The following is a 56,327-nucleotide window of genomic DNA, read 5'->3' as shown; positions in this document are numbered from 1 at the left end:
TTCGCCCGTCTGGCCGAGCAGCGCGACCGGCTCGAGGCCGGCGTGAAGGCGCTCGGCCCGGTCACGATCTTTGGCGCGGAAGCGCCGCGGTTGCCAAACACCTCGTGCTTCGCCGACCCACGGGTGTCGTCGTCGAGCGCGATGATCGGGCTCGATCTTGCGGGCGTCTCGGTGTCGTCCGGGTCGGCTTGCTCGTCAGGGAAAGCGAAAGCGTCTCCGGTGCTTGACGCAATGGGAGTCACGCACGATCTGTCGAGCGGAATGCTGCGCGCGAGCTTTGGCTGGTCATCGGGACCGAACGACGCCGAAACGTTCCTCGCGGCTTGGTCCGACATCGTCAAGCGCATCGTATCTCAAGCGAACGCGGCTTGACGTTGCGCCGATCGGCCTTCAGCAAGCGTCGCATTCCTGTTACTTAGACTCGTTCAAGCGCCGCCTGGCCTTCCGCCGGACGGATGGGAGTGAAGAAATATGCCGGCTGTTCAGGAGACCGTCGCCCGCGTCCGCGAGATCGACGTCGACCAGTACAAATACGGCTTCGTCACCGACATCGAATCCGATCGCGCCGAGAAGGGCCTTTCGGAGGACACCGTCCGCTTCATCTCGGCCAAGAAGGGCGAGCCGGAGTGGATGCTGGAGTGGCGGCTCGACGCCTACCGGCGCTGGCGGACGATGGTCGAGCCGAACTGGGCGCGCGTGGACTACCCGCCGATCGCCTATGACGAGCTGTATTATTACTCCGCGCCGAAATCGACGCCGGGGCCGAAGACGCTCGACGAAGTCGATCCCGAGCTGCTGCGCACCTACGAGAAGCTCGGCATTCCGCTGCGCGAGCAGGAGATTCTCGCCGGCGTGGAGCAGCGCCGCGTCGCCGTCGACGCCGTGTTCGACTCCGTCTCGGTTGCGACCACCTTCAAGAAGGAGCTGGCCCAGGCCGGCGTCATCTTCTGCCCGATCTCCGAGGCGATCCGCGAGCACCCGGAGCTGGTGAAGAAGTACCTGGGCTCGGTGGTCCCGACCTCGGACAACTTCTTCGCGACGCTGAACTCCGCCGTGTTCTCGGACGGCTCGTTCGTCTACGTGCCCAAGGGCGTCCGCTGCCCGATGGAGCTCTCGACCTATTTCCGCATCAACGAGCAGAACACCGGCCAGTTCGAGCGCACGCTGATCATCGCCGACGAGGGCTCGTTCGTGAGCTATCTCGAGGGCTGCACCGCACCGATGCGCGACGAGAACCAGCTGCACGCCGCGGTGGTGGAGCTCGTCGCCCACGACGACGCCGAGATCAAATACTCCACCGTCCAGAACTGGTACCCCGGCGACGCCGAGGGCAAGGGCGGCATATACAACTTCGTGACCAAGCGCGGCGACTGCCGCGGCAAGAACTCGAAGATCTCCTGGACGCAGGTGGAGACCGGTTCGGCCATCACCTGGAAGTACCCGAGCTGCATCCTGAGAGGTGATGGATCGCGCGGCGAGTTCTACTCGATCGCGATCTCGAACGGCCGTCAGCAGGTCGACTCGGGCACCAAGATGATCCACCTGGGCAAGAACACCACCTCGAAGATCATCTCGAAGGGCATCTCGGCCGGGCGCTCGCAGAACACCTACCGCGGCCTCGTCTCGGCGCACCGCAAGGCGACCAACGCCCGCAACTTCACGAACTGCGACAGCCTGCTGATCGGCGACGAGTGCGGCGCGCACACCGTGCCCTACCTCGAGGCCAAGACCTCGACCGCGGTGTTCGAGCACGAGGCGACGACGTCCAAGATCTCGGACGACCAGAAGTTCTACTGCCTGCAGCGCGGGCTGTCGGAGGAGGAGGCGGTGGCGCTCATCGTCAACGGCTTCGTCAAGGACGTGCTGCAGCAGCTGCCGATGGAGTTCGCGGTCGAGGCTCAGAAGCTGATCTCGATCTCGCTCGAAGGCAGCGTGGGTTAATCACAGACCGCGTCATCCCGGACGGCCTCAAGGCCGATCCGGGATCGCGCGCAGATTGCGCGTCCTTGAGGGACGATCCCGGCTCTCGCTTTGCTCGGCCGGGATGATGAGTTTGGGAAACGGGAAGACAATGCTCTCGATCAAGAACCTCCACGCCTCCATCGAGGACAAGCCGATTCTGCGCGGGCTCGACCTCGAGGTGAAACCGGGGGAGGTGCACGCGATCATGGGGCCGAACGGCTCGGGCAAGTCGACGCTCAGCTACGTGCTGGCCGGCAAGGACGACTACGAGGTGACCGAGGGCTCGGCGACGCTCGACGGGCAGGACCTGTTCGCGCTGGCCGCGGACGAGCGCGCGGCGGCCGGCCTGTTCCTGGCCTTCCAGTACCCGCTGGAGATCCCCGGCGTCGCCACCATGACGTTCCTCAAGGCGGCCGTTAACGCGCAGCGCCGGGCCCGCGGCGAGGGCGACCTGCCGACCCCGCAGTTCATGAAGCTGGTGCGCGAAAAGGCTGACGGGCTGGGCATTTCCACCGACATGCTCAAGCGAGGCCTCAACGTCGGCTTCTCCGGCGGCGAGAAGAAGCGCAACGAGATCCTGCAGATGGCGCTGCTCGAGCCGAAGCTCTGCGTGCTCGACGAGACCGACTCGGGCCTCGACATCGACGCGCTGAAGGTCGTCTCCGAAGGCGTCAACGCGCTGCGCGCCCAGAACCGCGCCTTCGTGGTCATCACGCACTACCAGCGCCTGCTCGACCACATCACGCCGGACGTCGTCCACGTGATGGCCAAGGGCCGCATCGTCCGCACCGGCGGACCGGAGCTCGCCCACGAGCTCGAAGCCCGCGGCTATGCCGACTACGTCGGCGAAGCTGCGGCGTGAGGAGCGACGAACCGATGAACGCCGAAGTTCGCTCCATCCGCACCGCCGCCGAGACCGCGCTCTCCGAGATCTTCGCCTCGGCCTTCGCGGGGCTTCCCGGCGACTCGGCGGTGGCGGAGCGCCGCCGGACCGCTTTCGACGCCTTCAAGGCGGCGGGCCTGCCGTCGCGCCGCGTCGAGGACTGGAAGTACACCGACCTGCGCGCGCTGATGCGCGACGCCAAGCCGATCGCAGGCGCGCCCGACGGCGTGATGATCGCTGCGGCCCGTGGCGCGCTTGCCCCCTACGCGGCGATCGACGCCACCCGCGTGACCTTCGTCAACGGCCGCTTCGTCGAGGAGCTGTCGGATCTCGCGACGGCTGAGGGCGTGTCGGTGACGCTGCTCAAGGACGCGCTGGTGAACGGCGCCGGCGTCGAGGCGCTGTCGGACGGGGTTTCGCCGGCCGGCAACGTCGCCGTCGCGCTCAACGCGGCCTTCGTCGCGGACGGCGTCGTCGTCTCGGTCGCGCCGGGCGTGACCGCGTCGCGGCCGATCCATGTCGCGAACGTGCAGGCGGGCTCGGAGCACGCGGCCTATGGCCGTGTGGTGGCCAGGGTCGGGGAGGGCGGGAACGTCCTGCTGATCGAGAGCCACATCGGCGACGCCGGCGCGCACCAGACCAACAGCGTGATCATGCTCGACGTGGCGGACGGCGCCCGCGCGGAGCTGGTCAAGATCCAGGACGAGAGCCTCGACACGCTGCACCTCGCGACGCTCGCCGTGCGCCTCGGGGCGAAGGCCGAGTTGAAGACCTTCGCGCTGGCCGCCGGCGCCCGGGCCGCCCGCCAGCAGATCTACGTGTCCTTCACGGGCGACGGCTCGACCGCGGAAATCCGCGGCGCAGGCTTCGCCGGTGCGTCGCGGCACCTCGACACCACGCTCGTGGTCGACCACGACGCCGTCGGCTGCTCCAGCCGCGAGCATTTCAAGACCGCGCTCGACGGTGAGGCCCGCTCGGTGTTCCAGGGCAAGATCGTGGTGAAGCCCGGCGCCCAGAAGACCGACGGTAAGATGATGGCGCAGGCGCTGCTGCTGTCGGAGGGCGCCGAGGCCGACGCCAAGCCGGAGCTCGAGATCTTCGCCGACGACGTGGTCTGCGGCCATGGCGCGACGGTGGGCGCGCTCGACGACGAACTGCTGTTCTACCTCAAGTCCCGCGGCATTCCCCAGAAGGAGGCCGAGGCGCTGATGGTGCAGGCCTTCGTCGGCGAGGTCATCGAGACCATCGAGCACGAAGGCCTCCGCGAGGTCGTCACCGACCGCGCGCTCGCCTGGCTCACCGCCCGGACGTGAGCTTCGACGCGTCCGCAGGGGCGGCGTCGCCCCTGTCGCTCGGCTACGGCTGGCGCGCGCTGCTGCGCCATGTCCCGCAGTCCGTCGTCCTCATGCGTCGCGTCACGCGCGAGATGCAGGCGGTCGGGATCGACGAGCGCTGGCGGTTCATCGCGATCGCGGCCGTCGCCGCGGTGATGGCGGCCGAATCGGCCGTGCTCGAGGCCTATGCGCCGGATACGTTCTTCGACGAGTGGCGCACGGCCTATGGCGCGTCCGCTGTGCTCGCCGGGGTCTTCCTCGGCTATGTCGCGCTCGGGATCGTCACGGTCTACGCGATCGCGCTCATTCTCCAAGTCACGTTCCGCGTGGCGCGTCGCGGCACGGCCTTCGCCGACATGCGGACGGCGATGGCGTCGAGCGGCTACCCGCAGGTCGTGCTCAGCCTGTTCAACCTCGCCGTGATGGGCGCCGCCGCCCTCGCGGGCGAGGAGTGGCGGGGCGCGGCGCTCTCGGTGATCGAGGCGAGCCTGCTCGTGGCGGCGGCCCTGGCGATCGGATACGGCGTCGTGGCCGTCTCGGCCGCGACCGGCGTGCCCACCCTGCAGGTGCTGGGGCTCCATGTCGTTGCCGGTCTCGGGACCGTCGCAGCGGTCGTCGCCGGAGCATGGGCGCTGGGGCTTGTGATCTGACGCAAAACAGTTAGATCACTAGCATGTCCCTTGCCCATACCGCTGACGCGCCTTCCTACGACGTCGATCGCCTGCGCGCGGACTTTCCGGCGCTCGCGCTGACCGTTCACGGCAAGCCGCTCGCCTATCTCGACAACGGCGCTTCGGCGCAGAAGCCCGTCCAGGTGCTCGACCGCATGCGGCGCGCCTATGAGACGGAGTACTCCAACGTTCATCGCGGCCTGCATTACCTGGCCAACGCCGCGACGGAAGCCTTCGAGGGCGGCCGCGAAAGCGTGCGCGCCTTCCTGAACGCGCCGTCGATCGACGACATCGTCTTCACGCGGTCCGCGACCGAGGCGATCAATCTCGTGGCCAACGGGGTCGGCCTCGCAGGCGTCAAGGAGGGCGACGAGATCGTCCTCACCATCATGGAGCACCACTCCAACATCGTGCCCTGGCACTTCCTGCGCGAGCGCCATGGCGCGGTGCTGAAGTGGGTGCAGGTGCGCGAGGACGGCGCGTTCGACATCGAAGCCTTCGAGGCCGCGCTGACGGAGCGCACCAAGTTCGTCGCGGTCACGCACATGTCGAACGTGCTCGGCACCGTGGTGCCGGTGAAGGAGGTTTGCCGCCTGGCGCACGAGCGCGGCGTGCCTGTCCTCGTCGACGGAAGCCAAGGCGCGGTCCACCTCGCGCCGGACGTTCAGGACATCGACTGCGACTACTACGTGCTCACCGGCCACAAGGTCTACGGACCGACGGGCATCGGCGCGCTCTACGGCAAGACCGAGCGGCTGAGGGCGCTCGCCCCGTTCAACGGCGGCGGCGAGATGATCCGCGACGTGACGGAAGGCAACGTGACCTACGGCGACCCGCCGCACCGGTTCGAAGCCGGCACGCCGCCGATCGTCCAGGCGATCGGCCTCGGCGCCGCGCTCGACTACATGCGCGCCGTGGGCCTTGACGCGATCGCGGCCCATGAAGCTGCGCTCGGCGCCTACGCCCAGGAACGGCTGAGCCGGATCAACGCGGTCAAGATCTTCGGCCACGCGCCGGGGAAGGGGGCCATCGTCGCCTTCAACCTCGAAGGCGCCCACGCCCACGACGTGGCGACGGTGCTGGACCGATCGGGCGTCGCGGTGCGCGCCGGCACCCACTGTGCGCAGCCGCTGTTGCAGCGGCTCGGCGTCACCTCGACCTGCCGGGCCTCGTTCGCCCTTTACAACACGACCGACGAGATCGATCGTCTCGCGGAAGCGCTCACGAAGGCGCGCGATCTGTTCGCGTGAGAAAGGCTCTGACATGAGCGATGCTGACGCCACCACGGCGCTTGCGCCGTCCGCCGCATCCGCGATCCCGCCGGAGGAGCTCGACCGTCTGACGGACGAGATCATCGGCGCGCTCAAGACCGTGTACGATCCCGAGATCCCGGTCGACGTCTACGAACTCGGGCTCGTCTACCGCATCGACGTGTCCGACGACCGCGACATCGCGATCGATATGACGCTGACCGCGCCGGGGTGCCCCGTGGCGGGCGAGATGCCGGGCTGGGTGGAAAACGCCGTCAGTTCGGTGCCCGGCGTCGGCAAGGTCACGGTGACCATGGTGTTCGATCCGCCGTGGGACCAGAGTCGCATGTCCGACGAGGCCCGCGTCGCGCTCGACATGTGGTGACGCGGAGATGGCGGACGATCGGACCGGCTCGCCTCGCATCGCCCGCGTTCTCGAAACCGCGCTCTACGTCGACGATCTCGTTCGCGCCTCGCACTTCTACGATCATCTCTTCGGCTTCCCCAAGCTCTTCGCCGACGCGCGGCTGATCGCCTACGACGTCGGCGGGGAGAGCGTGCTGCTCCTGTTCGCCCGCGGCGCGAGCGTGACCACCCAGACCCTGCCGGGCGGAGAGATCCCCGCCCACGATGGCTCCGGGGCGCTCCACGTGGCGCTCGCGATCGGGCGCGACGAGCTGGACGCGTGGGAAAAACGGCTCGACGCCGGCGGCGTCGCGATCGAGGGACGGGTCGCCTGGCCGCGCGGCGGCGTCAGCCTCTACTTCCGCGATCCCGACCGAAACCTGCTGGAGCTCGCGACGCCGGGGCTTTGGAGGACGTACTGACGTGATCAAGCGGAGCCGATCGCGCTCCGAAGTGTTCGCCGGTCTTCATTTTCCGCGCGCGAAGGCTTATCTTGCAGGTCACGTGCGAAAGCCCGCAGTTACCGGAGCTTCAAGATTATGGTCGCTTCCCGCCCCAGGCCCAAGGTGATGACGTTGACCGACCGCGCCGCCCAGCGCGTGCGAACGATCATCGAGCGATCGGAGACGCCGCTCGCGGGCCTGCGCATCGGCGTCAAGACCGGCGGCTGCGCCGGGATGGAATACACGATGGCCTACGCGGCGGAGGCCGGCGCGCTCGACGAGATCGTCGAGGACAAGGGCGTCAAGGTGATGATCGACCCGAAGGCGATCCTCTACCTCCTCGGCACCGAGATGGATTTCGTGACCGAGAAGCTGACCCAGCGCTTCGTGTTCAACAACCCCAACCAGACCTCCGCCTGCGGCTGCGGGGAGTCGGTCGCCATCACGCCCGCCGTGCCCGAGAGCTACGCCTCCGCAAGCTGATGGCGCTCGACGCGGCCGACGCGGCGGAGATGTTTCGCGAACTGGGGCCGGTGCAGGTGCGCCGGATGTTCGGCGGCGCAGGCGTCTACCACGCCGGCGTCATGTTCGCGCTCGAAGCGGGCGGGACGCTCTATCTCAAAGCCGATCCCGGCGGCGCCGAGGCCTTTCGCGCCGAAGGCTGCGAGCCATTTTCCTACGAGACCACGACAGGCCGGCGGACCATCACGTCGTTCTGGCGCGCGCCGGAGCGGCTGATGGACGAGCCGGACGAACTCGCCGTCTGGGCCCGCCATTCGGTCGCGATCGCGCTGGCGAAGAAGAGCGCCGCGAAGCCGCGCGGACGAGGTCGCGGGCGCAAGGGCGCCGCGTCATGACCCTCTTCGAACGCTTGAAGGCCGACGCCGCCGCGGAGTGGCGTTCCTATGTGGACCACGCCTTCGTCCGCGCGCTGGGCGACGGTTCGTTGCCGGAGGCGGCGTTCCGCAGCTACCTCGTCCAGGACTACCTGTTCCTGATCCAGTTCGCCCGGGCCTACGGCCTCGCCGTCTACAAGGGTGGCCGGCTGTCCGACATGCGCGCCGCCGCGGCCACGCTCCACGCCATCCTCGACGTCGAGATGGACCTGCACGTTCGCGTCTGCGCGCGCTGGGGCCTGACCGCCGACGACCTCGAGGCCGCGGAGGAGGGCGGGGCCTGCGTGGCCTACACGCGCTTCGTGCTGGACGCCGGTCTTCAGGGCGACCTGCTCGATCTGCTGACGGCCCTCAGCCCCTGCGTGGTGGGCTATGCGGAGATCGGCGCGGCGCTGACCCGAGCCGGCGTCGCGGACGACAACCCCTACCGCGCGTGGATCGAGGAGTACGCCGGCCCCGCGTATCAGGAGATCGCCGAGAGCGCGCGCGCGACGCTCGATCGCCTCGGCGAGGAGCGGCTGACGCCGACCCGTTACGTGGAACTCGCGAAACTCTTCGGCGCCGCGTCGCGCCTCGAGGCGGCGTTCTGGCAGGCGGCGTTGAACGCGGCGGCGGACTGAGCGCTGGCGCAGAGCTGCGTTGCAGGCCGAGGCCCCGCCGCGCCTTCCCGCAAGGCGCGGCGCGACCTATCTCGCACTGCAACGTCCGCGGCCGATCCGCCGCAGCTGCTCAACGCACCGGAGCCTTTCATGACCGATACGCTCGACCTGCTCTTCAAACCGCTGAAGGCTGGCGCTCTCGACCTGCGCAACCGCATCGTGATGGCGCCGCTGACGCGTTCGCGCGCCGACCACAAGACGCTCGCGCCCCGGCAGATGAACGCCGACTACTACGGCCAGCGCGCGAGCGCCGGCCTGATCATCGCAGAGGCGACCCAGATCATGCCGGAGGGCCAGGGCTACGCCTGGACGCCCGGCATCTATTCTGACGAGCAGATCGCAGGCTGGAAGCTCGTGACGGACGCCGTCCACGCCAAGGGCGGCACGATCGTGCTGCAGCTCTGGCACGTCGGCCGCATCTCCCACCGCGACCTGCAGCCGGGCGGGAAGCTTCCCGTCGCCCCGTCCGCGGTGAAGCCCGAGGGCAAGGCCTTCACCGAGACCGGCTTCAAGGACCTCGAGACGCCGCGGGCGCTGGAGCTGGACGAAATCCCCGGCATCGTGGCGCAGTACGGCCAGGCCGCGAAGAACGCCGTGGCCGCCGGCTTCGACGGCGTCGAGGTGCACGGCGCGAACGGGTACCTGCTGGACCAGTTCCTCCGCGACAAGACCAACCTGCGCACCGACGCCTACGGCGGATCGATCCAGAACCGCGCCCGCTTCCTGCTGGAGGCGACCCAGGCCGCGATCGACGCGATCGGCAAGGAACGCGTCGGCATCCGGCTGTCGCCGGTCAGCCCCGCCAACGACTGCGCGGATTCGAACCCCGAGCCGCTGTTCACCTACGTGACGGAGAAGCTGTCGGAGATGGGGCTGGCCTTCCTCCACGTGATCGAGGGCGAGACCCGCGGCTCGCGCGCGCCGGCCGGCGCGTTCGACCTCAGCGTGCTGCGCCGGGCGTTCAAGGGGGTCTACATCGGCAACAACGGCTACGATCCGGCGCTCGCGGCGACGCGCGTGGCGGCAGGCGAGGTCGACGCCGTGGCCTTCGGGCGCCCGTTCATCGCGAACCCGGACCTCGTCGAGCGGATCCGCGACGGGGCGGCGCTGGCGAAGCCGGACGAGGCCACGTTCTACGGCGGCGACGCCAAGGGCTACGTGGACTATCCGACCTACCGCGAGGCGGAAGCGAAGGTCGCCTGAGGCGCGGCGGCGTCCTCGCCGGCGCCGTCGATCTCGGAAAACAGCGGATCGGTCTCGGCGATCACGAGATTCCGTCCGCTCCGTTTCGCGACGTACATGCAGCGGTCGGCGCGGTCGATCACGGTCTGACCCGTGTCGCCGCGCCGCCACTCCGCGACGCCGACGGAGACCGTGACCCGGCCGAGGTGTTCGCCCGTGGAGCGCTTGACGAGGTCCTTGGTCATGACGGCGCGGCGGATGCGCTCGGCCACGGCGATCGCGCCCTGCAGGCCGGTGTCCGGCAGCACGATCGCGAACTCCTCGCCGCCGAAGCGCGCGGCGAGGTCCTGGCCCTTCACGTTCTGCTTCAGCGCAAGCGCGACGAGACGAAGAACCTGGTCGCCCGTCAGATGGCCGTAGCTGTCGTTGAAGGTCTTGAACCGGTCGATGTCGATCAGCAGCACGGAGAACCGGGCCTGTCGATCCGCCTGCGATTCGGCGTCCAGAAGCGCGCGGTCGAGCGCGCCCTGCAGGAATTTGCGGTTCGCGAGGCCCGTCAGTGGATCAGTCAGGGACTCGGCCCGGATGACCTCGAGGGTGTCGTGAAGCTTCCGCATCTCGTTCTGTGAGCCGGACAGCCGCTCTTCGAGCGCCTTCGTCCGGTTGATCATGGCGTGGGTCGCGGACAGCAGCAGCTCGCCCAGGCGGCCCAGCACGACGCCGCCGGCGCCGTCGACGCTTTGCGCCTCGCGCATGACGCTTTCGAGCGCCTTCGCGTAGTCGCTGTTCGCGCCGCGAGCGCTCTTCAGGGCGTCGTTGACCTCCCCGATCTCTTCGATGATGCGGGTGCCGACGTGGTCGACGCGTTCCGACAGGCGCAGCGGCGAGAGGTAGGTCTCGTAAAGCAGGTCGAGATCGGACTCGGAAATGCCGGGTCCGTGCTCCAGCGCTTCGTTGATCGCCCGGTTCAGCGCCGAGTTGTACCCGGTCGCGTAGGTGTACCAGAGCTCGTAATTGCGTGGATAGGCGGCGTGCCGGTGAACGCGCAGTCGCTGGATCGCAGCGTCGCTGAAGGCCAGCGTCCGGTCGAAGTCACTTGAGCCCCGCGTCATCAGAGGGCGCTCCCTAGCCCGCCGTTCCCCCGTCTCCCTGATGCGAGACTGTCGGCTACGGCTCGGGCCGACGAAGCTTAGATGACGGCCGAGGACGTAAAACTCGCGTTAAAGCTGCCGCGCCGATTGGCGCTTATTGCACCCGCGACGATCTTACGCGCGTTTAAGCCGCACAGGCCGGAGCAGAAACGCGGGGACATGATCGCCAAGGCCGACGACTGGCGCGTCGTCGTGCGTCGGGGCCGGCGGACGGCGCTCGCCATGGTTGCGGGGGCCGCGCGACGAGCCCGCGCTTTCGGCACGCGGCGCGCGCGGGGTGGGAGGCGCCTCGCGGACGGGAGCAGGGGCCGCTGCTGCGGCGGGAGCCTTCGGCGTCCGGGCCGGCGCGGACGCCTTCGGGGCCGGCGACGCGGCCTTGGCGGCCGGAGCTTGGGCCTCGGTCTTCGCCGCGCCCGCAGAGCGGCCGCCGCGCGTGCGGCGCCTCGGACCAGCGCTCACGAGCGTCTCGGCGTCGGGCTCGCCGCCCTGCCACTCGAGTTTGGTCTTGATCAGCTTCTCGATCGTGTCGAGATACTTGCCGTCCGAGGGCGACACTAGCGTCAGCGCCACGCCGCTGCGGCCCGCGCGCCCGGTGCGGCCGATGCGGTGGACGTAATCCTCGGCGTGGATCGGCACGTCGTAGTTCACGACATGGCTGACGTCCGGGATGTCGAGGCCGCGGGCTGCGACGTCGCTCGCCACCAGCAGATCGACCTCGCCGGTCTTGAAGCTCTCGAGCGCCGCCATGCGGGCGCGCTGGTCGAGGTCGCCGTGCAGCGCGGCGACCTTGAAGCCGTGCTGCTGCAGCGATTTGTAGACCACCGCCACGTCGCGCTTGCGGTTGCAGAAGATGATCGCGTTCTTGAAACCTTCGACCTGCGCCACTTCGCGGCGCAGGACCTCGCGCTTGTCGGCGGCGTCGTCGCTGGTGGCAATCAGGCGCTGCGTCACGGTCGTCGCGGTGGAGGAGGCGCGCGCCACCTCGATGCGGACGGGATCGCGCAGGAACTGCTCGGTTAAGCGGGTGATCTCCGGCGGCATGGTGGCCGAGAAGAACAGCGTCTGGCGCGCCGCCGGGATCAGCTTGCAGATGCGTTCGATGTCCGGGATGAAGCCCATGTCGAGCATGCGGTCGGCTTCGTCGATCACGAGGATCTCGATGCCGGTCAGCAGCAGGCGCCCGCGCTCGTGATGGTCGAGCAGGCGGCCGGGCGTCGCGATCAGGACGTCGACGCCGCGGGTGAGCTTGGCGTCCTGGTCACCGAAGGAGACGCCGCCGATCAGCAGCGCCATGGACAGCTTATGGTTCTGCCCGTACTTGGCGAAGCTCTCCTCGACCTGGGCCGCGAGTTCGCGCGTGGGCTCGAGGATCAGCGTCCGCGGCATGCGCGCGCGCGCGCGGCCTTGCTCGAGCCGCGTCAGCATCGGAAGGGTGAAGGAGGCCGTCTTGCCGGTGCCGGTCTGAGCGATGCCGAGCACGTCCTTGCGCGCCAGCACTTCGGGAATGGCGGCCGCCTGGATCGGCGTCGGGGTCGTGTACCCGGACGCTTCGACGGCGGACAGCACTTTCGGGCTCAGGCCGAGATCGGAGAAGGTCATGTCATCCTTAAGCGGTTCGATCGAGAAGCCGGCGCAGCGCGTCCGCCGAAGGATCCAGCTCCTTGGCCCATGCGGGACGACATCGTCCCACGGCCAGCGATCTGCCGCGGAGATGAGGCATTTGCCGCGAATTGTCAATTGGCGCGCGCGCGGAACCTATGACACGGAGCGCGGACACACGGCGGGAGCGACGAACTGATGGAAGCAACATTGCCGATCGTCTTCGCGCCTGGTCTCGGTTGCACGGAACGACTGTTCGCGCCGCAGATCGCCGACCTCGGCGCGTGGCCGTTCATGACCATCGACCATCGCCGGCACGCGACCCTTCCCGAGATCGCCGCCGCGGCGCTGGCGGAGGCGCCGGAGCGTTTCGCTTTGGTCGGCCTGTCCATGGGCGGGTACGTCGCCTTCGAGATGCTGAAGGCGGCCCCGGAGCGGATCGTCCGCCTCGCCCTGCTGGACACGACCGCCTACCCCGACACCGAGGAGGCGAGGGGGCGACGCCGGGTGCTGATCGCGGCGGCCGAGCGGGACAAGCTCCAGTCGATCCACGCGGCGACCTATCCGCGCTACGTGCACCCCGCCCGCGTCAAGGAGCCTGACCTCGAGCGCGTCGTCCGGGCCATGCTGGTCGAGACCGGCGCGCCGGCCTTCGCCCGGCAGATGACCGCCATCCTGAATCGTGCGGATTTTTCGGAGGTTCCGCCGACCGTCGCCTGTCCGACGCTGGTGCTCGTCGGCGATGAGGACGCGCCGACGCCGCCGGAGCACGCGCGGCGCATGACGGCGGCCATTCCCGGCGCCGAACTCGTGATCGTCCCGGACTGCGGCCACCTGTCGACGCTGGAGCGCCCAGAGGCCGTCAACGCCGCGCTCGCGCGGTTGCTGGCGGGGTAGGGCGCGCCGCAGGGGCGGAGATCGACAGCGGCGGGCCGATCGACCCACCCGCGCCTAGGCGTCCATCGCTCTCTTGGAGAAACGCTCGGCGCTTTTCGCCAAGGCCGAGAAGGTGCCGGGGATCAGGTTGATCGTATCCCGGAGAGCGGTGTTGATGGCGGTCACGAGTTCGAGGTCGTGCTCCTCGGACAGGCTGTGAGCGTTCGCCCGACAGACGTTCGAAATCGTGTGGCGGATGTCCTGAAGCTCAGCCAGCAGGGCGTCGCGGGCGTCGATCGCTTTCGGGTCCGTGCCCGAAACGTCGTTCCATCGCTTGTAAGTCGCTTCGTAGTCCCGGAGCACCTCGTGAACGGCGCGCCTCCAGAACGATCCGCGCGGCTCCGCAGAGGCCGCGCTCACCAGCGCGCTCAAGAGGGTGCGAACCTTCGCGCACAGCTCCTCGTCGATCCCGGACCTCTCGAGCCGCTTCAGGTCGAGCTGAAGATTGACCAGGATGTCGGAGCGAAAAAAGTTGATGGCGTAGCCCGTCGTGCCGCGCTGCAGGCCGTTTTTCGGTTTGGTCGCCATCACCTTCGTCTCCCGACCCATAAATGTCGGCAGACTGTAGTGACGTCGTTATATGCACACCAATGGTGTGCATTACGACTAAAAGTCATCATGGGTTGTGTCGGTTGGGAGTGCGGGGCGCGCCCTGCGGGTTTCAGTTCGTCGCCGGGCCGAACCGCGTGTCGCCGGGCTCGCCGATGATCAGCACCCAGGTGTCGCGGATGCCGTCCTTGTCCGGGGCGGTGTCCATGAAGACCGACACGCCGGTGTCGCTGGCCTCGGCGCGCACGTCGCCGAAGGTCAGCTTGGCGGCTTCCGCGTCCTCGAGCTCCTTCGTCTCGACGATCGCGCCGTCAGGCTCCTTCAGCCACTGCACGTAGAACCGCTGGCGATCGCCGTCGATCACGCCGATCACGCGCGAGAAGCCCTTGCCCGCCGCGCCCTCCCACGGCGCCGCGATGCGGGCGGCGAAGACGTTCGGCGCGACGCCGAGCGGATCTTTCGCCGCCTCGGGCGCGTCGGGCTGGACCGGCGGCGCGGGTTCCTCCGGTCGCATGGGGCCGGGATCGATCTTCTCGGGCGGCGCAGTCGGAACGGGCGAGGGGGCGGGCTGCGCGGCGGCGCTGAACGCGGAGAGCGCCGCGATCAGCGCCAGCGGCAGGAGAGGGGGTCTCGGCATCGGGGCCTCCAACGCGCCGGAGGGCGCTTCGCGGATGGTCACCGAGGTTAACGGCCGAAACGCGGCGTTCGATCCCTTATCGATTTCCCTCGTTCTGGGAACGTCCTGCAGAGGAGCGGAAGCGCTTGCTGCGTCCTCTCAGATGTCCACCAGATCGCCGGCGAAGGCGGCGTTGTCCTGGATGAAGCGGAAGCGCGCTTCGGGCTTGGCGCCCATCAGCCGTTCCACCGCGTCCCTCGTGCCCTCGCGGCCCTCCTCGGCGATCTCCACCCGCAGCAGGGTGCGCTTGGCCGGCGACATCGTGGTGTCCTTGAGCTGCTGCGGCATCATCTCGCCCAGGCCCTTGAAGCGGCCGATCTCGACCTTCTTGCCCTTGAAGGTCTTCGCCAGCAGCTCGTCCTTGTGGGCGTCGTCGCGGGCGTAGAGCGTCGTGCCGCCATGGCTGAGGCGGTAGAGCGGGGGCACCGCGAGGAAGAGGTGCCCGTGGCGGATCAGCTCCGGCAGCTCGCGGAAGAAGAAGGTCATCAGCAGCGAGGCGATGTGCGCGCCGTCCACGTCGGCGTCGGTCATCACGATCACGCGGTCGTAGCGCAGGTCCGTGTCGGCGTAGCGGGCCCGCGTGCCGCAGCCGAGCGCGAGCAGGAGATCGGCGAGTTGCTGGTTCTGGGCGAGCTTGTCCGCGCCGGCGCTGGCGACGTTCAGGATCTTGCCGCGCAGGGGAAGCACCGCCTGGGTGGCGCGGTCGCGCGCCTGCTTGGCGGAGCCGCCGGCCGAGTCGCCCTCGACGATGAAGAGTTCGGAGCCTTTCGAGCCCGCCTGGCTGCAGTCCGCGAGCTTGCCCGGCAGACGGAGCTTGCGGGTCGCGGTCTTGCGGGCGACGTCCTTCTCCTGCCGGCGGCGGAGCCGGTCCTCGCCGCGCAGGATGACGCTTTCCAGCAGCTTGTTGGCCTGCTGGGGCGAGGCGGAGAGCCAGTGGTCGAAGGCGTCCTTCACCGCGGCTTCGACGATGCGCGTCGCCTCCGCCGTCGCCAGCCGCTCCTTCGTCTGGCCCTGGAACTCCGGCTCGCGGATGAAGGCGGACAGCATGGCGACCGTGCCCGCCATCACGTCGTCGCCGGTCAGGATCGACGCGCGCTTGACGTTGGTGAGGTCGGCGTAGCCCTTGAGGCTCCGCAGCAGCGCCATCCGGAGGCCCTGCTCGTGGGTGCCGCCTTCGGGCGTCGGGATGGTGTTGCAGTAGGAGCGGACGAAGCCGTCCTCGCCGTCGTCGGTCCAGGCGATCGCCCATTCGACGCCGCCGTGGCCGCCGGCCTTCCTGTGCGAGCCGGCGAAGATCTCGACCACCTGGTCGCGGCCCGCGAGGCTCGAGGCGAGATAGTCCTTCAGCCCGCCGGGGAAGTGCAGGGTGGTCTTCTCCGGCACGTTCTCGACGCCGGCGAGCATCTCGGCGGGGCACGTCCAGCGTATCTCGACGCCGGAGAACAGATAGGCCTTGGAGCGCGCCATCTGGAACAGCCGCGCGGGCTTCAGCCGCGCCTCCGCCCCGAAGATCTGGGCGTCCGGCAGGAAACGGATGCGGGTGCCGCGGCGGTTGTGGACCGGACCGACCTCCTCCAGGTCGCCTAGCCTATGGCCGCGGGAGAACGCCTGCCGGTAGAGCTTCTGGTTGCGGGCGACCTCGATCTCGACCCGCTCCGACAGCGCGTTGACGACCGACACGCCGACGCCGTGGAGGCCGCCGGAGGTCTCGTAGACCTTGCCGTCGAACTTTCCGCCGGAGTGCAGCGTGGTCATGATGACCTCGAGCGCGGACTTGCCCGGAAATTTCGGGTGCGGGTCGACCGGGATGCCGCGGCCGTTGTCCGTGACGGTGACAGAGCCGTCCGCGCCGACGTCGACCGCGATGAAGGTCGCGTGGCCCGCGACCGCCTCGTCCATGGCGTTGTCGATGACTTCCGCGAAGAGGTGGTGCAGCGCCTTCTCGTCGGTGCCGCCGATGTACATGCCCGGCCGCCGGCGCACCGGCTCCAGCCCTTCCAGCACCTCGATGTCGGCGGCGGTGTAGCCGGCCTCGGCGGAGAGCTCCGGACGGGGCAGGGCGCGCGAAGCGGGCTTCGGCGCCGCCGCGGGCTTGCGCTGCTCGCCGCCGAGGCCGGCAAGAAGATCGGATTTGGTTTCGGCCATACGCCTGTCCATAACGATTCGCGCCGCTGCGCGCCAAGACCATCTTGTCACGTGGGCGCTCGACGAGTCGCCCCCGGCAGGGCCGGGCGCCGCCCGCCGCGCCCAGAATTCGCTTCATTCCCGGCGCTCGATCGGGCCATGTTGGTGCGATGCAACAGGAGCGGCGTCGGATGCGGGAACCTGTCAGCGCCCAGGCGCGCCTGCTCTGCCTGGCGCTGCGCTACGGCGTGAAGCCCCGGCTGACCGCGAATCCCGATCTGCTTCGGCTCCGCCGGCAGATCGACGCCATCGCTCGTCTCGCGCCGGACCTGCCGAAGAACGTGGAGCGCAGCGCGTTGCGCATCGGCGGCCTCGCGGCCGAGCGCCATGCGCCGATCGGCTACGGCGGGGGCAGGGCCATCCTCTACCTGCATGGCGGCGCATTCGTCGCGGGCTCGCCCCGGACCCACCGCGGCGTCGCCGGGAGGCTGGCGCGCGGTGCGCAGGCCGAGACCATCGTGCCCGACTACCGCCTCGCACCCGAGCACCCGCACCCGGCGTCGCTCGAGGACTCGCTCGCGGTCTACCGCGCGCTGCTCGACCGTGGGCAGTCGCCCGCCGCGATCGCGCTCGCCGGCGACAGCGCGGGCGGCAACCTCGTGTTCGCGCTGCTGCTCCGGCTCAAGGCCGAGGGGCTCCCGCTTCCCGCGGCGGCGGTCGCGCTCTCGCCCTTCGTCGACATGAGCGGCGAAGGCGAAAGCATGCGGAAAAACGCGCTGTTGGACCCGTTTCTTGAGGTCGCGTGTCTGCCCACGGTGGTCGACGCCTATGCGCCCGGCCGCGATGTCCGCGATCCCTCGCTGTCGCCGCTCTACGGCGATCTCCGGGGGCTCCCGCCGTGCCTGATCCAGTGCGGCGGCGACGAGATCCTGCGCGACGACTCCGTCCGCATGCACCGGGCGCTGCTGGCGGCCGGCGTCGCGGCCGAGCTCGAGGTCTGGCCGAAGATGCCCCACGTCTGGCAGGCCTTCGCTCGGTTCCTGCCCGAGGCCCGATCCGCCATCCGCCGGATCTCGTCGTTCCTCAACGCCCGGCTGGAGTCCGCGGGCGAGGGCGGCCTGACCGAGGCCGCCTGAGACGAAAGCGTCGCCCTACTCCGCGGCGGCTTTCGCCGCGCGCTCGGCCGCCTTCGCCTCGTTCCAGATCGCGTCCATCTCGTCGAGGTCGCTGTCGGCCGGGGTCTTGCCGCGAGCCCTGAGGCCGGCCTCGATCGCGCGGAAACGCCGCTCGAACTTGGCGTTGGAGCGGCGCACCGCCGTCTCCGGGTCGACGCCCATGTGGCGCGCAAGGTTCGCGATGGCGCAGAACAGGTCGCCGATCTCGTCCTCGACCGCGTCGCGGTCTCCGCTCGCGACCGCCTCGGCGACCTCGTCGGCCTCCTCGCGCACCTTGCCGACGACCAGCGCCACGTCGTCCCAGTCGAAGCCGACGGTGGCGGCCTTCTCCTGAAGCTTCACCGCGCGGGTGAGGCCGGGGAGGGCGCGCGTCACACCGTCGAGCAGGCTCGGCGCCCTCGCCGGCTCGCCGCGGCGGACGGCGCGCTCGGCCTTCTCCTCGGCCTTGATCTCCGCCCAGAGCGCCTTGACCTCCTCGGCCGGGAGATCGCGCGCGTCGCCGAAGACGTGCGGGTGCCGGCGGACCAGCTTGGCGGTGATGGCCTCGACGACGTCGGGGAGGGCGAAGGCGCCCTGCTCCTCGGCCATCCGGGCGTGGAACACCACCTGCAGCAGCAGGTCGCCAAGCTCCTCGCGCAGGTCCTCCAGGTCGCCGCGCTGGATCGCGTCGGCGACCTCGTAGGCCTCCTCCAGCGTGAACGGCGCGATGGTCGCGAAGCTCTGCTCGAGGTCCCACGGACAGCCGGTTACGGGCGTCCGGAGCGCGGCCATGATCTCGACGAGGCGCGCGACGTCGCGGGAAGGGGTCATGGGGCGGCTCGAACTCGCGTGGGGGTTCGCCTAGGTCGCCCCGCGCGCGCGGTCAGGTCAAGAGTCGTGGAAGCCGAGCGACGGCTCAGCCGTCTCCCACATCCGGTCCATGGCGAAGCTTGGCAGCCCCCAGGTCGCGATGTGCCCATAGAGCGGCGACAGCTGCCACTCCGCGGTCTCCTCGTCGGCGTGCTTGATCGCGGCGAGATAAAGCGCGGACGCCGCTCCGGTGCGGTCCGCGCCGCTGCGGCAGTGGATCAGCAGCGGCTTCGGCGCGTCGCGCATCGTCTGGATCAGCCGCTCGACCTCGATGGGCGTCAGCTCCGCCGCCGCCGACATGCGGAAATCGATCAAGGTCAGGCCGGCGGCGCGCGCGGCCGCGACCTCGGCGTCGTACCAAGCTTTGCCGACGTTCGCGCCACGCAGGTTCAGCACGCTGGCGATGCCGTAGGTCGCCTTGATCGTGCGCAGGTCGTCCGGCGACGGCTGCGCCGACCGATAGACCTCACCGGGGGCGAGCACATGGAAGTTGTTGGTCGCCACCAGGACGCCGGCGTAGGCGCCGGTCAGGCCCGCGATCGACAGGCCCACCGCGGCCGCCCAGCGCCGCACGGAACGGGAGAACATGCAGGCGACCTCGCGGGCGGAACGGGCAGGCGACGAGCGTCGTCGCGGAAGACGCAGACTAGGCCGACGCGGCCAAGGCGGAACTAAGGCGCCGTTCGGCGTCCCGGCCCAACCCCAAGCCATGAGTCGCATAAGATATATTATGGAACCAAATCATATGCGGCCCCTTGCTTTATCATATGCGGCCCCTTGCTTTCGGAGCGATGGAGATCTCGGAGTCGACGTGAAGTCCGCCTTTCAACCCATTGAGGCGTTGGAAAAACCTCAGCTCGGAAACCCTAGGTCCAAACCTCCGCCTCAGGCGACGATCTCCCGCGCGGTGATGACGTATTTGAACCCGTCGGCGTCGAGGCAGTCGAGCCGGCCGGCAGCGGTCTCCGCCTGTGGGTACATCAGGAACCCGAGCTTCGGGCCGGTCGCGCCCGGCAGCGCCACGTCGTGGGCGTCGTTGTAGGCGACCCAGTTGGTCTCCCAGGCCCCGAACAGGACCTTGCGGGCCGCGGCGACCTTCGGATCGTCGAGCGGACGGTTCGCCGGCGGCTCCTCCAGCGCGACCTTGCGGACGTCGGCGGGATCGACCGGAACCCAGCCCGGGCCATCGAGCCACACCTCGGCGCGGCAGTGCTGCGCCTTGGTGATGGTCTCGGAGTTCGCGCCGAGGCTCTTGTAGCCGAAGCGCGAGGGCGCGACGCGGATGCCGTAGACGTCGCGCGCCGGAAGGCCCGCAGCCCGCGCGAGGCCGACATAGAGCGCGTTGATGTCGGCGCATTTGCCGCCGAGATTGCCGCTCTCGAGCATGGTCGCGATGTCGCCGAGGCCGCAGCCGCGCACCTTGGCGTCGCGGTGGGTGTTCTCGACGACCCACTGGTAGATCGCCTCGGCCTTGGCGCGGTCCGTCGTCGCCGCGCCGACCGCCTTTCTCGCGGTCTCGGCCACGATGCCGTCGGTCGGGATCAGGTCGCTCGGCGCGAGGTAGCGTGCGCGCTCGTCCGCTGACAGCGTCGCGCCGGTCGCCGCGAGGTCGACGGCGCGGTCCCGGGTCTGGACGCGACTCACCACCTCGAGCACAGGCGCCTCCGCGCCGCCGCGCCATTCCGCGACGACCATGCCCACGGGCGCCTCGACCAGCTTCGCCGTCGCGGCGTTGCCGCTGAAGGTGGTGGGCTGGGGGCGGGTCCAGCCGCTTTCGGCGAAGGCGGGAACCGGAACCCAGACGCGCGCCGGGCCCTTGAGCGAGGTCAGCTCGATCCGGGTGCGCATCTCGAAGGTGCGCCATGCTCCGGGGGCGGGGGCGAAGGCGCCCTCCTCCGCGAACGACATGGCGGGCCTCATCACGGCGGCGGCCGCGAGCGCGGCTCCGGTCGTCAGCAGCGTGCGGCGGCGCATCATGACGTTCCCCCTCGGATCATTGCGTGTGTTTGCTTTTGTGGTCGGGCAGATTGTGGTTCCCGGCCCTGAGCGCGGCGAGCATTCGGGCGGTGGAGTCGGCGTCCCAGTCGACGGGGCCATGCGCGATCGCCGCGGCCGCTCCGCCGGGCGCGAGCGCAACGGTGCTGGGAAGGACCTTCACGCCGAACCGGCGGGCCAGCGAGCGGTCCTCGTCGAGCGCGACGGGCAGGGCGACGCCAAGCGTGGCGAGGAAGCCGCGCACCCGGGAGGCCGGCTCGCCGAGGTCGACGCCCAAGACGCGGACGCCCTCCCCCTGACGCGCGGCGAACCGCCCGAGCGCCGGCAGCTCCTCGCGGCATGGCGCGCACCAGGTGGCGAAGAAATGCACGAGCACGGGACGTGTGGCGTCCGCCGCCACCGAAACGCCGGCGCCGTCGATGCTCGCAACCGGCTCCGACGGGGTCGCGACCGGGTCCGTCGGCCCGAACGCGACGAACTCCGCTGCGGCCGGCCCGGCCCAGAGGCCGGTCGCCAGCGCGAGCGCGGCCGCGGAGGGAGCGAGGTGGGTGCGGGTCGCCGTCACGCGGCAGGTCTCCGTAAGATTTCGCCGCTACGATGGGTCCGGGCGCGGTGAGGGTCAAGCTGTCGCAGGGCGCGCGCCGGGGTTCGTGATGGCGTCGCGCCGTCGTTTCAGCCATGCGTCCAGACCGGATGCCCCGCGCCTTCCCGCTCCCCTATGCTCCCGCGCCGACCGCAAGGACCCGCTCCACATGACCGTGACGCTCGCCGACGTTCAGGCGGCCCAGAAGATCCTCGAGGGCGCGGTCACGCCGAGCCCGCTGCTGGCGGCCCCGAAGCTGTCGGCGATGACGGGTGCGAAGGTTCTCGTGAAATACGAAAACCTTCACGTCACCAACGCCTTCAAGGAGCGCGGCGCCGTGGTGCGTCTCAGCCGCCTGGACGCCGACTCCCGCGCCCGCGGCGTGATCGCGATGTCGGCCGGCAACCACGCCCAGGCGGTCGCCTACCACGCCCGGCGGCTCGGCATTCCGGCGACGATCGTGATGCCCGAGACGACGCCCCACGTGAAGGTGGCGGCCACCCGCGGCTTCGGCGCCGAGGTGGTGCTCGACGGCGAGACGGTGGCCGAAAGCCAGATCCGCGCCAGCGCCATCGCTCTCGAGCGCGGCCTCACCTTCGTCCACCCCTACGACGACCCCGACGTCATCGCGGGGCAGGGTACGATCGCGCTCGAGATGCTCGCGGACGCGCCCGAACTCGACGTCATCCTCGTCCCGATCGGCGGCGGCGGGTTGATCTCCGGCGTCGCGGTGGCGGCGAAGGCCCTGAAGCCCTCGATCGAGATCATCGGGGTTGAGGCGGCGCTCTATCCCTCCATGTGGAACGCGCTAAAGGGCGCGGACCTGCCGACCGGCGGCCCGACGCTGGCCGAGGGCATCGCCGTGAAGACCGCGGGCGCCCTCACCCGCGAAATCGCCGCGCGGCTCGTCGACGACATCATCCTCGTCAGCGAGGCCGAGCTGGAGCGGGCGGTGAACGCCTACCTCATGCAGCAGAAGGCCGTGGCGGAAGGCGCAGGCGCCGCGGGCCTCGCGGCGCTGTTCGCGGCGCCCGGACGCTTCGCGGGCAAGACGGTCGGCCTCATCCTGTGCGGCGGCAACATCGACCCGCGCATCCTCGCCTCGATCATGGTGCGGGAGCTGGAGCGCGAGCAGAAGATCCTGGCCTTCCGCATGACGATCGCGGACCGGCCGGGCATGCTCGGCACGATCGCGACCCGGCTCGGCGAGCTCGGCGCCAACATCCTCGAAGTGCACCACCAGCGCGGCTTCCTCGACGTGCCCGCCAAGGGCGCCACGCTCGACCTCACCGTCGAGATCCGCGACGGCGCCCATGCCGACGCGATCCTGACGTCCTTCACCGAAAGCGGCCTCCCCTGCCGCCGCCTCGACGGCGGCGCCGGGGGGTAAGGCGGCGCGGACCGCCGTACGCCCTTTGGCGGAATCGCTTGGGTTCCGCGCCGGCCTTGCCTATAAGGGCCGCTCGTCGCGGCCGCCGGCCTCCGCCGGCTGTCCGTTCACGCCTCAAGCTCGGCTCCCCGCTTGGATCCTGTCGTCTTCATCCTCAACGGCCCGAACCTGAACCTGCTCGGCCTGCGCGAGCCGGCGGTCTACGGATCGTCGACTCTGGCGGACGTCGAGGCGCTGGCGCGGGCGACGGGCGACCGGCTCGGCCTCGTCGTGGAGTGCCGGCAGTCGAACCACGAGGGCGACCTCGTCGACTGGATCCAGGAGGCGCGGACCAGGGCGCAGGGCATCGTGCTGAATGCAGGAGCCCTCACCCACACGTCGGTCGCGATCCATGACGCGATCCGCGGCGTGGGCGTTCCGACGATCGAGGTGCACATCTCCAACGTCCACGCGCGGGAGAGCTTCCGGCACCACTCCTACATCTCGCCTGTCGCGGCGGGCGTGATCGTCGGGCTCGGCCTCGACGGCTACGACCTCGCGCTTCAGGCTCTCGCCCGCCGCATCAAGCGGCCTGACCCATCCGAACCGATCACGGCGTGATCTCGAACGCCGGCGGAGATCGTCCTTCCATGAGCAAGCTGCCTTCCAAAGCGTCCATCGATCAGGAGCTGATCCGCGAACTCGCGAAGCTCCTGTCCGAGAACGACCTGACCGAGATCGAAATCGAGCACGACCAGCTGCGCGTGCGGGTCGCCCGGCATCTCTCGGCCGCCCCGACGACGGCCTACGTCGGCGCCGCCGCGCCGGCCGCCGCGCCCGCGGCCCCTGCGGTCGAGGCCCCGATCGATCCGGCCAAGCATCCCGGCGCGGTCCTTTCGCCGATGGTCGGCACGGCCTACATGTCGCCCGAGCCCGGCGCCCGCGCCTTCGTCGAAGTCGGGCAGACGGTCCGCCAGGGCCAGACGTTGCTGATCGTCGAGGCGATGAAGACCATGAACGCGATCCCGGCGACGCGCGCCGGCATCGTCCGGGAAATCCTGATCGCGGACGGGCAGCCGGTGGAATTCGGCGAACCCCTCCTGATCGTGGACTGACGGGCACATGGCGAGCTTCGACAAGGTTCTGATCGCCAACCGCGGCGAGATCGCGCTGCGCATCCTGCGCGCCTGCAAGGAGCTCGGCATCGCGACCGTCGCCGTGCACTCGACGGCCGACGCGGACGCCATGCACGTCCGCCTCGCGGACGAGAGCGTCTGCATCGGCCCGCCGGCCGCCCGCGACAGCTACCTCAACATCCCGGCCTTGCTCGCCGCCTGCGAGATCACCGGCGCGGACGCCGTGCACCCGGGCTACGGCTTCCTGTCCGAGAACGCGCGCTTCGCCGAGATTCTCGAGGAGCACGGGCTGATCTTCATCGGCCCGAAGCCAGAACACATCCGCATCATGGGCGACAAGATCGCCGCCAAGCAGACGGCCAAGCGGCTGGGCATCCCCGTCGTTCCGGGCTCGGACGGCGGAATCACCGACGACGACGAGGCCAAGCGCGTCGCCCGCGAGATCGGCTATCCCGTGCTGGTGAAGGCGGCGTCCGGCGGCGGCGGGCGCGGCATGAAGGTCGCGATGACCGAGGACGACCTCGTCGAGGCGCTGCAGACCGCGCGCTCCGAGGCGAAGGCGGCGTTCGGCGACGACGCGGTCTATCTCGAGAAGTACCTCGGCAAGCCGCGCCACATCGAGGTGCAGGTGCTGGGCGACGGCCAGGGCGCCGCGATCCATCTCGGCGAGCGCGACTGCTCGCTGCAGCGCCGCCACCAGAAGGTCTGGGAAGAGGCGCCCTCCCCGGCCCTCAACGCCGAGCAGCGCGAGACGATCGGCGAGACGGTCGCCGCCGCCATGCGGGAGCTCAAGTACCGCGGCGTCGGCACGGTCGAGTTCCTGTACGAGAACGGCGAGTTCTACTTCATCGAGATGAACACCCGGATCCAGGTCGAGCATCCGGTGACCGAGATGGTCACGGGCATCGACCTGATCAACGAGCAGATCCGCATCGCGAGCGGCGCCAGGCTTGCGATCGCCCAGGAGGACGTGGTCTTCCGCGGCCACGCCATCGAATGCCGCGTGAACGCGGAGAACGCCGAGACCTTCCGCCCCTCCCCCGGCCGCATCGCCTACTATCACGTGCCCGGCGGGCTTGGCGTCCGCGTGGATTCCGCGGCCTATCAGGGCTATCTGATCCCGCCGCACTACGACAGCATGATCGGCAAGCTGATCGTCCACGGCCGCAACCGCACCGAATGCCTGATGCGGCTTCGGCGCGCGCTGGACGAGTTCGTGGTGGACGGCGTCGACACCACGCTGCCGCTGTTCCGCCGGCTGGTGCGCGACCCGTCGATCCAGGACGGCGAGTACGACATCCACTGGCTGGAGAAGATGCTGGCGGACAGCCAGGCGGCCGGCGGCTCAGGCTGAGACGTCGCGTGGGCCGTCTTCCGGCCTCGAGCCGGGCCGACGGCTCCGCCTGCCCTTTTCGACGTCCAACGGACGCCTTAGGGTTCCGTCCATGACCCGCATCAACGACGTCCTCGTCGAGATCACGCCCGAGGTGCTGCTCAAGGCCTACGCCTGCGGGATCTTCCCCATGGCGGAAAGCGCCGACGACCCGGGGCTGTACTGGATCGAGCCGGAACTGCGCGGCGTGGTGCCGCTCGACGGCTTCCACGTGGGCGAACGCCTCGCCCGCACCGTGCGGGCGGACGTGTTCGACATGCGCGTCGACACCGCCTTCGAGGCCGTGCTCGACGGCTGCGCCTCGCCGGCGCCCGGCCGTATGAAGACCTGGATCAACGGGCGTATTCGCCGGCTCTACCTCGACCTCTTCCGGCTCGGCCACTGCCACAGCGTCGAGGCCTGGCGGGAGGGGAAGCTCGTCGGCGGCCTCTACGGCGTGCGGCTCGGCGGGGCGTTCTTCGGCGAAAGCATGTTCCACGTCGAGCGCGACGCTTCGAAGGTCGCGCTCGTGCATCTCGTGGCCCGGCTCAAACGAGGCGGCTTCTCCCTGCTCGACACCCAGTTCGTCACCGACCACCTCAGGCGGTTCGGCGCGATCGAGACGCCGCGACGGGAGTACCACCGCCTGCTGGACGCGGCGGTGGAGCGGGACGCCGACTTCTTTTCCTGGCCGAAGGAGCGGACGGTCAGCGGGGCCGAAGCGCTCGACGCGGTCCGGTAACCCTCCGGTAACCGTGACGGAGGGTTAATTGCGGGCGTAGTTAACCCGCGAGTAACCCGATGTTGCCCGAGCCGAACCGCGACCTGCCCTCCTCGGCCTTCGGTCGCGCCCGTCCCGACGTCACGGTCTGGTCGTCCCGACGTCCGCGCCCGACGATCGATCTGTACCCGGAAGAGCCGGCGTCCAGCCGGTTCGGACGGTGGTGGCCCTACGCCGCCGCGCTCTCGCTGGCCATGATCGCCGGCGCCGCCGCCGCGACGTTCGCGACCGCGCCGGCGCTGACCGACGGCGTCGACGAAGTGTCCGGGATATCCGCGGTCGAGGCCCGCAGCATGGGCCTCGCCCTCAACATCGATCCGACCGGCGAGCGCGCCCGCGACGCCGCCCTTGGCCGCGACGTCGGGGCGTTGAAGTCGGAAATCTCCCGCCTTAACCGTGCGTTGGGACAGGCGAAGGCCAATCAGGCCGCCCTCTCCAAAACCGCCGCCGGCCAGGCCGCGGCGGGCCAGGAGGACGTCAAGGCCCTGAAAGCCGAGGTCGTCGCCCTCCAGAAGGACCTCGCCGCGACCCGCGAGGCCGCCTCGGCCAAGATCGTCGAACTGACCGCCAAGGTGGAGCAACCGCCGAAGCCCGCCGACGACGCGCAGCGTTTTTCGGAGCTCAAGGAGCGCCTCGACAAGATCGAGAACCGCGAAACCGCCGCGGCCTTCAAGCCGAAGCCGGTCGACGATCCCGAGACCACAGGAAGCGTCGCCCCGGACGCCGGGGGATCGGTCGTGCGCAATTGGACCGTGCGGGAGGTCTACGACGGCCTCGCCCTCGTCGAGGGCCGGCAGGGCTCCTACGAGGTCGGTCGCGGCGACGCGATTCCCGGCGTCGGCCGCGTTCGCTCCATCGAACGGCGCGACCGGCAGTGGGTGGTCGTGACCGACCGCGGGGTTATTCTCCAGCGCCCGTAGGCGCTCGAAACGGACTGCACGACCGAGCGAGGCCGGCGCGATCGAGCGTCGCCGCGGTCTCTCTGTTTTTCGCCGCGCCGGTCGTCATGACCTTCCTTGAAGCCGGCCTCGACCATGCAGATGGGCGTGCGCAGTCTCGTCTGCGGCCGCTTCAGCTTGGCGCGGCGACCCGCAGGGCTTATGTTGCGATCTTCCGAGAACCGCCGATCGTAACGCCCGAGATGACCTTCGTCGACGCCCAGACCGCTCCGCTCCGCAAGAACGGGGCGATCAAGATTCATGACGCCGAGGCGTTCGAAGGGATGCGGCGCGCCGGCCGGCTGGTGGCGGAAGCGCTTGACCTCATGAACGACCATGTGGCGCCGGGCGTGACGACCGAAGCGCTCGACAAACTGGCGCTCGAGTTCGTGATGGACCACGGCGCGCTGCCGGCGTGCCTCTATTACCGCGGCTACACCAAGACGATCTGCACCTCGATCAACCACGTCGTCTGCCACGGCATCCCGAACGACAAGCCGCTGCGCGAGGGGGACATCGTCAACATCGACGTGACCGTCATCCTCGACGGCTGGCATGGGGATTCGAGCCGGATGTATCCGGTGGGTCAGATCCCGCGTCGGGCCGAGCGGCTGATCGAGATCACCTACGAGTCGCTGATGCGCGGCCTCGCCGCGATCAAGCCCGGCGCGACCACCGGCGACATCGGCGCGGCGATCCAGGACTACGCCGAGAGCGAACGGACCTCGGTGGTGCGCGACTTCTGCGGGCACGGCATCGGCCGCCTTTTCCACGACGAACCGAACATCCTGCACTATGGCCGCGCCGGCGAAGGCGTTTCGCTGAAGCCGGGCATGTTCTTCACCGTGGAGCCGATGATCAATCTCGGCCGTCCTCACGTGAAGGTGCTCGCCGACGGCTGGACCGCAGTGACGCGCGACCGGTCGCTCTCGGCGCAGTTCGAGCACATGATCGGCGTGACGGACGAAGGCTGCGAAATCTTCACTCTGTCGCCGCGCGGGCTTCACCAGCCGACGTTCGCCGCCTCCGCCTGAGGCGGCGCCGCGTTTCACGACCGATTCGCGCCACGACTCACTTGCGGCGCGCCGCTTGCCGCGCCACGCTTCGTGCGTGGGCGAAGGCGTGAAGCGTATGGCGACGAGGGCTCGAAGCGGCGACGGCGGAGAAGTGGAGCTGCCGGGCCTATCGGAGGCGCGGCCGGTCCGCTCCCCTCAAAAATCGGCGCCTAAGGTTGAGGCGCCGCACTACGCCGGGCACCGCGAACGCCTGCGGGCGCGGTTTCTCGAAACCGGGCCGGACTCGCTCCCAGATTACGAGCTGATGGAGCTGGTGCTCTTTCGCACGATCCCCATGAAAGACGTCAAGCCGTTGGCCAAGCAGCTGGTCGCGACCTTCGGCTCTTTCGCGGAAGCGCTCGCGGCGCCCTACGAGCGCCTCGTCGAGATCAAGGGCGTCAAGGACGCCACGGCGACCGACTTCAAGATCCTGGAAGGCGCGGCGCGCCGCTTCGCCAAGGGCGCCATCGGCAAGCGTCCGGTGCTGTCGTCTTGGTCCGCCGTCATCGATTACTGCCGTACCGCCATGGCCTTCGAGGATCGCGAGCGCTTCCGGATCCTGTTCCTCGACAAGCGGAACGCCCTGATCGCCGACGAAGTGCAGCAGACCGGAACCGTCGACCACACGCCGGTCTACCCACGCGAGGTCGTCCGGCGGGCGCTTGAGCTGCGGGCGACTGCGCTCATCCTCGTCCACAACCACCCGTCCGGCGACCCGACTCCGAGCCGCGCCGACATCGAGATGACGAAAACAATCGTGGACGTCGGGAAGCCACTCGGAATTCTCGTGCACGACCACGTCATCGTCGGGCGTGAAGGACACGCGAGTTTCAGGGGTCTGAAGCTGATTTGATGAGACTTTGCGCAGGCGTCCTGCACCAAAAACGCGCAGACTACCCCTTTCCACGCGGCCGATCCGGATTAGCATCATTCCAGGACACCGCAGCGAGGCCGAGGCTTGAGCACCGCACCTTTCGATGAAATGACCCTGGCCGACGGCTCCGTCCGGCAGGCGTACGCCAAGCTTTCGGAATGGCTTAAGACGGCCCCCGCCGAGCTGCTGAACTACCGCGTCGAAGAGGCGGAGCTTCTGTTCCGGCGCATCGGCATCACCTTCGCGGTCTATGGCGACCAGCAGGCGCAGGAGCGGCTGATCCCGTTCGACATCATTCCGCGGATTATCACCGCCGAGGAGTGGGGACGCCTGAGCGTCGGGCTGGAGCAGCGCGTCGACGCGCTGAACCGCTTCATTTCGGACATCTACGGCCGCCGCGAGATTCTTAAGGCCGGCATCATTCCGGAGGACCTGGTCTTCCAGAACGAGGCGTTCCGCCCAGAGATGGCGGGCAAGACTCCGCCGCACGACATCTGGGTGCACATCGCCGGCATCGACATCGTGCGGGTGGACTCCGAGACCTTCTATGTCCTCGAAGACAACGCCCGCACGCCTTCTGGCGTCTCCTACATGCTGGAAAACCGGGAGGTGATGATCCGCCTGTTCCCGGAGCTGTTCTCGCGTCATCGGGTGGCGCCGGTCGAACGTTACTCCGACGAACTGCTCGCCACGCTGCGGTCGCTCGCGCCACGGTCGTCCTCGGCCGATCCCAACGTCGTGCTGCTGACGCCCGGCGTCTACAACTCGGCCTATTACGAGCACTCGTTCCTCGCCGACAAGCTCGGCATCGAATTGGTGGAGGGACGCGACCTCTTCGTGCGGGACGACGTCGTCTACATGCGGACGACCGAAGGGCCGAAGCGGGTCGACGTGATCTATCGCCGGCTCGACGACGAGTTCCTGGACCCGCTGGTGTTCCGGCCCGACAGCGTGCTCGGCGTGCCGGGGCTGATGGCCGCCTACCACGCCGGCAACGTCACGCTGACCAACGCGGTCGGCACGGGCGTCGCCGACGACAAGGCGATCTACAGCTACATGCCGGAGATCATCAAATTCTACCTCGGCGCCGAGCCGATCCTGAAGAACGTGCCGACCTACCGCTGCCGCGAACCGGAAGCGCTGAAATACGTGCTCGACCACCTGCCCGAGCTGGTGGTGAAGGAGGTCCACGGCTCCGGCGGCTACGGCATGCTCGTCGGGCCCCACGCCTCGAAGGAGCAGATCGAGCTGTTCCGCGCCAAGCTCATCGCCTCGCCGGCCGGGTTCATCGCGCAGCCGACGCTCGCGCTCTCGACGTGCCCGACCTACGTGAACTCCGGCGTCGCGCCGCGGCACGTGGATCTCAGGCCCTTCGTGCTGACGGGCTCCGACGGCGTCCGGATCGTGCCCGGCGGCCTCACCCGCGTGGCGATGCGCGAAGGGTCGCTGGTGGTGAACTCGAGCCAGGGCGGCGGCACCAAGGACACCTGGGTGCTGGACGAATGAGCATCGCCGCCGAACCCATGACCGCAGGACGAACGAGGACGCCGCCCGTATGCTGAGCCGCACCGCCGACAACCTGTTCTGGCTGTCGCGCTACGTCGAGCGCGCGGAAGCGCTCGCCCGCATCCTGGAGGCGACCCAGCGCCTCGCGTCGCTTCCCGTGGCCTACGCCGGCTCCAGCAACGAGTGGGAGAGCGCGGTCTTCACCGCGGGCTGCGACGATGGGTTCTTCGCGAAGTACGAGGACGCCACGGCCGAGACCGTGATCGACTACCTCGTGTTCGAGAAGGAGAACCCCTCCTCGATCGTCAGTTGCTTCGAGGTCGCCCGGCACAACGCCCGCGCGGTTCGCACGGCGCTGACCGTGGAGATGTGGGAGGCCATCAACGGCGCCTGGCTCGAGCTGCGTCGGCGGCAGGATCGGAAGCTCGAGGGCGAGGAGCTCACGCGCTTCCTCGGCTGGGTCAAGGAGATCGGGCTCCGGTTCGACGGCTCCGGCCACCGCACGATGCTGCGGAACGACATCTACGACTTCTCTCGGCTCGGCATGCTGCTGGAGCGGGCGGACAACACCGCGCGCATCCTCGACGTGAAGTACCACCTGCTGCTGCCGAAGGAGACGCAGGTCGGCGGCGGGCTGGACTACTACCAGTGGTCGGCCATCCTGCGGGCGGTGTCGGCGGTCACGAGCTATCATTGGGTGTACCGCGAAAGCCTGAAGCCGTGGCTGATCGCTGACCTGCTGATCCTCAACGACCAGATGCCGCGGTCGCTCGCCGCCTGCTACGGCGACCTGGTGCGGCACCTCGACGATCTCGCCAGCGGCTACGGACGTCAGGGGCCCGCTCAGCGGATCGCCCGCTCGACCCGGATCAAGCTCGAAAACGCCGAGATCAAGCAGGTCTTCCAGGGGGGTCTGCACGAGTTCATCACCGAGTTCATCGCGGACAACAACCGCCTCGGCGCCGCGATCGCGGAGCAGTACCTGGTATGACGCGCACGCCTCATTTCGACGACATGGGACCGGACGGTTCATGCGCCTGAGCATTCGCCATCAGATCACCTACGGCTTCGAGACCCCCGCGAGCGCGGTCGTCCAGACCCTTCGACTGACGCCGCGAAACTACGAGGGCCAGCACGTGGTTCGGTGGCGGCTCGACGTCGACCGCAACTGCCGCCTCCGCTCGTCGGAGGACGCCTTCGGCAACCTCACGCATGTGTTCGCCGCCGAGGGTCCGATCGAGACCCTGACCGTGCTGGTCGAGGGCGAAGTGGAGACGCTGGACAACGCCGGCGTGGTGCGCTCGACGCTCGAGCGCTTCCCGCCTGCGCTCTACCTGCGGAATACTGACCTTACGGCGCCGGATCTCGACATCGGCGCCTACGCCGAAGCCGTCATCTCGGAGAGCCCCGGCGACGTGCTGGCGCAACTCCACACTCTGCTGGCAACGCTGCACGAGGACATGACCTACGAGCGCGGCCCGCGCGACAGCATGACGACGGCGGCCGAAGCGTTCCGCCTGAAACGCGGCGCGAGCCACGACCTGGCCCATGTCTTCCTGGTCGCCGCTCGCCACCTCGGCATTCCCGCGCGCTACGTCAGCGGCTACTACCGGCGCGAGGATGAAGCGGAGCCCGCGAACGACGGCGGCCACGCCTGGGTCGAAGCCCATGTGCCGGGCCTCGGCTGGGTGGGGTTCGACCCTTCGACCGGCGTATCCACCACGGACCGGCACGTCCGGCTCGCGAGCGCGCTCGATTACCTTGGCGCGGCCCCCGTCCGCGGGACCCATTACGGCGGCGGCGGCGAGACGCTCGACATTTCCGCCGTGGTCAGCGACTGCCAAGCCACGCGCAACTACCGTCGAAACGTCCGCAACGATCCCGGGCCCGATACGCCCGCCATCGGTGGGCAGACGCAGTCGCAGCGCTAGATCTCGATCAGGCGGCGCAGCGCCGCGCGATCAAGGATCTCGCATGACTGGATATCGTTTGGCGGCCGCCTTCGCGGCCGGGTTCGTTTCGGTGCTGGTGTTCCATCAAGGCATGCTCGCGCTTCTCGCCGCAGGCGGCCTAACGGCGGCGCAGCCCTGGTCCCTGGCGCCGACGGCGCCGTTCGGCGTTGCCCGGGTGATCTCCGCGAGCTTCTTCGGCGGCCTCTGGGGCGTCGCCTTGGCGTTCCTTCTGCTCCGGTTTCCCAAATCCCCGAGCTATTGGATCGTCGCCCTGCTCTTCGGCGCGATCGCCCCGAGCCTGGTCGCATGGTTCGTGGTGCAGCCGCTTAAGGGCGCGCCCGTGGGCGGCGGGTTCCCGCTCGCCGGAGTTCTCGTGGCGCTGGCCGTAAACGGCGCATGGGGCCTGGGGACGGCGCTTCTGCTCCGGATCGTCGGTCCGCGGAGCGCGGCGCACGCGATCTGAGCCGCCGCCGGCGCCCAAATGTCACGCCTGCCCCGCTTCCATGCGGGATCGGGCCGCAAGTCATTGGCGCTGGCGGGAGTCTCTTGATAGCGTCCCGCGTCACGTCAGCCGGGGCTCAAGCGTATCATGACCTATTGCGTCGGCATTCTCGTCCGCGACGGCCTCGTCATGATCGCCGACACGCGCACGAACGCAGGCATCGACAACATCGCGGTCTTCAGGAAACTCAAGATCGTCTCGGAGAAGGGCCGCCGCGTGCTGGCGATCGCGACCTCCGGGAACCTCTCGATCAGCCAGTCCGTCCTGAGCCTTCTGGCGGAGGGACTCGAGAACCCGGAGACCGGAGAGCTCGAGACGCTCGAGAATCAGCCGACCATGTTCAAGGCGGCCCAACTCGTGGGCCGCGCCGTGCGCGAGGTGTGGCGCACCGACGGCCCCAGCCTGGAGCAGATGTCCGCGCGCTTCGACGTGCAGTTGCTGTTCGGCGGCCAGGTCGCCGGCGGACGCCTGCGCCTCTTCATGATCTACGCCGCTGGCAACTTCATCGAGGTGACGCCGGACACGCCCTATTTCCAGATCGGCGAGCACAAGTACGGCAAGCCCATCCTCGACCGGGCGGTGAAGTACGAGACCGAGCTCTACGACGCGCTCAAGATCGGCCTGATCTCGATGGATTCGACGATGCGCTCGAACCTCGGCGTCGGGCCGCCCATCGACGTTCTCGTGCTGCGGAAGGACGCCCTGACGCCCGAGCTCGATTACAGGATCGAGCCGACGGAGCCGTATTTCCTCGATCTTCGCGAGCGGTGGTCGGCGGCGTTGCGGACCGCGCACATCGAGATCCCGCGGCCGCCCTACGGCGACAACGTCCCCGGCGACATCTGAGGCGCGACGGGCGCCGGCGCGGCGGTCACGTTTGATGGCTGCGGCGCGGGCCGCCGCTCACTCGCCGAGCGTCGGGCCCTGCGGGGCCTGTGGGCGGGCGCCGCCTTTGCAGTCGACCAGCCACACATCGTAAATCGGGTGTTCGACCCCGGACAGCCCAGGGCTTGAGGCGAACATCCAGCCCGAGAAGATCTTCTTCTGCTCGTTGGCCAGCGTCGTCTCGACCACGTCGACATACGACGTCGTGTTCGGCGCTTCGGTCGGCGGCCGCGTGTAGCACACGTGCGGCGTGACCTTGAGCTCGCCGAAAGCCACCGTCTTGTCGATCGGCGCGTCGAATTCGGTGATGCGGCCGGTGATCTTGTCCAAACCGTTGAACACCGCCACCGGATTGTCGATGCGCGGGGTCGGCGCGACGATCTCGGGCTTCGCCGCCTTCGGCTGAGGGCCGATCGGCGCCGTGCCGGGATTCTGGGCCAGCGCCGGGGCTCCATGGAGCGCGCCGGCGGACAGGGCGGCGGCGGTCAGGAAACGTCTGAAGGACACGAAGCGATTCCCGCGGGCGAGACGTGGCGGATGCCTGTCGCGACAAAGCCCGCCAAATGCGGCCCCGTCGGGGCGGCGCGTGGGACGATCAGGCGCCCGGCGACCAGGCGTCGTAGTCCCCGGTCGCGGCCGGGCGGCGGCGATCGGCCGACAGGGTCGACCCCTTGGGGCGGTAGGCCTCGACCGAGCCGGTCTTGTTGGACCGGTGCGGCTTCTGCCACTCCTTGGCGGCGTAGGTCTCCGCCGTCGGCGGCGTATCGACGGTGTGGTGCATCCAGCCGTGCCAGCCGGTCGGGATGGCGGAGGCGTCGGCGTAGCCGGCGTAGACCACCCAGCGGCGCTCGGTTCCGAAGGCGGCGTTCTTGGTCGGGTCGTTCTTCAGCCGGTAGTACCGGTTGCCGACCTCGTCCTCGCCGACGAACTCCCCTCCCCGCAGCGCGACCCGCGTGCCGATGGTGGACCCGTTCCACCAGGTAAAGATGTCGGTCAGAACGCTCATCAAGGACATGGCGCGGCGGGGCCTCGCAGTGTTGGGTGCGTCAACGGTATGGTCCGACGCGACGGCCTTGTCCAGACTCGTGCGGCCCGAGCCTCTCTGCCCGAAAGTCAGTCCACCGCAGTGGAGCCCGTCTTTCGCGTATGAGGGCGCACGCCGAGGTTCCCACACTCGCCGCCATCGGCCCCGCGGCAAGCCCGTCCAGCGTTATCCCCACTGCTATCCACACGGCTCTTTCTGCGGCGGAAACCGTAAGGAAGCGGCGTGGCGCCAGGGCTTCCAGCGATTGATCCGGGGCGTCGTCAACGTTTGATTCACTGGTTGCGAGACACCATATCTGGTGTCGATGGGTGGCGCCGCGACGATAGCTAGTGTTCAGCAGGGTGGAAAACCCAGGTTCCGACTCGACGGCTCGTAAGACTCGATTTACGTTCCTAGCCGTCGCCGAGGCCTGAGCGGCCCGCGCTGCGTAACACCTGCCCTTTGCATTTGAACGGCGATTTCGCGATCGCCGAACCGTCGTCGCGCAATCTGTTTGCGGGCTCGCGCCCCTGCGCCTCGACGACCGCCGCCGGACCCCTGCGGGCCGGCATGCGTTTTCGCCTTTGACGCCCGTCGCTGCGGCGTCTTTCGGACTGGAGCTTGGACGTCATGCGGATCGAACGTCGCTACACCACCGCCGGCCAGTCCCCTTACGCGGCCATTCCCTTCCGCAAGGCGACGAGCGAGATCCGCAATCCCGACGGCTCGACCGTGTTCCGCGCCGCCGACATCGACGTGCCGGAGGCCTGGAGCCAGGTCGCCGTCGACATCTTGGCGCAGAAGTATTTCCGCAAGGCCGGCATCCCGGCGAAGCTGAAGCCGGTCGAGGAGAACACGGTTCCCTCCTGGCTCTGGCGTTCGATTCCCGACCAGGCCGCGCTCGACCAGCTTCCGGCCGACCAGCGCTCCAGCGGCGAGCAGGACGCGCGGCAGGTGTTCGACCGCCTCGCCGGCGCCTGGACCTACTGGGGCTGGACCCACGGCTATTTCGACTCGGAAGAGGACGCGCGCGCCTTCTTCGACGAGCTCGCCTTCATGCTGGCGACCCAGAAGGCCGCGCCGAACTCCCCGCAGTGGTTCAACACCGGCCTGCACTGGGCCTATGGCATCGACGGGCCCAGCCAGGGCCATTTCTACGCCGACCATCGCACCGGCGAGGTCCGCGCCTCCGAGAGCGCCTATGAGCGCCCGCAGCCGCACGCCTGCTTCATCCAGGGCGTCTCGGACGACCTTGTGAACGACGGCGGCATCATGGACCTGTGGGTGCGCGAGGCGCGCCTGTTCAAGTACGGCTCCGGCACGGGCTCGAACTTCAGCCAGCTCCGCGGCGAAGGCGAGCGGCTCTCGGGCGGCGGCAAGTCCTCCGGCCTGATGTCCTTCCTCAAGATCGGCGACCGCGCCGCGGGCGCCATCAAGTCGGGCGGCACCACGCGCCGCGCGGCCAAGATGGTCGTGGTCGACGCCGACCACCCCGACATCGAGAACTACGTGTCGTGGAAGGTGAAGGAGGAGCAGAAGGTCGCGGCTCTGGTCACCGGCTCCAAGGTCGTCAAGAAGCACCTCTCGGCGATCCTCAAGGCCTGCGTGAACTGCGAGGGGCCCGAGGGCGACTGCTCCAACCCGGAGAAGAACCCCGCGCTCAAGCGCGAGGTGAAGCTCGCCCGCAAGGCGATGGTGCCGGACAACCTGATCAAGCGCGTGCTGCAGCAGGCGGCGCAGGGCGTGACCGAGGTCGACTTCGACACCTACACCACCGACTGGGACGGCGAGGCCTACCTCACGGTCGCGGGCCAGAACTCCAACAACTCGGTGCGCGTCACCGACGACTTCCTGCGCTCGGTCGAGACCGACGGCGACTGGAATCTCGTCGGCCGCACCACCGGCAAGGTCACCAAGACGCTGAAGGCCCGCGGTCTGTGGGACCAGGTGTCCTACGCCGCCTGGGCCTGCGCCGACCCCGGCATCCAGTTCCACACCACCGTCAACGACTGGCACACCTGCCCGGCGTCGGGGCCGATCCGCGCCTCGAACCCGTGCTCGGAGTACATGTTCCTCGACGACACGGCGTGCAATCTCGCCTCGCTGAACCTGCTGCAGTTCCGTCGCGACGATAAGAGCTTCGACGTCGAGGCCTACGCCCACGCCTGCCGGCTCTGGACCGTGGTGCTCGAGATCTCGGTGCTGATGGCGCAGTTCCCGTCACGGCAGATCGCGGCGCTCAGCTGGCGCTACCGCACGCTCGGCCTCGGCTACGCGAACATCGGCGGCCTGCTGATGTCCTCCGGCATCGGCTATGACTCCGACGCCGCCCGCGGCCTCTGCGGCGCGCTCTCCGCGCTGATGACCGGCGTCGCCTACGCCACCTCGGCGGAGATGGCCGGCCAGCTCGGCGCCTTCGAGGGCTACCCGGAGAACCGCGAGCACATGCTCCGCGTCATCCGCAACCACGCCCGCGCCGCCCGCAGCGAGTCCACCGGCTACGAGAGCCTCGCCACCCTGCCCGTGCCGCTCGACGCGGGCTCCTGCCCGGACCAGTCGATCGTGGCGGCCGCGCGAGCCGCCTGGGACCGCGCGCTGTCGCTCGGCGAGCAGAACGGCTTCCGCAACGCCCAGGTCTCGGTCATCGCCCCCACCGGCACGATCGGCCTGGTGATGGACTGCGACACCACCGGCATCGAGCCCGACTTCGCGCTGGTGAAGTTCAAGAAACTCGCCGGCGGCGGCTACTTCAAGATCATCAACCGCGCCGTGCCCGAGGCGCTGCGCACGCTGGGCTACGCCGAGCACCAGATCGCCGAGATCGAGGCCTACGCCGTCGGCCACGGCTCCATGCGCCAGGCCCCGGCGATCAATCCCGGCTCGCTGCGCGCCAAGGGCTTCCCCGACGCGCTGATCGAGACGCTCGAAGCGGCGATGAAGTCGGCCTTCGACATCAAGTTCGTGTTCAACAAGTGGACCCTCGGCGAGGCCTTCCTCACCGGCCAGCTCAAGGTCCCGGCCGAGAAGCTCGACGACGCCTCCTTCGACCTGCTGGCCTATCTCGGCTTCTCGAAGGCCGAGGTCGAAGCCGCGAACACCCACGTCTGCGGCGCGATGACCGTCGAAGGCGCGCCCCACCTCAAGGCCGAGCACTATCCCGTGTTCGACTGCGCCAACGCCTGCGGGCGGACGGGCAAGCGCTTCCTGTCGGTTGATAGCCACATCCGCATGATGGCGGCGGCGCAGCCCTTCATCTCGGGCGCGATCTCCAAGACCATCAACATGCCGAACGACGCGACGGTGGAGGATTGCTCCGCGGCCTACATGCTGTCGTGGAAGCTCGCGCTGAAGGCGAACGCCCTCTACCGCGACGGCTCGAAGCTCTCCCAGCCGCTGTCGTCCCAGCTGATCGCCGACGAGAGCGACGAGGACGACGCCGTCGACGCGCTGATCGCGCAGCCGAACGCGGCCCGCACCGCCCAGGTGATCGAGAAGATCGTCGAGCGCGTCCAGCTGATCCGCGACCGCGAGAAGCTGCCGTCCCGCCGCAAGGGCTACACCCAGAAGGCGATCGTCGGCGGGCACAAGGTGTACCTCCGCACGGGCGAGTACGACGACGGCCGCATCGGCGAGATCTTCATCGACATGCACAAGGAGGGCGCCGCCTTCCGTTCGGTGATGAACAACTTCGCCATCGCCGTGTCGCTCGGCCTGCAGTACGGCGTTCCGCTCGAGGAGTATGTGGAGGCCTTCACCTTCACCCGCTTCGAGCCGGCCGGCTTCGTGCAGGGCAACGACACCATCAAGAACGCGACGTCGATCCTCGACTACGTGTTCCGTGAGCTCGCGATCTCCTACCTCTCGCGCTACGACCTCGCGCACGTCGACCCGTCCGACATCGCGCCGGACGCGATCGGCGGCGGCGTCGAGCAGGGCAAGGCCCCGATCGCTCCTGTGTCGAAGGGACTTTTGCGCGGTCGTCAGTTGGCGGCGGTGCCGTCCCTCAGCCCGAGCGGCGAACCGAAGGGCGCGTCGAACGTGACCACGATCGGCGGCCCCCGCCCCACGACCGCGGGCCTCGCCACCCAGGGCGCGACCGCTCTCAAGCGCGAGCCGCAGCCGGCGACCGAGGAGGCCCTCGGCCACCTCGCCTGGGAGGCCCCCGCGCCGGCCCCGGCCGCCAAGACCGCCGAGACCCGCCGCATGGAAGCCCGCGTCAAGGGCTACGAGGGCGACAACTGCTCGGAGTGCGGCAACTACACGATGGTGCGCAACGGCACCTGCCTGAAGTGCGACACCTGCGGCTCGACGAGCGGCTGCAGCTGAACGGGCGACGGCGTGGAGAAAGACCCGAAGGTGGAAATTCCGGCCCAAGGTTCGAAGCTGGAATGATCGAGCTCGCCGCGCGGAAATGCTCCGCGCGGCCCTCGGGGGGCGAAACGAAGCGTAGCCGAGCCGCGGAGCTTGGAAACGATCAACGTGGGTTCGCCCGCGACGACGATGCGTGACCGCGACGTAGCCCGAGCCCGCCCATGGCGTCCGCATTCGCGCCGCGGCGCTGTCCCCGTCCGACAGACGCCGCCCTCCGCCTGACTTACCTCTTTCGCATCCTGCCAAAGGCTTTCGGGCGCCGTCGCTGAACCGCGCCCGGGGCGCGGGACGCAATCGGCGGATGTCGGGCGCGCCCGAGGTCTCGGATGGGCGGCTTTCGCCCCTTCCCTGCTTGCCGACACTGTCGCGGACCGCCTCAAAAGACAGGCGATCTCTTGCGTGCGGCAGCGACGGACAGGACCCCATCCATGGCGCGAAAGACGGCGTTGATTCTTGGCGCGACCGGACAGGACGGCGCCTATCTCGCGGAGCTGCTGCTCGCCAAGGGCTACCTCGTCCACGGGTTGAAGCGCCGGTCGTCGTCGTTCAATACCGGACGCATCGACCACCTCTACCAGGACCGGCACGAGGACGACGTCCGCTTCACGCTGCACCACGGCGACATGACGGACGCGACCAACCTCATCCGGATCGTCCAGGAGGTCCAGCCCGACGAGATCTACAACCTCGCCGCGCAGAGCCACGTCCAGGTCAGCTTCGAGACGCCGGAGTACACCGCGAACGTTGACGGGCTCGGCACGCTTCGCGTGCTCGAGGCTTTGCGGATCCTGGGGCTGACCAAGTCCTGCCGGTTCTACCAGGCCTCGACCTCGGAGCTGTTCGGACAGGCCGCGACAGTGCCCCAGGACGAGCGGACGCCGTTCGCGCCGCGCAGCCCCTACGCCGCGGCGAAGCTCTATGCCTACTGGATTACGGTGAATTACCGTGAGGCTTACGGCATTCACGCCTCCAACGGCATCCTGTTCAACCACGAGAGCCCGATCCGCGGCGAGACCTTCGTCACCCGGAAGATCACGCGCGCCGTCGCCGCGATCGAGCAGGGCCTCCAGCCCATGGTCTATCTCGGCAACCTCGACGCCAAGCGCGACTGGGGCCACGCGCGGGACTACGTCGAGGGCATGTGGCGGATCCTGCAGCAGGACGAGCCCGAGGATTACGTGCTCGCCACAGGCGAGACCCACACCGTGCGGGAGTTCGTGGAGGCGGCGTTCGGCTACGTCGACCGCGAGATCGCGTGGAGCGGCTCGGGGATGGAGGAGCAGGGCCACGACGCCCGTACGGGCGAGCGGCTGATCGCGATCGACCCGCGGTATTTCCGTCCCACCGAAGTGGACATCCTCCTCGGCGACCCGACCAAGGCCCGGCTGAAGCTCGGCTGGAAGCCCACGACGAACTTTTCCTCACTTGTCGGCGAGATGGTCAGCTCCGACCTCGAAGCCGTCCTGACCGAAGCGAGGCGAAACGACCGCTATGGCTGATGCTCTCCCCTCCCCGCCCCGCTCGTTCGAACTCCGGGGCAAGCGGATCTTCGTCGTCGGCCATCGCGGCATGGTCGGCACGGCGCTGATGCGTCGGCTCGCCCGTGAAGACTGCGAGCTGCTGACGGTCGACCGCGCCGCGCTCGACCTCCGCCGCCAGGCGGACGTGGAGCGTTGGATGGCCCGCTGCCGGCCCGACGGCGTCATCGTCGCCGCGGCACGCGTCGGCGGGATCGCGGCGAACGCCTGCGAGCCCTACGAGTTCCTCTACGACAACCTCATGATCGGCGCGAACCTGATCGCGGCGGCGGCCGCGGCCGACGTCGAGAAGCTGCTGTTCCTGGGGTCGAGCTGCATCTATCCGCGGCTGGCCGAGCAGCCGGTGCGCGAGGACCAGTTGCTCACCGGCCCGCTGGAGCCGACCAACGAGGCCTATGCGATCGCCAAGATCGCAGCGCTCATGCTCGCCCGCAGCCTGAACGTCGAGCACGGACGGCGCTTCGTCACCGCGATGCCGACGAATCTCTACGGTCCAGGCGACAACTTCGACCCCGCGAGCTCCCACGTGCTGCCAGCCTTGATGCGGCGGATCCATGCCGCGAAGGAGGCCGGCGACGCGGCCGTCACGATCTGGGGATCGGGCGCTCCACTACGGGAGTTTCTGCACGTCGACGATCTCGCCGAGGCCTGCGTCCTCGTGCTCCGGCGGTATGACGAGGCCGTGCACATCAACATCGGCTCCGGCGAGGAGGTCAGCATCCGCCAGTTGGGCGAGACGATCGCCGACGTGGTCGGCTACCGCGGCGCCTTCGTCTTCGACCGCTCGAAGCCCGACGGCGCGCCCCGCAAGCTGCTCGCTGCCGACCGCATCCGCGCGCTCGGCTGGCGACCGCGCATCACCCTGGCGGAGGGGATCGCCGCTATCTACCCGTTATGGCTTCGGCCGTCGCACGGCTCTCGCGCGCAGGCGCCGGCGTAGGCTCCGGACGGTCGACGCGCAGGATGTCACGGGGCTCGAGACGCGTGAACTCGTCGGCGGGCAGGTCGACATAGACGTCGCCGGCGACGCGGGCGATGCGGAAGGACGGTTCCGGGATCTGCGCCGGGCCGGCGGCGAGACGTCCACCGGTCTCGGTAAGCGCCGCCGTCGCCGCGCGAAGCTTTCGCTCGATGCGCGCGAGGTTCAGGTCGAGGTCGAGCCGCGCGCCGGCGTTGTCCTTCGCCTGCTGGTCGCCCAACTCCTGAATCTTCTGCTCGATCTGCAGCTTGTTCTGTCGGGCGCGGGCCAGATAGGAGTCGAGGTCGAGCGCGTCCCGCCGGGTGGCGGACAACTGGCGCTTGGACGCGAGCAACCGCGGCAGCGGCGCCAGCCCCTTCTCCACGAGCCCCTGGGCCGTGTTCACCTCCTGCTGGAGCAGGCCGATCTCGTCTTCGTGGAGCGCGATGCTGCGCCTCAGCGCGGCGATCTCCTGATCGTAGTTCGCGCCCTGGCTGCGGAGCGCCGCCTGTTGGCCGGCGAGCACGGTCTTCCGCACCTCGAACAGCGCCTTCTCGTTGTCGACGATCGCCGTCAGGTCGGCCGCCGGCACAAAGGGATCGCCGAGCGCCGCGGCGTCGGGAGCGAAGGGCGCCCGGGCGATCTCCGCCGCGATCCGGGCGCGATGGACCCGCGCGGCGACGCGGGCGAGCCGCTGGTCGGCGACCTCCTGCTCCGCCGCGATCACCTGCAGCATCAGCGAGTCGGTCGCGAGCCGCGGCCTTCTGAGACCGCCTGCGACCGCGACGAGTTCAAGCGCGACCATCCCCGGGCGAAACGCGTATTGCCCCGGCCGCTCCAGCTCGCCCGAGGCGAACACAGGCGCGTACTCGGCGACCTCGACCAGCGGCGCGCTGCGCGTCGGCGCTCGTTCGGCGAGACGGGCGGCGAGATCCTGCGCGAGGTCGGCGACGCTGCGATCGGCGGCGGCGAGGCTGCCGACCAGCGGATAGCTGATCGCGCCGTCCGGCCCCACCCTGAACTTGCCCGTCAGTTCGGTCTCGCCCACCACGGTGATCTGCAACAGATCGCCGGCGCCGACCCGGTACTCCGCGGGTCGATCGGCGGCGCCGGCTCCAGCCGGCCGGAGAAGCGCGATCGTCGCGACGGCGGCGGTCAGGGCGAGCGAGCCTCGTGGGGCCATACGACGGAGGCTCATGGTCAAGCTCCCGTCGTCTTGAGCATGCGCGGCTTCGACGACGTCGCCTGGCCGAAGTCGACGCTTTCCGGCGCCGCCGAGGGCCGCGGTGGGGCGACGACCGGCGCCTGGCGCGCCGCGGCCCCCGTCGTGGCGCCGAGCGCGACGCAACCTGCGATGCGGACGTCGCGCAGCGCGAACAAGCGAACGGTATCGGACAGCGCCTCGCGCGAGGTCGCGCCCACCGTCTCGACCAGGATGACGGCGTCGGCAAGCGCGCCGACCTGCAGCGCCGCCCGCGCCTGAGACAGCGAGGGGGCGTCGACGAGAACCACGTCGAACCGCTCTCGGAGAACACGGATGCGGCCCGCAAGGTCGAGCGCGGAAGCCTGTCCGCGGACCCGGACCTCGTCCAGCGCCCCGAAACGCGCCGTGCTCAGGGCGTCCGCGAACAGCCTAACGCCTGAGACGTCCTGAGCGGGCGCGAGGACCGGCGGTTCGTTCGAGCCGTCGCGCGTCGCGGCCGCCCGGGCGACGGCCTGGCCGCCGCGCTCCGCATCGAGGACGGCCACCGCCAGTCCTTCAGCGGCAAGGCTGCGGCCGAGCGCGACGCAAAACGCCGTCCGACCGTCGGCGTCGGCGTCGGACGACGTCGCGAGCACGACCTTGCGGTCGGCTTGCGGCTGATCCAGCCCCAACGCCGCGCCGATCCGCGCGATCGCCGCGGCGTGACGCGGGCCACCCGCTCCGCGGCCTGGCAGCGCGCCGAGCAGCGGCGCGCCGACCAAGCGTTCGAGCTCCTCGGTCGAGCGCACCGCGCCGTCAAGCCGCTCTCGGAGCAGCGCGCAGCCGACGCCGGCCGCGCAGCCGGCCACGAGGCCGAGCGCCAGCAGCGGCAGCAGCTTCGGGGTGGTGGGGGCTTGCGGCGGCTGCGCACGCGACAGCAGGCTGGCGTCTGAGGTCGCAAGGCCCTCCTGCTCGATGGTCTGCTTGTAGCGGTTGAGAAAGCTCTCGTAGATCGAGCGGTTGGCGGAGGCCTCGCGCTCAAGCTGGCCCAGGACGACGCGGTTCTGCCCGACCTCGCCCGCCACGCGCTCAAGCGCGGCCACCTCGCTCGCCAGCGCGCGCTCCTTGCCGCGCGCGACCTCCACCTCGTTCGCGAGGCTCGCCACCACGCGGCCGATCTCGGCGTCGATTTCGGCGCGCACCGACACGAGCTGCCTGCGACGCGCCGGAAGCTCCCCGCTCTTCAGCGCGCCGCTCTGCTCGATGTCCGCCACCTGCCGGACGAGTTCGGTCTCCCGTGTCCTCAGTGACTGCACCGTGGCCGAGCCCAACGCCTCGCTGAAGGTGAGAGCGTCCGGGCTGTCGCGCACGACCAGGCGCACCGCCTCGAGCCGCGCTTCGGCGCCGGCCCGCTGCGAACGGGCCGCGGCGAGTTCCGTGCTCAGCGCCGATAGCCGCTGCCCATCCAGGGTGAGGCCGTTGGTCTCTTCGAGCCGCTTGGTCCGCCGGAAAGACTGCGCGGCGATCTCGGACTCCTTCAGGCGATCGCGCAGATCTGCGAGCTTTTCACCCAGCCAGGCGCTCGCCCGCCGCGTCGCCGCCGTCTGCACCGCGATCTGGTGCTCGAGATAAGCATCGGCATAGGCGTTCGCCGCCCTCGCGGCGAAGGCCGGATCGGACGACTGCATGGAGATGAAGATCGTGAAGGACCGGCTGTCATTGTTGACGCGGAGACCCCGGATCAACTGGTCGACGGCGGGGGCGGACTCCGGCTCCGCCGCAAAGGGCTCCGGCTCGCCGCCGAACAGCCGGTCCCACCAGTTCGGCGCGGAGGGCGCCGCGGGGGCCGACGTGAGATTGAGGCGCGTCGCCACTTCGGTCGCCATCGACCGCGATGCGATCAGGTCGAGCTCGGTGCGCAGCACAGCGTTCTCTTGCGGCAGCCGCGACACCACCGCGTCGACGCTCAGGACCTGGACCTTGCGGGCGTTTAGCGCCACCACCGCTTCCGCGACGTAGCGCGCCGGCAACACGGCGTAGGCCGCCAAGGCGCAGGCGAGGCCGAGAACGACCGGGAGGACGAGCGCGACACGCCGTCGGCGCGCAACGTCCGCCAGCGGCGAGCGGGGTTCGCTCGCGGCCTGTTCCGCAACGATCATGATCGTGCTCCCCCTCCCGGTCGTTCTGCGGTCAGCAGGGCGCGGCCGATGGGTGCTGCGCGCTGGTCATGAAGGCGACCTCGGTCCGGTTCTTGGCCTTCAGCTTCCGCATGATGTTGCGGACGTGAACCTTCACCGTGCTCTCCCGCATGTTGAGCTCGTAGGCGATGATCTTGTTCGCCTTGCCCTGCCGGAGCGCGTCCACCACCGCGGCCTGCCGCGCCGTGAAGCGTCCCGCCATCGCGAGCGGATTCGCCTGCGACCCTTCGCAGATCAGCTTGCGCGAGGAGGTGAGGCTGCTGGCCGGAATATAGGTTCCGCCGACCCCGACGAGCTTCATTGCTTCAACCGCGACGCTGAGGCTCGCGCTGGTCGGGACGTAGCCGCGCGCCCCGAGGTCCAGCGCCTCCAGAATTTGCGGCGCGTCCTCCTCGTCGCCCATCAGGACAATTCGACAGCCCGGAGCCGCCTCGCGCAGCTGCGACATCGCGTTCATCACCACGTCGTCGGAGGCGCGGCGTCCGCCGATGCCCAGCATGATGAGGACGTCGCCGGCGTCGTCGTCGGAAATCGACGCCATCCAGTCGATCACGCTGGCGAAGGCCGCAATGCGGCCGCTCGGCCACCGCGCCTGCAAACAGCTCGCGACGCACTCAAGCACGATGTTGCGCAGTTCGATGACAACGATGCTGTCCCACCGATTAACGATGCTGGCGTCGCTCACGATTGCGTCGCCCACTACATATTGATCAAACGTCATAACAACTTCCCCATGTTGTGACTATTTGAACACAGGCCAATGGCCGTGCACTTCAATTAATCATTCATATTGTGTGCTTAATTCTACGGCAGACGTCCTCTATTCCGAGCTCTGACGGTCCACATCAAAAACTGTTACAAAGTATTCGTTGAATTTCCGAGAGCTTCGATATTAACGAATAAAAATCGCATACAATTAATCTGGGTTAACAAGACTCCTTCATAATTGCATCCTCCGGGTGCGGCGCCACCGCAGGTTATCTAGTCACGTTTTGGAATGCAGTATTTCTGGATCCCCCGAATGGCATAGACCACCACGCCGCCGCTCAAGCCGCCGTTTTCACCCGGAGAAGAACGTCGAAAGCCGCCGAAGGCCGAGCCCGCCGTGGCTCGTCTGCAGCGGCCGGCCAACGCTTCGAAGCAACCACTTCGTATAGGTGAAGTATATCCGCGGGCGCACCGCCGCAGCGCGTCAGGCCGCAGGACGACAGGCGACGCACAACCCATCCGCAAAGTACTGAAGACGGGAAATCCGGCGAAGGGCGGCGTTCGCCACGCGCGACTGCGGCGACTTCTCCGCCCAGTACACACGCCAGTCCGTCGGCTCGAGGCCGACCATCGACAGCAGCCGGCTGAGCGTGGAGACCGAGTAATAGGCGACGTGCTCGGGATGCACGATCTCGTTCCGGCCGAAGAGGCGGGCGGCAAGCTTGATGGAGGCGTGGTTGGGGGTGGTGATGAGGATGCGCCCGTCCGGCCGGCAGACGCTGCGCAGCGACGACAGGAAGTCGCCGGCGTTGGCCACGTGCTCAAGCGTCTCGCCGGCGACGACCACCTCGTATTGGCCGGGCGTCGAGGCGGACAGCGGCTTCTCGCAGTCGGCGACGTAGAGGTTGTCGTAGCCCGCGGCGCGCAGCATTGCGATCCCCTCCTCCGAAAGGTCGACCCCCGCCAGCTCACGCGCGCAGGCGTGCAGGCGCGGGTGCAGCAGCTCCCCGCGCGCCAGACGGTCTTGCGTGAACGGCATGTCCGCGCAGCCCACGTGCAGCACGCGTTTGCCGCGCGCATAGTGCTCGATGAAGTCCACCCGGTCGACGGGAGTGAGAATCGGCAGCTTCATGGATTGGTCCTTTGTGCGCCGCCCCGCCGCCTGCGGGCGGTCCGTTTCAATCGCATCGCCTCTCGAGGGGGCGGCGCGGGGCGGCTTGGGCGATCGCCTGGCGGTAGATCCGCTCGAGGTCGCGGGCGCTTCGGCCCCAGCAGAACGTGGTCTCCACCAGCGCACGGCCTCGCGCGCCCATGGCGTCGCGCGCCTCGTCCGGGAGCGCGAACAGCGCGCGCAATCCTGCGGCGAGGTCGTCGACCGCGCAGTCGATCGGCAGGGCGGCGCCCGCCATGAAACCTTCGGGCAGATTGCATTGGCTGGTGATGAGGGCGGGAAGGCCGTAGCCCCAGGCCTCCAGCACCGCGAGCGGCTGGCCTTCGCTGACGGACGGCAAAACGAACGCGTCCGCTCTCGCGAAGGCCGCGGCCTTCGCCTCGCCGTCGAGATGTCCCACGAAGCGCACGGACGCTCCGATCCCAAGCGCGCTGACGAGGTCGACGAGTCCCGCTTCGTAGGCGGGCGTTCCGGAGCCCGCCACCACGAGATCCCACGCCCTTGCGTCCGACGCGTGTTTCGCGTCGGCCCAGGCGGCGAGGAGGATAGCGAGCCCCTTCTTCGGCGTGAGGCGGCCAAGGTAGAGCAGTGTCCGCCGCCCGGAGGCGCGCGCCGCTGCCCGGCACGGCGCGTAGCTCTCGACCGCCGGCGCATGCGCGCCGTTCGCAACGGTGCACACCAGGTTGCGCAGGCCGAAGGCCCGGATCGCCTCCCGTTCGGACGCGCAGAGCGCGTGCAGCCAAGCCGCCCCGCGCAGGTGCCGCGCCTCGTAGGCGAACAGCGCCGCCGCTTTTTTCCAGCGACTGTTGGCGAGGGCCCAGGGATCGAGCATGCCGTGAGGGCTGACCACATAGGGACGCCCGGTCCTAGAGGACCACCGGCTCGCGGCGACGGAACCGTACATCCACAGACCGTGCACGTGGAGGACGTCGAGATCGGCCGCGATGAGCGCAGGTCCGAGACCGGGCCCGAAGCCGAACGAAGTCGGTCCGACGACGTCGAACAGGCTCAGCTGCGCAGGCTTCCAAGCCTCGACATCCACGACCGCCGCCGTTCGGTCGGCGGCGAACACCTCGACCGACACCTCCGGCGAGCGGTGCAGCGCGGCGCAGAGCGCGCGCAGGCTCGCCGGCACGCCGCCGCCGCCGTTCCCGACCGCGCCGACGAGCATGCCGACCCGGATGGGCCGCGCGACCGCTTCGATGGGGTCGGCCGGCGTCGAAAGGTCGATGTGGAGGTTCATGGCGCCCTAAACCGCCGCGGCGAGCGGGACGGAGTGCGCGGCGGCCGGCGCGCCGTCGATCGCCTCCACAAGGCGCCGGCCATAGGCCGGAAGATCGAACTCCCGGGCTCGCTCGCGCGCGTTCAGCGAGCACCGCTCGTAGAGCCCCGCGTCTGCGGCGAAGGCCGCCAGCGCGGCTTCAATGGCGTCCACGTCGCGGATCGGGACGACGTAGCCGTCCACGCCGTCGCGCACGACGCTGCCGGCGTTCGGTGTGGTGACGACCGGCAGACCCGCCGCGAGCGCTTCGTAGATGACGGTCGCCGATCCCTCGCAGATCGAGGGCAACAGAAAGACGTCCGCCCAGGCGTAGTGCGCGGCGATCTCGGTCCGCGGCACGGCGCCCGTCAGCGTGACGGCGTCGGCGAGCGCGGCGCGCGCCGGCCCTACGACGTCGCAGGCGCCGACCATCCGGAATTCCGCCCGGGCGCCGAGGCGTCGGGCGGCCTCGAGGACGTAGGGCGCGCCTTTCCGGAGGCCGACCCCGCCCACCGTCAGCACGCGCAGCGGTCCCGGCGCCCTGCGGCGCGGTTCCCCGCCCTCGTGCATGTCGACGCCGTAGGGCACCACCACGCAGCGCGCCGGAGCGACCCCGCTCGCGATCACGCCGTCGCGCACGAAACCGGAGCCGCAGACGACCAGGTCCGCCGTCGCCCACTCCTCCCGCTCGCGCGCGGCGTAGTCCTGGGACAGGCCGTCAAACGCCGAGACGGCGCTCCACCCCGGGAACCGCTCTTCCTCTTCGAGCACGAGACGGTCCAGGATCAGCTTCGGGGCGACGATCTGCTCGACCACGGTCTTCAGCCCGCTCGCCCGCATCGCGACAAGCGCCTCGAGGCATTCGCCGCTGAAGCCGTAGACGCCGCCCGCCGCCCCCAGGCCGTTGCTCTGGACGTGACGCACGAGGCGCCGCGAGAGCTCACGGCCCGCCCAGAGATGCGCCTCGGTCTGCTCGGTCGGCGTCTTCGCCCGCGCGCGGCGCATGCCGAAGCCGACGCCGACGCTCGGGAAGGTGACGACCGCGGATTCGGGCACCGCGAAGGGCACGCGGCCGGTGAGCCGCCGCAGGGCCGTCGGCATCACGCCGCCGGGGACCGCGCGCAGCAGCTTCGGCCAGCCTTTGGTCGCGCAGATGTCGGTGTAGAAGCGCTGCAACCGGCCCTGCGCGTGCAGCATGCGCGGCACGGCGTAATGCATCCGCGCGCCGAGCTGGCTGACGATGAGCTTCATTGCGGGCTCGCTCATCGCGCGGCCCCCGCCGGATCGACGCCGAAAACGCTGGGCGCGCCGGACGCCGGACGAACGGCGCAGGATTCGATGACCGTCCGCCAAGCCGCGAGCCCGCGGCGCCGCGAGAAGCGCTCGTCGAACATGCGACGGGCCGCGACGCCGAGACGGGCGGCGAGCCGCGGGTTGTCGGCGAGGCGCTCGATGTGGGCGGCGAGAGCCTCGGACGCCCCGACCGGGACCGAGACGCCGCAGCGGTGGCGTCGGAGCAGGCCCGCCACTTCGCCGTCGACGTCGCCCACGAACAGCGTCGGCCGCCCCGCGGCGGCGATCCCATAAAACTTGCTCGGAACCACTGACAGCTCGAACTCGGGCAGCAGGGTGACGAGATGGGCGTCCGCCGCCGCGAGCGACTCCGACAGCCGATCGAGCGGCTGGAGCGGCCGGAACATCACGGCGCCTAGGTCTCGACGGCGGGCCTCCTCCTCGACCCATGCCCTTTGGTGGCCGCCGCCGACAAAGAGGAAGGCGACGTCCTCGCGGTGGCGGAGCCGGGACGCGGCGTCGAGCACGGTCGTGAAATCGTGGGCGCGGCCGAGATTGCCGGAGTACCCGACCACGAATTTTCCGGAGAGCCCCCACTCCTCGCGGAGCCGCGAGGCCTCGCGCGGCAGCGGCGTGATCGCCTGGCCGTCCGACCAGTGGGGGACGACGGCGACCCTGGCGCCGCCGCCGCCCTGGGCGCGGAGACGCGCCGCCATCCGCTCGATCGGCGCCACCGTCACCCGGGCGCGGCGGACCGTGAGGTTTCTGAGCGCGAGAGCGAGGCGCCCCGCCAGGCCGGTGGGCGTCAGCACGCCGGCGTCGAACGCCGCTTCGGGGAACAGGTCGTTCGACCAGTTCACCAGCACGGCCCGCTTCGCGGCGATCGTCGGCCAGGCCGAGACCGACATCAGAGGCGGATCGGTGCAGACCACGCAGACGTCGCCGCGCCGCGCCCGCGCGGCCAGCCTCGCGGCGGCGGCGATGTGGAAGCTCGCGTAGTCCAGCGCCCGGCCGACAAGCGTCGCGCGCCCGAACCGCGCGCCCCCGACCCGGAACACCCGCACGCCTTCGATCGTCTCCGTCGGGGGCAGCCGCCGGGTCGCGTCGTCGTGCCAGGCATCGCTCGCGATCGCCTCCACCTCGAACCCTTCGGCCGCGAGGCCGAAAGCGAGACTGGCGGCCATCCGGCTGGTCGCCGACTGGTCCGGGGCGAAGAAGCGATTGAGAATGATGACTTTCATGCGCGGTCCCCGACCGCGACCCATGCGGCGGCCATCAGGGGACAGCGCGGGCTCCGACGCGCCAACCGGGCCGTGCGGATGAAGCGACGTCGGGGCCTCGCTCGTTCGGAGGAGGGTCCTTGGGGCTTGGGGCGGTGGCCTACGTCGTTCGGGGAGGCCTTCGCCTCTCCCCGCGACGACTTGCGGTCTATGGCGTCGGGCTGGCGCCGGCTCGGAAGCCGCTCCAGCGGTCGCCATGGGTGCTCCAACGCACGCCGCGGCTGGCCCAAAAGCCGATCGATCCGGGGCTCAGCAGCAGGCCGCGCACGAAGACGTTGCCGCGCAGGACTGCGCCCAGCAGCCGCCCTCTCCCCGGCGGCACGCTGCGGAACAGGCGCCCCGACCAGATCAGCTTGAGGCCCGTCACCATGCCGTAAGGCGCGCCGACGACGCGGTTGCGCTCGAACACCGGCGCGATCACGTCGCCGCCGCGGCTGTCCCAGAGGTCCATGGCGAGGCCGATATGGGCGACGTCGCGGATATCGTTCCGGCGGAACACGTTTCCGACGCCGCCAAGCACAGCGGGGTGGGTGTCGTAGCCGAAGGTCAGCCCGGCGTAGATCCCGTTGTTGACCGCGCGGATGCGGTTGCCTTCCACGAGCGTGAAGAACGGCGCGGATACGCTGTCCTGAGGCGTGCCGGAGGTCGCGGCCGCCATCACGCCATGACGCATGCGCGAGATGTCGTTGTCGGCGACGACCATGTCGAAGCACAGGCCCCAGACGAGCACGGCGGTCGAGTTCGAGTCGTGGGCCGCGTAGGTCTTCCGGCCCTGAAGCCGGTTGCGGTAGACCACCGCGCGCTCCGCGACGGGGGTTACATAGAACTGGCTGCTCGTCCGGTCCGGCGGCGCCGTCCAGGGACGGTCGAAGGTCACGACGTCGCCCTTGATCGACACGACCCGCCGCCGCTGGCCCGCCCCGCGGCCGGCCGCGATCACCACGTCGCCGCGCGTCGCGCCGGGCGCAAGGGAGAGCCGAGGTATCGTCACGGTGGTTGGCGACAAGGCCGAGGCGCGGCCGAGAAGAGCGACGCCGCCGAACTCGAAGATGATCTGTTCGCCCTTGTTGCAGTCGACCGCCGCGCAGTCGCGCGGCGCGGCGTTGCGCGTCTCGTTGCCGCTGAAGTAGGCGTCGCGGACGCTGCCGAAGTGCCCCTGGGCCACGAACAGGCGGCCGATGCCAGACCCGTCGGCCCGCGAGGGATCGGCGTTGACGAGCAGGTTGCCCACGAGCGCGAACTCCCGTCCGCCCCAGCTCGTGACCGCGGCTTCAGCGTCGCTGGTCATGCGGAAGACGTTGCCGGTCGCGAAGACCTGCTCGCTCACGCCGAGGAAGCTGCCGGCGCCGGTGATCTCGTTGCGCACGATCTCCAGGCCGCGGGCTGAGATCCGCAGCGTCTCGCCGCCCCAGGAGTTGAGACGCGAGTCGGCGATGCGGATCCGCGCGCCGCCCAGCGCGATCAACGCGCGATCCTGCGCCGAGACCCGGCGGTCGGCGTCGATCGTGAGGCCTTCGATCGCGACGTCGCGAACGTCGCCGCCCGCGTAGATGAAGCCCTGGGCATCCAAAGGCGCCGCCAGCCTGAGCGCGGTCGCGTTTCGTCCGGCGCCGAGCCAGCGCACGCCGGACGGCGCGCGGAAGCTGCGGCGCGAGAGGTAGACGCCCCGCCCGAACCGCAAGGTGCTCGGGGCCGCCCGCTCCGCAGCGGCGAGCGCCGCCTCGATCGCGGCGCCGTCGTCGCTGGCGCCGTCGCCGCGCGCTCCGAAGTTGGCGACGTCGACGACGGTCGACCAGGCTGGCGCGTTGCGGATCGTCAAGGTCAGCGGGCCGCTCCAGCCCAGCCGACCGCCACGGCCGTTGTGCGCCCAGACCTCGTAGGCGCCGGACTGCAGCGCAGGGGTTCGAACTTCGACGCGGTAGGGGTTGGCGGTCACGACGGGCAAGAACAGACCCTCGGTCGCCGAGGTCTTCAGGTAGACCGCCGCGCGCGAGCCGTCGGGATCGGAGAGGTTGCGGCCGAACACGGCGAACGGCTCGCTAGGCGCCGCGGCGTCGGGACCGAGCCACCAGGTCTCCGTACGGTTGACCGGGAAGGCCGGCCCGTACCCCTTCGCGGAACGGGCGCGCAGCAGATGCATCGCGCCCGCGGGCAGCGTGGACGGCAGCGCGAGCGTCGCCGCGGCCGGCCCGGCATAGTCCGGCGCGATGCGGACGACGGCGCCCGGCCGGCCCCTCGCCTGGCTGAAGACCTCGAAAACCGTGCTGGCGGCGAAGTCCGATCCCGCGAGCGTCACGGTCTCGCCGGGACCGGCCGTCCGCAGGCCGTCGCCGATCACGGGACCACTTCCGCCCTCGAGCGCGAACGGCGGATCGTAGGGGTCCGCCCCCGGCGGAACCAGCGGAGGCGGGCGAGAAGCGATGGCGGCCTGTCCCGCTCCCTCTCCGACGACCTGCAAGGCCGCGAGGCCTACGGCGAAGGCTAGACCTGCGACGAGGCCCGCGCCGCAGAGCCTCGCCAGCAAGCGCCTAGGCATGCCCCATCGCGGCCGTGAACGCCGGCCGTCGCGTCTCCGCCAGACGGCGCTCCCAGGCGAGCGCGCTCGCGACGATGCCGTCGAGATCGTCGTGCCGGGCGACCCAGCCGAGGGTCTCGCGGAGCCGCGTGGCGTCGGCGACCAGCGCCGCGGGATCGCCCGCGCGCCGCGGCGCGGGCCGGACGGGGAAATCGACACCGGACGCGCGCTTCATCGCGCCGATCACCTCGCGCACCGACGCGCCGAACCCATAGCCGCAGTTCGCGACGAGGTTCGGGCCGCCGCCTTCGAGATGCCCGAGCGCGAGCATGTGCGCCTGAACGAGGTCCGAGACGTGGATGTAGTCGCGTACGCAGGTGCCGTCCCGTGTGGGGTAGTCGTCGCCGAAGCAGTCGAGCCCGGCGCGAAGACCGACGGCGGCCTGCGCCGCGAGCTTGATCAGATGGGTCGCCCTGCCCCCGGACTGGCCGGCGCGCCCGAGAGGATCGGCGCCGGCGACGTTGAAGTACCGCAGCGCGGCGTAGCGCAGGCCGTAAGCCAGGCCTGCGTCCGCCAGCATGCGCTCCGTCATCAGCTTCGAAGCGCCGTAGGGCGAAACAGGGGCCAGGGGCGTGTCCTCGCCGAGCGGCTCCGCGGAGGCTTCGCCGTAGACCGCGGCGGTCGAAGAGAACACGAAGTTCCGCACGCCCACCGCCACCGCGGCGCTGATCAGCTCCCGGGAGCGGACGGTGTTGTTGAGGTAATAGGCCATCGGGTCGGCGACCGAGTCCGGCACCACGATCGACCCCGCGAAGTGCACGATCGCGCCCACGCGGTAGGTCCGGGCGATCGACGTCACGAGGTCTGCGTCGCCGACGCAGCCCCGCACCAGCGGCACGCCCGCGGGAACGGCTGCGGCGAGGCCGGTGGACAGGTCGTCCAGCACGACGACCGGGCGTCCGGCGTCGCGCAGCGCGAGGATCATGTGGCTGCCGATGTAGCCGGCGCCGCCGGTGACGAGGACGTTTGACGATGTCATGGGTGCTCCGCCGGGTCTTGCGCCCGCGCCGGAGCCCCTCCTGGCGAGGCGACCGACGTCGCGGATCACGCTAGCGACGCCGCCTCCCGGCGCGCCTCGGCTCTTCGGCGTGCGCGGCCGCCGTCCGTCATCGAACGGCGTAGAAGAGACATCCGCTTTTTCGCCGAGGCTCGTACCTCCGGGGGGCTTCCATCGGACGTCTCAGTCTTTTGCGCATGGTGAAACCGCCGTCGAAGCGACATGCACGGAGCGCAGCCATGGGATCCGGCGGATGGAAGCGGCCGATGCCGAGAAGGGCGCCACGAGAGGCGTGCTTGAATTGCGGGACGCATCGCCCTTCGGTCAGGCTCCGAGCGCGGAGCGGATTCGGCGGGCCGCCGCACGGGACCGGCCCTCGACACGCCCGATCCCGCGCAACACATGGAACCGGGCGCGCTCGAACTCCTCCCGCCGCAGCCACTGGTCGTAGCGTTCGGCGATCTCGCCGCTGAGAGCTTCGACCCACAGGGCGGAGACGCGCTCGCGGGTGAACGCGCGCCCGCGGGCGACGCCGTTGGCCACGAAGCGGCGGTAGTCCTGCGGCCATCGCTTCAGGCGATCGACCGCGGCGACCGCGTCCTCCAGCGTCTCGACGCGGATGTAGTCCGCGCCCGGCGTTCCGACCTGGGCATAGGCGGAATCAAAGCCGCCGACGAAGGGCGCCTCGGCGAGCCAGGCGTTGACGAGCTTGCTGGGAGGTTTGCCGGGGTAGGTCCGACGATCGAAGCTGCGAACGCCGATCAGCACATCGAGTTCGCTCACGTCGTTCCAGACGCTCGGGTCGGGAACCACGAAGTCGACCCCGACGCCCTCGAAGGCCTGCCGCCATTTGCTCTCGTTCAGGGCCAGGTTGCCGTTGAAGGTCTGCCCGACGTAGGCGACGCGCTCGACGCCGCGGCGCTCGGGGTTGCGTTTCCTCAGCCGTGGCTGGGGCCAGAGCGGCAGGTAGGTCGCGCCGGCGCCCGCCTGCAGCCGGTTCTGCACGAGATGATGGTGCGCCCAGCGCCGGGCCGGGAAGTCCGCGCGCGCGCAGACCACGAAGGCGTCGGCCGAGCCGCCGATGCGGGCGAGATGCGCCGAGTGCACGATGTTGATCGCGTCGCGGTGCAGCGTGTTGGAGCATCGCACGTTGAGGCCGCCTTGCTCCGCCAGGATCAGGTAGGTCTGCAGACACCAGCAGAGGTCGCCGTGCGCCGACATGCCTGCGGCGAGGTCCGGCGCGCGCTCGAAGCAGTCGTCCATGGAGCTGACGGCCCGCAACCGCGCCAATTGCTCCGAGGACCTGTCGACGACGAAGTTGACCGCCGGCGTCATGGCGGGTCACGGCCCCTTCGCGGACTGCCGGGGAATGAGGCCCGCGCGGAGCGCCAGCCGGCGCAGACCGTCGCCAAGGACGCTCGCGATCTTCCGGTCCGGCCGCTCGTGGCGAAACAGCTGGCCGACGGGCGGCAGCAGGCGCATCCGCGGACGGAGCGCGAGGCCGAAGCCGAGCACGTCGCGGCCGATCGCCATGTCGCCCCGGCAGCAGCGGGCGACGCCGGTCCAATAGGCCGCCTCCGCGAGACGACGTCGCGCCAGCGCATGATGCCGCCGCGCGTTCGGGACGCGAGGCCCGTGATGCTTGAACACCGTGTCGAAGGCGAGCGCGCGCTGTTCATAGTCGACGAGGATCAGCGCGTAATAGGCGCGCGACATGTTGGAGCCGTGCAGCCGGTAGACCGCCTGCGTCAACGGCGTGTCGGCGACGTCGCCATAGGCGGCGAGCCGCATCCACATCTCCATGTCGCCGGCGTGCGGCAGCAAACGGTCGTAGCCGCCGACTCTCTTCTGGACGGCGGTGCGGACGATCGCCGTCGGCGTCGGCACCAGGTTCCGGATCCGCTCGCAATGCTCCCGGATGAACGCCTCGCCCGATCTCAACCGCCATTCCGGCGGCGCGTTCGGGTCCGAGAACGTCGGCTCGGGATCGCCCTCGTGCAGGTCGACGCTCCTGCCGTAGGTCAGCGCAACCTTGGGGTGGGCGTCCATGAGGGCCGCCGCCCGCGCCAACGCGCCCG

The 56,327-nt window shown here is 69.6% G+C and carries 52 protein-coding genes (2 of these 52 cut by a window edge); 30 read left to right on the top strand and 22 right to left on the bottom strand.

The features are described 5' to 3' along the window. The 12 genes from JOD31_RS01040 to JOD31_RS00985 all read left to right on the top strand — a co-directional run. Nucleotides 1-372: the end of a cysteine desulfurase family protein gene (locus JOD31_RS01040; protein WP_204948471.1), read on the top strand. It extends 795 nt beyond the left edge of the window; the window shows 372 of its 1,167 coding nt (coding positions 796-1,167); the start codon falls outside the window, past its left edge; the stop codon is at nt 370-372. Between the two features lie 99 nt (nt 373-471). Continuing rightward, a complete protein-coding gene (gene sufB / locus JOD31_RS01035) occupies nt 472-1,941 on the top strand; it encodes a Fe-S cluster assembly protein SufB (protein ID WP_204948470.1) in 1,470 nt (489 codons plus the stop codon). Nucleotides 1,942-2,071: 130 nt separating this feature from the next. Continuing rightward, nucleotides 2,072-2,824 (top strand): Fe-S cluster assembly ATPase SufC, encoded by a 753-nt coding sequence (sufC, locus tag JOD31_RS01030; RefSeq protein ID WP_204948469.1) that lies wholly within the window; start codon nt 2,072-2,074, stop codon nt 2,822-2,824. Nucleotides 2,825-2,838: 14 nt separating this feature from the next. Next, nucleotides 2,839-4,158: a Fe-S cluster assembly protein SufD gene (gene sufD / locus JOD31_RS01025; protein WP_210341282.1), complete on the top strand. Its 1,320-nt coding sequence runs from the start codon at nt 2,839-2,841 to the stop codon at nt 4,156-4,158. Next, a complete protein-coding gene (locus tag JOD31_RS01020) occupies nt 4,155-4,829 on the top strand; it encodes a hypothetical protein (RefSeq protein ID WP_204948467.1) in 675 nt (224 codons plus the stop codon). The genes sufD and JOD31_RS01020 overlap by 4 nt, the downstream gene beginning before the upstream one ends. Nucleotides 4,830-4,852: 23 nt before the next feature. Further along, complete coding sequence (locus tag JOD31_RS01015; protein WP_204948466.1) at nt 4,853-6,100, top strand: cysteine desulfurase; 1,248 nt, start codon at nt 4,853-4,855, stop codon at nt 6,098-6,100. A gap of 13 nt (nt 6,101-6,113) precedes the next feature. Further along, nucleotides 6,114-6,485 (top strand): SUF system Fe-S cluster assembly protein, encoded by a 372-nt coding sequence (locus tag JOD31_RS01010; protein WP_020185243.1) that lies wholly within the window; start codon nt 6,114-6,116, stop codon nt 6,483-6,485. A gap of 7 nt (nt 6,486-6,492) precedes the next feature. Further along, nucleotides 6,493-6,927 carry a VOC family protein gene (locus JOD31_RS01005; protein ID WP_204948465.1) on the top strand — a complete coding sequence of 145 codons (435 nt, stop codon included), beginning with the start codon at nt 6,493-6,495 and terminating at the stop codon, nt 6,925-6,927. A 147-nt stretch (nt 6,928-7,074) separates the two neighbouring features. After that, nucleotides 7,075-7,431 carry a HesB/IscA family protein gene (locus tag JOD31_RS01000; RefSeq protein WP_246482293.1) on the top strand — a complete coding sequence of 119 codons (357 nt, stop codon included), beginning with the start codon at nt 7,075-7,077 and terminating at the stop codon, nt 7,429-7,431. Continuing rightward, nucleotides 7,431-7,805 carry a TfoX/Sxy family protein gene (locus JOD31_RS00995; protein ID WP_204948463.1) on the top strand — a complete coding sequence of 125 codons (375 nt, stop codon included), beginning with the start codon at nt 7,431-7,433 and terminating at the stop codon, nt 7,803-7,805. The genes JOD31_RS01000 and JOD31_RS00995 overlap by 1 nt, the downstream gene beginning before the upstream one ends. Beyond that, nucleotides 7,802-8,464: a TenA family protein gene (locus tag JOD31_RS00990; protein ID WP_204948462.1), complete on the top strand. Its 663-nt coding sequence runs from the start codon at nt 7,802-7,804 to the stop codon at nt 8,462-8,464. The genes JOD31_RS00995 and JOD31_RS00990 overlap by 4 nt, the downstream gene beginning before the upstream one ends. A gap of 129 nt (nt 8,465-8,593) precedes the next feature. Beyond that, a complete protein-coding gene (locus JOD31_RS00985) occupies nt 8,594-9,706 on the top strand; it encodes an alkene reductase (protein WP_204948461.1) in 1,113 nt (370 codons plus the stop codon). On the opposite strand, the gene JOD31_RS00980 is transcribed toward JOD31_RS00985, so the two are convergent. Both JOD31_RS00980 and JOD31_RS00975 read right to left on the bottom strand, forming a co-directional pair. Continuing rightward, entirely contained in the window at nt 9,676-10,797 is a 1,122-nt protein-coding gene (locus JOD31_RS00980) for a GGDEF domain-containing protein (protein ID WP_204948460.1), read from the bottom strand. The genes JOD31_RS00985 and JOD31_RS00980 overlap by 31 nt on opposite strands. 153 nt (nt 10,798-10,950) lie before the next feature. Next, nucleotides 10,951-12,435: a DEAD/DEAH box helicase gene (locus JOD31_RS00975; RefSeq protein WP_204948459.1), complete on the bottom strand. Its 1,485-nt coding sequence runs from the start codon at nt 12,433-12,435 to the stop codon at nt 10,951-10,953. Nucleotides 12,436-12,633: 198 nt separating this feature from the next. On the opposite strand from JOD31_RS00975, the gene JOD31_RS00970 reads away from it, so the two are divergent. Next, the gene (locus JOD31_RS00970; protein ID WP_204948458.1) at nt 12,634-13,332 is read left to right on the top strand and encodes an alpha/beta fold hydrolase; all 699 of its coding nucleotides are present in this window, start codon (nt 12,634-12,636) and stop codon (nt 13,330-13,332) included. 54 nt (nt 13,333-13,386) lie between these two features. On the opposite strand, the gene JOD31_RS00965 is transcribed toward JOD31_RS00970, so the two are convergent. From JOD31_RS00965 to parE, 3 genes are all read right to left on the bottom strand, one after another. Next, a complete protein-coding gene (locus JOD31_RS00965; protein WP_204948457.1) occupies nt 13,387-13,899 on the bottom strand; it encodes a hypothetical protein in 513 nt (170 codons plus the stop codon). A gap of 133 nt (nt 13,900-14,032) precedes the next feature. After that, on the bottom strand, nt 14,033-14,557 hold the full coding sequence (locus JOD31_RS00960) for a hypothetical protein (protein ID WP_204948456.1): 525 nt from the start codon (nt 14,555-14,557) through the stop codon (nt 14,033-14,035). Nucleotides 14,558-14,695: 138 nt separating this feature from the next. Then, nucleotides 14,696-16,741 carry a DNA topoisomerase IV subunit B gene (gene parE, locus JOD31_RS00955; protein WP_204948455.1) on the bottom strand — a complete coding sequence of 682 codons (2,046 nt, stop codon included), beginning with the start codon at nt 16,739-16,741 and terminating at the stop codon, nt 14,696-14,698. A 170-nt stretch (nt 16,742-16,911) separates the two neighbouring features. Between parE and JOD31_RS00950 the strand changes: the two genes are divergently transcribed. Further along, on the top strand, nt 16,912-17,856 hold the full coding sequence (locus JOD31_RS00950; RefSeq protein ID WP_204948454.1) for an alpha/beta hydrolase: 945 nt from the start codon (nt 16,912-16,914) through the stop codon (nt 17,854-17,856). A gap of 15 nt (nt 17,857-17,871) precedes the next feature. Here the strand turns inward: JOD31_RS00950 and mazG are convergent, their stop codons facing one another. The 4 genes from mazG to JOD31_RS00930 form a co-directional block, all read right to left on the bottom strand. Then, nucleotides 17,872-18,705, bottom strand: a complete 834-nt coding sequence (mazG, locus tag JOD31_RS00945; RefSeq protein WP_204948453.1) for a nucleoside triphosphate pyrophosphohydrolase — start codon at nt 18,703-18,705, stop codon at nt 17,872-17,874. Between the two features lie 57 nt (nt 18,706-18,762). After that, nucleotides 18,763-19,332, bottom strand: a complete 570-nt coding sequence (locus JOD31_RS00940) for a dual specificity protein phosphatase family protein (RefSeq protein WP_204948452.1) — start codon at nt 19,330-19,332, stop codon at nt 18,763-18,765. Nucleotides 19,333-19,629: 297 nt separating this feature from the next. Then, nucleotides 19,630-20,718 carry a transglutaminase-like domain-containing protein gene (locus JOD31_RS00935; RefSeq protein WP_204948451.1) on the bottom strand — a complete coding sequence of 363 codons (1,089 nt, stop codon included), beginning with the start codon at nt 20,716-20,718 and terminating at the stop codon, nt 19,630-19,632. A gap of 19 nt (nt 20,719-20,737) precedes the next feature. Next, a complete protein-coding gene (locus JOD31_RS00930) occupies nt 20,738-21,304 on the bottom strand; it encodes a TlpA family protein disulfide reductase (RefSeq protein ID WP_204948450.1) in 567 nt (188 codons plus the stop codon). 187 nt (nt 21,305-21,491) lie between these two features. Here JOD31_RS00930 and JOD31_RS00925 point away from each other — a divergent pair, with 187 nt between their 5' ends. From JOD31_RS00925 to JOD31_RS00865, 13 genes are all read left to right on the top strand, one after another. Further along, entirely contained in the window at nt 21,492-22,712 is a 1,221-nt protein-coding gene (locus JOD31_RS00925; protein ID WP_204948449.1) for a threonine ammonia-lyase, read from the top strand. Nucleotides 22,713-22,844: 132 nt separating this feature from the next. Then, nucleotides 22,845-23,312 carry a type II 3-dehydroquinate dehydratase gene (gene aroQ, locus JOD31_RS00920; RefSeq protein WP_204948448.1) on the top strand — a complete coding sequence of 156 codons (468 nt, stop codon included), beginning with the start codon at nt 22,845-22,847 and terminating at the stop codon, nt 23,310-23,312. 29 nt (nt 23,313-23,341) lie between these two features. After that, nucleotides 23,342-23,806 carry an acetyl-CoA carboxylase biotin carboxyl carrier protein gene (gene accB / locus JOD31_RS00915; protein WP_204948447.1) on the top strand — a complete coding sequence of 155 codons (465 nt, stop codon included), beginning with the start codon at nt 23,342-23,344 and terminating at the stop codon, nt 23,804-23,806. A gap of 7 nt (nt 23,807-23,813) precedes the next feature. Then, entirely contained in the window at nt 23,814-25,181 is a 1,368-nt protein-coding gene (gene accC / locus JOD31_RS00910; RefSeq protein ID WP_204948446.1) for an acetyl-CoA carboxylase biotin carboxylase subunit, read from the top strand. A gap of 91 nt (nt 25,182-25,272) precedes the next feature. Beyond that, nucleotides 25,273-25,941, top strand: coding sequence for a leucyl/phenylalanyl-tRNA--protein transferase (aat, locus tag JOD31_RS00905; protein ID WP_204948445.1), 669 nt, complete (start codon nt 25,273-25,275; stop codon nt 25,939-25,941). Nucleotides 25,942-26,000: 59 nt separating this feature from the next. After that, nucleotides 26,001-26,900: a hypothetical protein gene (locus tag JOD31_RS00900; RefSeq protein WP_204948444.1), complete on the top strand. Its 900-nt coding sequence runs from the start codon at nt 26,001-26,003 to the stop codon at nt 26,898-26,900. Nucleotides 26,901-27,121: 221 nt separating this feature from the next. Further along, nucleotides 27,122-27,952 (top strand): type I methionyl aminopeptidase, encoded by an 831-nt coding sequence (gene map / locus JOD31_RS00895; RefSeq protein WP_204948443.1) that lies wholly within the window; start codon nt 27,122-27,124, stop codon nt 27,950-27,952. Between the two features lie 97 nt (nt 27,953-28,049). After that, on the top strand, nt 28,050-28,826 hold the full coding sequence (gene radC, locus JOD31_RS00890) for a RadC family protein (RefSeq protein ID WP_204948442.1): 777 nt from the start codon (nt 28,050-28,052) through the stop codon (nt 28,824-28,826). A 129-nt stretch (nt 28,827-28,955) separates the two neighbouring features. Continuing rightward, nucleotides 28,956-30,353, top strand: a complete 1,398-nt coding sequence (locus JOD31_RS00885) for a circularly permuted type 2 ATP-grasp protein (RefSeq protein WP_204949299.1) — start codon at nt 28,956-28,958, stop codon at nt 30,351-30,353. Between the two features lie 49 nt (nt 30,354-30,402). Then, nucleotides 30,403-31,344, top strand: a complete 942-nt coding sequence (locus tag JOD31_RS00880; RefSeq protein ID WP_020185268.1) for an alpha-E domain-containing protein — start codon at nt 30,403-30,405, stop codon at nt 31,342-31,344. Nucleotides 31,345-31,384: 40 nt separating this feature from the next. Beyond that, on the top strand, nt 31,385-32,284 hold the full coding sequence (locus JOD31_RS00875; RefSeq protein ID WP_204948441.1) for a transglutaminase family protein: 900 nt from the start codon (nt 31,385-31,387) through the stop codon (nt 32,282-32,284). A gap of 43 nt (nt 32,285-32,327) precedes the next feature. Continuing rightward, nucleotides 32,328-32,768: a hypothetical protein gene (locus JOD31_RS00870; protein ID WP_246482292.1), complete on the top strand. Its 441-nt coding sequence runs from the start codon at nt 32,328-32,330 to the stop codon at nt 32,766-32,768. 126 nt (nt 32,769-32,894) lie between these two features. Next, nucleotides 32,895-33,653, top strand: a complete 759-nt coding sequence (locus JOD31_RS00865) for a proteasome-type protease (RefSeq protein ID WP_204948440.1) — start codon at nt 32,895-32,897, stop codon at nt 33,651-33,653. 57 nt (nt 33,654-33,710) lie between these two features. On the opposite strand, the gene JOD31_RS19700 is transcribed toward JOD31_RS00865, so the two are convergent. Together JOD31_RS19700 and JOD31_RS00855 are read right to left on the bottom strand one after the other, a co-directional pair. Continuing rightward, nucleotides 33,711-34,199 carry a DUF2155 domain-containing protein gene (locus tag JOD31_RS19700; RefSeq protein WP_204948439.1) on the bottom strand — a complete coding sequence of 163 codons (489 nt, stop codon included), beginning with the start codon at nt 34,197-34,199 and terminating at the stop codon, nt 33,711-33,713. A gap of 88 nt (nt 34,200-34,287) precedes the next feature. Continuing rightward, nucleotides 34,288-34,707, bottom strand: coding sequence for an NADH:ubiquinone oxidoreductase subunit NDUFA12 (locus tag JOD31_RS00855; RefSeq protein ID WP_204948438.1), 420 nt, complete (start codon nt 34,705-34,707; stop codon nt 34,288-34,290). Nucleotides 34,708-35,346: 639 nt separating this feature from the next. Between JOD31_RS00855 and JOD31_RS00850 the strand changes: the two genes are divergently transcribed. The 3 genes from JOD31_RS00850 (at nt 35,347) to JOD31_RS00840 (ending at nt 41,565) form a co-directional block, all read left to right on the top strand. Beyond that, complete coding sequence (locus JOD31_RS00850) at nt 35,347-39,042, top strand: vitamin B12-dependent ribonucleotide reductase (RefSeq protein ID WP_204948437.1); 3,696 nt, start codon at nt 35,347-35,349, stop codon at nt 39,040-39,042. A gap of 473 nt (nt 39,043-39,515) precedes the next feature. Continuing rightward, on the top strand, nt 39,516-40,586 hold the full coding sequence (gmd, locus tag JOD31_RS00845) for a GDP-mannose 4,6-dehydratase (RefSeq protein ID WP_204948436.1): 1,071 nt from the start codon (nt 39,516-39,518) through the stop codon (nt 40,584-40,586). Next, entirely contained in the window at nt 40,579-41,565 is a 987-nt protein-coding gene (locus tag JOD31_RS00840) for a GDP-L-fucose synthase family protein (RefSeq protein WP_204948435.1), read from the top strand. Before gmd ends, JOD31_RS00840 begins: the two co-directional genes overlap by 8 nt. Here JOD31_RS00840 and JOD31_RS00835 read toward each other — a convergent pair. From JOD31_RS00835 to JOD31_RS00785, 11 genes are all read right to left on the bottom strand, one after another. After that, nucleotides 41,507-42,781 carry a polysaccharide biosynthesis/export family protein gene (locus JOD31_RS00835; RefSeq protein WP_204948434.1) on the bottom strand — a complete coding sequence of 425 codons (1,275 nt, stop codon included), beginning with the start codon at nt 42,779-42,781 and terminating at the stop codon, nt 41,507-41,509. The two genes, JOD31_RS00840 and JOD31_RS00835, sit on opposite strands and share 59 nt — an antisense overlap. Before the next feature lie 2 nt (nt 42,782-42,783). Then, a complete protein-coding gene (locus JOD31_RS00830) occupies nt 42,784-44,925 on the bottom strand; it encodes a GumC family protein (RefSeq protein ID WP_204948433.1) in 2,142 nt (713 codons plus the stop codon). Nucleotides 44,926-44,956: 31 nt separating this feature from the next. After that, a complete protein-coding gene (locus JOD31_RS19695; protein WP_204948432.1) occupies nt 44,957-45,649 on the bottom strand; it encodes a LuxR C-terminal-related transcriptional regulator in 693 nt (230 codons plus the stop codon). 507 nt (nt 45,650-46,156) lie between these two features. Further along, nucleotides 46,157-46,804, bottom strand: a complete 648-nt coding sequence (locus JOD31_RS00820; RefSeq protein ID WP_204948431.1) for a class I SAM-dependent methyltransferase — start codon at nt 46,802-46,804, stop codon at nt 46,157-46,159. A 46-nt stretch (nt 46,805-46,850) separates the two neighbouring features. Further along, nucleotides 46,851-48,086: a glycosyltransferase gene (locus tag JOD31_RS00815; protein WP_204948430.1), complete on the bottom strand. Its 1,236-nt coding sequence runs from the start codon at nt 48,084-48,086 to the stop codon at nt 46,851-46,853. 6 nt (nt 48,087-48,092) lie between these two features. Continuing rightward, nucleotides 48,093-49,370 carry a glycosyltransferase family 4 protein gene (locus tag JOD31_RS00810; RefSeq protein ID WP_204948429.1) on the bottom strand — a complete coding sequence of 426 codons (1,278 nt, stop codon included), beginning with the start codon at nt 49,368-49,370 and terminating at the stop codon, nt 48,093-48,095. Continuing rightward, nucleotides 49,367-50,638 (bottom strand): glycosyltransferase family 4 protein, encoded by a 1,272-nt coding sequence (locus JOD31_RS00805; RefSeq protein ID WP_204948428.1) that lies wholly within the window; start codon nt 50,636-50,638, stop codon nt 49,367-49,369. Before JOD31_RS00805 ends, JOD31_RS00810 begins: the two co-directional genes overlap by 4 nt. Nucleotides 50,639-50,825: 187 nt before the next feature. Next, nucleotides 50,826-53,213, bottom strand: a complete 2,388-nt coding sequence (locus tag JOD31_RS00800; protein WP_204948427.1) for a glycosyl hydrolase family 28-related protein — start codon at nt 53,211-53,213, stop codon at nt 50,826-50,828. Next, the gene (gene galE / locus JOD31_RS00795; protein WP_204948426.1) at nt 53,206-54,231 is read right to left on the bottom strand and encodes a UDP-glucose 4-epimerase GalE; all 1,026 of its coding nucleotides are present in this window, start codon (nt 54,229-54,231) and stop codon (nt 53,206-53,208) included. Before galE ends, JOD31_RS00800 begins: the two co-directional genes overlap by 8 nt. 342 nt (nt 54,232-54,573) lie before the next feature. Then, nucleotides 54,574-55,584 (bottom strand): hypothetical protein, encoded by a 1,011-nt coding sequence (locus tag JOD31_RS00790; RefSeq protein ID WP_204948425.1) that lies wholly within the window; start codon nt 55,582-55,584, stop codon nt 54,574-54,576. 6 nt (nt 55,585-55,590) lie between these two features. Continuing rightward, nucleotides 55,591-56,327: the 3' portion of a glycosyltransferase family 2 protein gene (locus JOD31_RS00785; RefSeq protein WP_204948424.1), read on the bottom strand. 289 nt of this gene lie beyond the right edge of the window; the window shows 737 of its 1,026 coding nt (coding positions 290-1,026); its start codon lies beyond the right edge, outside the window — the gene reads right to left on this strand; its stop codon occupies nt 55,591-55,593.

Source organism: Methylopila capsulata, from assembly GCF_016907975.1.
Lineage (GTDB): Bacteria > Pseudomonadota > Alphaproteobacteria > Rhizobiales > Methylopilaceae > Methylopila > Methylopila capsulata.
The sequence above is the reverse complement of the archived record's forward strand: the minus strand, read 5'-3'. Positions and strand labels throughout refer to the sequence as shown.

Excerpts from the sequence above, each read along its gene's own strand:
- JOD31_RS00820 (WP_204948431.1), bottom strand. The coding sequence starts at position 46,804 with ATGAAGCTGCCGATTCTCACTCCCGTCGACCGGGTGGACTTCATCGAG.
- JOD31_RS00885 (WP_204949299.1), top strand. The coding sequence starts at position 28,956 with ATGACCCTGGCCGACGGCTCCGTCCGGCAGGCGTACGCCAAGCTTTCG.
- galE (WP_204948426.1), bottom strand. The coding sequence starts at position 54,231 with ATGACATCGTCAAACGTCCTCGTCACCGGCGGCGCCGGCTACATCGGC.
- JOD31_RS00790 (WP_204948425.1), bottom strand. The coding sequence starts at position 55,584 with ATGACGCCGGCGGTCAACTTCGTCGTCGACAGGTCCTCGGAGCAATTG.
- JOD31_RS00925 (WP_204948449.1), top strand. The coding sequence starts at position 21,492 with ATGACCGTGACGCTCGCCGACGTTCAGGCGGCCCAGAAGATCCTCGAG.
- accB (WP_204948447.1), top strand. The coding sequence starts at position 23,342 with ATGAGCAAGCTGCCTTCCAAAGCGTCCATCGATCAGGAGCTGATCCGC.
- parE (WP_204948455.1), bottom strand. The coding sequence starts at position 16,741 with ATGGCCGAAACCAAATCCGATCTTCTTGCCGGCCTCGGCGGCGAGCAG.
- JOD31_RS01005 (WP_204948465.1), top strand. The coding sequence starts at position 6,493 with ATGGCGGACGATCGGACCGGCTCGCCTCGCATCGCCCGCGTTCTCGAA.
- JOD31_RS00880 (WP_020185268.1), top strand. The coding sequence starts at position 30,403 with ATGCTGAGCCGCACCGCCGACAACCTGTTCTGGCTGTCGCGCTACGTC.
- JOD31_RS00865 (WP_204948440.1), top strand. The coding sequence starts at position 32,895 with ATGACCTATTGCGTCGGCATTCTCGTCCGCGACGGCCTCGTCATGATC.
- JOD31_RS01010 (WP_020185243.1), top strand. The coding sequence starts at position 6,114 with ATGAGCGATGCTGACGCCACCACGGCGCTTGCGCCGTCCGCCGCATCC.
- JOD31_RS00835 (WP_204948434.1), bottom strand. The coding sequence starts at position 42,781 with ATGAGCCTCCGTCGTATGGCCCCACGAGGCTCGCTCGCCCTGACCGCC.
- JOD31_RS00935 (WP_204948451.1), bottom strand. The coding sequence starts at position 20,718 with ATGCGCCGCCGCACGCTGCTGACGACCGGAGCCGCGCTCGCGGCCGCC.
- JOD31_RS00875 (WP_204948441.1), top strand. The coding sequence starts at position 31,385 with ATGCGCCTGAGCATTCGCCATCAGATCACCTACGGCTTCGAGACCCCC.
- map (WP_204948443.1), top strand. The coding sequence starts at position 27,122 with ATGACCTTCGTCGACGCCCAGACCGCTCCGCTCCGCAAGAACGGGGCG.
- JOD31_RS00855 (WP_204948438.1), bottom strand. The coding sequence starts at position 34,707 with ATGTCCTTGATGAGCGTTCTGACCGACATCTTTACCTGGTGGAACGGG.
- JOD31_RS00995 (WP_204948463.1), top strand. The coding sequence starts at position 7,431 with ATGGCGCTCGACGCGGCCGACGCGGCGGAGATGTTTCGCGAACTGGGG.
- JOD31_RS00950 (WP_204948454.1), top strand. The coding sequence starts at position 16,912 with ATGCGGGAACCTGTCAGCGCCCAGGCGCGCCTGCTCTGCCTGGCGCTG.
- JOD31_RS00815 (WP_204948430.1), bottom strand. The coding sequence starts at position 48,086 with ATGAACCTCCACATCGACCTTTCGACGCCGGCCGACCCCATCGAAGCG.
- mazG (WP_204948453.1), bottom strand. The coding sequence starts at position 18,705 with ATGACCCCTTCCCGCGACGTCGCGCGCCTCGTCGAGATCATGGCCGCG.
- JOD31_RS00805 (WP_204948428.1), bottom strand. The coding sequence starts at position 50,638 with ATGAAAGTCATCATTCTCAATCGCTTCTTCGCCCCGGACCAGTCGGCG.
- sufB (WP_204948470.1), top strand. The coding sequence starts at position 472 with ATGCCGGCTGTTCAGGAGACCGTCGCCCGCGTCCGCGAGATCGACGTC.
- JOD31_RS00990 (WP_204948462.1), top strand. The coding sequence starts at position 7,802 with ATGACCCTCTTCGAACGCTTGAAGGCCGACGCCGCCGCGGAGTGGCGT.
- accC (WP_204948446.1), top strand. The coding sequence starts at position 23,814 with ATGGCGAGCTTCGACAAGGTTCTGATCGCCAACCGCGGCGAGATCGCG.
- gmd (WP_204948436.1), top strand. The coding sequence starts at position 39,516 with ATGGCGCGAAAGACGGCGTTGATTCTTGGCGCGACCGGACAGGACGGC.
- JOD31_RS00800 (WP_204948427.1), bottom strand. The coding sequence starts at position 53,213 with ATGCCTAGGCGCTTGCTGGCGAGGCTCTGCGGCGCGGGCCTCGTCGCA.
- aat (WP_204948445.1), top strand. The coding sequence starts at position 25,273 with ATGACCCGCATCAACGACGTCCTCGTCGAGATCACGCCCGAGGTGCTG.
- JOD31_RS00810 (WP_204948429.1), bottom strand. The coding sequence starts at position 49,370 with ATGAGCGAGCCCGCAATGAAGCTCATCGTCAGCCAGCTCGGCGCGCGG.
- JOD31_RS00840 (WP_204948435.1), top strand. The coding sequence starts at position 40,579 with ATGGCTGATGCTCTCCCCTCCCCGCCCCGCTCGTTCGAACTCCGGGGC.
- JOD31_RS00975 (WP_204948459.1), bottom strand. The coding sequence starts at position 12,435 with ATGACCTTCTCCGATCTCGGCCTGAGCCCGAAAGTGCTGTCCGCCGTC.
- JOD31_RS00870 (WP_246482292.1), top strand. The coding sequence starts at position 32,328 with ATGACTGGATATCGTTTGGCGGCCGCCTTCGCGGCCGGGTTCGTTTCG.
- JOD31_RS00940 (WP_204948452.1), bottom strand. The coding sequence starts at position 19,332 with ATGTTCTCCCGTTCCGTGCGGCGCTGGGCGGCCGCGGTGGGCCTGTCG.
- JOD31_RS00985 (WP_204948461.1), top strand. The coding sequence starts at position 8,594 with ATGACCGATACGCTCGACCTGCTCTTCAAACCGCTGAAGGCTGGCGCT.
- JOD31_RS00980 (WP_204948460.1), bottom strand. The coding sequence starts at position 10,797 with ATGACGCGGGGCTCAAGTGACTTCGACCGGACGCTGGCCTTCAGCGAC.
- sufC (WP_204948469.1), top strand. The coding sequence starts at position 2,072 with ATGCTCTCGATCAAGAACCTCCACGCCTCCATCGAGGACAAGCCGATT.
- JOD31_RS00960 (WP_204948456.1), bottom strand. The coding sequence starts at position 14,557 with ATGCCGAGACCCCCTCTCCTGCCGCTGGCGCTGATCGCGGCGCTCTCC.
- JOD31_RS00830 (WP_204948433.1), bottom strand. The coding sequence starts at position 44,925 with ATGATCGTTGCGGAACAGGCCGCGAGCGAACCCCGCTCGCCGCTGGCG.
- JOD31_RS00965 (WP_204948457.1), bottom strand. The coding sequence starts at position 13,899 with ATGGCGACCAAACCGAAAAACGGCCTGCAGCGCGGCACGACGGGCTAC.
- radC (WP_204948442.1), top strand. The coding sequence starts at position 28,050 with ATGGCGACGAGGGCTCGAAGCGGCGACGGCGGAGAAGTGGAGCTGCCG.
- JOD31_RS00850 (WP_204948437.1), top strand. The coding sequence starts at position 35,347 with ATGCGGATCGAACGTCGCTACACCACCGCCGGCCAGTCCCCTTACGCG.
- JOD31_RS01015 (WP_204948466.1), top strand. The coding sequence starts at position 4,853 with ATGTCCCTTGCCCATACCGCTGACGCGCCTTCCTACGACGTCGATCGC.
- JOD31_RS01000 (WP_246482293.1), top strand. The coding sequence starts at position 7,075 with ATGACGTTGACCGACCGCGCCGCCCAGCGCGTGCGAACGATCATCGAG.
- JOD31_RS00970 (WP_204948458.1), top strand. The coding sequence starts at position 12,634 with ATGGAAGCAACATTGCCGATCGTCTTCGCGCCTGGTCTCGGTTGCACG.
- sufD (WP_210341282.1), top strand. The coding sequence starts at position 2,839 with ATGAACGCCGAAGTTCGCTCCATCCGCACCGCCGCCGAGACCGCGCTC.
- JOD31_RS00900 (WP_204948444.1), top strand. The coding sequence starts at position 26,001 with ATGTTGCCCGAGCCGAACCGCGACCTGCCCTCCTCGGCCTTCGGTCGC.